This is a genomic window from Vibrio barjaei (genome assembly GCF_001639065.2).
GTDB lineage: Bacteria > Pseudomonadota > Gammaproteobacteria > Enterobacterales > Vibrionaceae > Vibrio > Vibrio barjaei.
This window is the reverse complement of sequence record NZ_LQXO02000032.1, coordinates 1-57,671: the sequence shown is the minus strand read 5'-3', so window position 1 is coordinate 57,671 and position 57,671 is coordinate 1. Positions and strand designations below refer to the sequence as shown.

At 44.4% G+C, this 57,671-nt stretch carries 54 protein-coding genes and 1 tRNA gene (1 of these 55 running past the window's edge); 15 read left to right on the top strand and 40 right to left on the bottom strand.

Going from position 1 to position 57,671, the window contains the following annotated elements:
- From AWH66_RS25685 to AWH66_RS14955, 3 genes are all read left to right on the top strand, one after another.
- On the top strand, positions 1-855 hold the 3' portion of the coding sequence (locus AWH66_RS25685) for an ABC transporter substrate-binding protein (protein ID WP_063604011.1). Its footprint begins 93 nt before the window's first position; only the last 855 of its 948 coding nucleotides appear in the window; its start codon lies off the left edge, out of view; the stop codon is at positions 853-855.
- Between the two features lie 8 nt (positions 856-863).
- Positions 864-1,526, top strand: a complete 663-nt coding sequence (gene tenA, locus AWH66_RS14960) for a thiaminase II (RefSeq protein ID WP_063604010.1) — start codon at positions 864-866, stop codon at positions 1,524-1,526.
- Between the two features lie 327 nt (positions 1,527-1,853).
- Complete coding sequence (locus AWH66_RS14955) at positions 1,854-3,401, top strand: alanine/glycine:cation symporter family protein (protein ID WP_038227948.1); 1,548 nt, start codon at positions 1,854-1,856, stop codon at positions 3,399-3,401.
- Between the two features lie 132 nt (positions 3,402-3,533).
- On the opposite strand, the gene AWH66_RS14950 is transcribed toward AWH66_RS14955, so the two are convergent.
- The 3 genes from AWH66_RS14950 to guaB form a co-directional block, all read right to left on the bottom strand.
- Positions 3,534-4,127 carry an acetate uptake transporter gene (locus AWH66_RS14950; protein WP_063604009.1) on the bottom strand — a complete coding sequence of 198 codons (594 nt, stop codon included), beginning with the start codon at positions 4,125-4,127 and terminating at the stop codon, positions 3,534-3,536.
- 181 nt (positions 4,128-4,308) lie between these two features.
- A complete protein-coding gene (gene guaA / locus AWH66_RS14945; protein WP_063604008.1) occupies positions 4,309-5,862 on the bottom strand; it encodes a glutamine-hydrolyzing GMP synthase in 1,554 nt (517 codons plus the stop codon).
- A 153-nt stretch (positions 5,863-6,015) separates the two neighbouring features.
- Positions 6,016-7,479: an IMP dehydrogenase gene (guaB, locus tag AWH66_RS14940; protein ID WP_006072553.1), complete on the bottom strand. Its 1,464-nt coding sequence runs from the start codon at positions 7,477-7,479 to the stop codon at positions 6,016-6,018.
- Between the two features lie 207 nt (positions 7,480-7,686).
- On the opposite strand from guaB, the gene xseA reads away from it, so the two are divergent.
- Positions 7,687-9,060 carry an exodeoxyribonuclease VII large subunit gene (gene xseA / locus AWH66_RS14935; RefSeq protein ID WP_063604007.1) on the top strand — a complete coding sequence of 458 codons (1,374 nt, stop codon included), beginning with the start codon at positions 7,687-7,689 and terminating at the stop codon, positions 9,058-9,060.
- A 9-nt stretch (positions 9,061-9,069) separates the two neighbouring features.
- Here the strand turns inward: xseA and AWH66_RS14930 are convergent, their stop codons facing one another.
- The 21 genes from AWH66_RS14930 to trmJ all read right to left on the bottom strand — a co-directional run bounded on the left by AWH66_RS14930 (position 9,070) and on the right by trmJ (position 28,743).
- A complete protein-coding gene (locus AWH66_RS14930; protein ID WP_063604006.1) occupies positions 9,070-9,303 on the bottom strand; it encodes a zinc ribbon domain-containing protein in 234 nt (77 codons plus the stop codon).
- Positions 9,304-9,407: 104 nt separating this feature from the next.
- Positions 9,408-10,427, bottom strand: coding sequence for a sensor domain-containing diguanylate cyclase (locus tag AWH66_RS14925; protein WP_063604005.1), 1,020 nt, complete (start codon positions 10,425-10,427; stop codon positions 9,408-9,410).
- 325 nt (positions 10,428-10,752) lie between these two features.
- On the bottom strand, positions 10,753-11,616 hold the full coding sequence (locus tag AWH66_RS14920; RefSeq protein WP_063604004.1) for a hypothetical protein: 864 nt from the start codon (positions 11,614-11,616) through the stop codon (positions 10,753-10,755).
- 64 nt (positions 11,617-11,680) lie between these two features.
- Positions 11,681-13,165 (bottom strand): ribosome biogenesis GTPase Der, encoded by a 1,485-nt coding sequence (gene der / locus AWH66_RS14915; protein ID WP_006072560.1) that lies wholly within the window; start codon positions 13,163-13,165, stop codon positions 11,681-11,683.
- 173 nt (positions 13,166-13,338) lie between these two features.
- Positions 13,339-14,496, bottom strand: coding sequence for an outer membrane protein assembly factor BamB (bamB, locus tag AWH66_RS14910; RefSeq protein ID WP_063604003.1), 1,158 nt, complete (start codon positions 14,494-14,496; stop codon positions 13,339-13,341).
- Between the two features lie 12 nt (positions 14,497-14,508).
- The gene (locus AWH66_RS14905) at positions 14,509-15,123 is read right to left on the bottom strand and encodes a YfgM family protein (protein WP_063604002.1); all 615 of its coding nucleotides are present in this window, start codon (positions 15,121-15,123) and stop codon (positions 14,509-14,511) included.
- An 81-nt stretch (positions 15,124-15,204) separates the two neighbouring features.
- Positions 15,205-16,473: a histidine--tRNA ligase gene (gene hisS, locus AWH66_RS14900; RefSeq protein WP_006072564.1), complete on the bottom strand. Its 1,269-nt coding sequence runs from the start codon at positions 16,471-16,473 to the stop codon at positions 15,205-15,207.
- A gap of 26 nt (positions 16,474-16,499) precedes the next feature.
- Positions 16,500-17,624, bottom strand: coding sequence for a flavodoxin-dependent (E)-4-hydroxy-3-methylbut-2-enyl-diphosphate synthase (gene ispG, locus AWH66_RS14895; RefSeq protein WP_038227956.1), 1,125 nt, complete (start codon positions 17,622-17,624; stop codon positions 16,500-16,502).
- 9 nt (positions 17,625-17,633) lie between these two features.
- Positions 17,634-18,587: a cytoskeleton protein RodZ gene (gene rodZ, locus AWH66_RS14890; RefSeq protein WP_063604001.1), complete on the bottom strand. Its 954-nt coding sequence runs from the start codon at positions 18,585-18,587 to the stop codon at positions 17,634-17,636.
- Between the two features lie 488 nt (positions 18,588-19,075).
- Positions 19,076-20,200, bottom strand: coding sequence for a dual-specificity RNA methyltransferase RlmN (rlmN, locus tag AWH66_RS14885; protein ID WP_063604000.1), 1,125 nt, complete (start codon positions 20,198-20,200; stop codon positions 19,076-19,078).
- Positions 20,201-20,389: 189 nt separating this feature from the next.
- Positions 20,390-20,815: a nucleoside-diphosphate kinase gene (gene ndk, locus AWH66_RS14880; protein ID WP_063603999.1), complete on the bottom strand. Its 426-nt coding sequence runs from the start codon at positions 20,813-20,815 to the stop codon at positions 20,390-20,392.
- Positions 20,816-20,847: 32 nt separating this feature from the next.
- On the bottom strand, positions 20,848-22,146 hold the full coding sequence (gene pepB / locus AWH66_RS14875; RefSeq protein WP_063603998.1) for an aminopeptidase PepB: 1,299 nt from the start codon (positions 22,144-22,146) through the stop codon (positions 20,848-20,850).
- Positions 22,147-22,322: 176 nt separating this feature from the next.
- Positions 22,323-22,523 (bottom strand): Fe-S cluster assembly protein IscX, encoded by a 201-nt coding sequence (iscX, locus tag AWH66_RS14870; RefSeq protein WP_006072574.1) that lies wholly within the window; start codon positions 22,521-22,523, stop codon positions 22,323-22,325.
- 14 nt (positions 22,524-22,537) lie between these two features.
- A complete protein-coding gene (gene fdx / locus AWH66_RS14865) occupies positions 22,538-22,876 on the bottom strand; it encodes an ISC system 2Fe-2S type ferredoxin (RefSeq protein WP_006072576.1) in 339 nt (112 codons plus the stop codon).
- 19 nt (positions 22,877-22,895) lie between these two features.
- Positions 22,896-24,746: a Fe-S protein assembly chaperone HscA gene (hscA, locus tag AWH66_RS14860; RefSeq protein ID WP_063603997.1), complete on the bottom strand. Its 1,851-nt coding sequence runs from the start codon at positions 24,744-24,746 to the stop codon at positions 22,896-22,898.
- 23 nt (positions 24,747-24,769) lie between these two features.
- A complete protein-coding gene (gene hscB / locus AWH66_RS14855) occupies positions 24,770-25,285 on the bottom strand; it encodes a co-chaperone HscB (protein ID WP_006072580.1) in 516 nt (171 codons plus the stop codon).
- 67 nt (positions 25,286-25,352) lie between these two features.
- Entirely contained in the window at positions 25,353-25,676 is a 324-nt protein-coding gene (gene iscA, locus AWH66_RS14850; RefSeq protein ID WP_006072581.1) for an iron-sulfur cluster assembly protein IscA, read from the bottom strand.
- A 58-nt stretch (positions 25,677-25,734) separates the two neighbouring features.
- A complete protein-coding gene (gene iscU / locus AWH66_RS14845) occupies positions 25,735-26,115 on the bottom strand; it encodes a Fe-S cluster assembly scaffold IscU (protein ID WP_006072582.1) in 381 nt (126 codons plus the stop codon).
- 33 nt (positions 26,116-26,148) lie between these two features.
- Positions 26,149-27,363, bottom strand: a complete 1,215-nt coding sequence (locus AWH66_RS14840; protein ID WP_006072583.1) for an IscS subfamily cysteine desulfurase — start codon at positions 27,361-27,363, stop codon at positions 26,149-26,151.
- 29 nt (positions 27,364-27,392) lie between these two features.
- The gene (iscR, locus tag AWH66_RS14835; RefSeq protein ID WP_006072585.1) at positions 27,393-27,899 is read right to left on the bottom strand and encodes a Fe-S cluster assembly transcriptional regulator IscR; all 507 of its coding nucleotides are present in this window, start codon (positions 27,897-27,899) and stop codon (positions 27,393-27,395) included.
- 112 nt (positions 27,900-28,011) lie between these two features.
- Positions 28,012-28,743: a tRNA (cytosine(32)/uridine(32)-2'-O)-methyltransferase TrmJ gene (trmJ, locus tag AWH66_RS14830; RefSeq protein ID WP_063603996.1), complete on the bottom strand. Its 732-nt coding sequence runs from the start codon at positions 28,741-28,743 to the stop codon at positions 28,012-28,014.
- Positions 28,744-28,920: 177 nt separating this feature from the next.
- Between trmJ and suhB the strand changes: the two genes are divergently transcribed.
- Positions 28,921-29,724 (top strand): inositol-1-monophosphatase, encoded by an 804-nt coding sequence (gene suhB, locus AWH66_RS14825; RefSeq protein ID WP_038227968.1) that lies wholly within the window; start codon positions 28,921-28,923, stop codon positions 29,722-29,724.
- A gap of 230 nt (positions 29,725-29,954) precedes the next feature.
- Here suhB and secF read toward each other — a convergent pair whose 3' ends face one another.
- The 5 genes from secF to queA form a co-directional block, all read right to left on the bottom strand.
- Positions 29,955-30,902, bottom strand: coding sequence for a protein translocase subunit SecF (gene secF, locus AWH66_RS14820; protein ID WP_038227970.1), 948 nt, complete (start codon positions 30,900-30,902; stop codon positions 29,955-29,957).
- A 9-nt stretch (positions 30,903-30,911) separates the two neighbouring features.
- On the bottom strand, positions 30,912-32,768 hold the full coding sequence (secD, locus tag AWH66_RS14815) for a protein translocase subunit SecD (protein ID WP_006074800.1): 1,857 nt from the start codon (positions 32,766-32,768) through the stop codon (positions 30,912-30,914).
- Positions 32,769-32,790: 22 nt separating this feature from the next.
- On the bottom strand, positions 32,791-33,120 hold the full coding sequence (yajC, locus tag AWH66_RS14810; RefSeq protein ID WP_006074799.1) for a preprotein translocase subunit YajC: 330 nt from the start codon (positions 33,118-33,120) through the stop codon (positions 32,791-32,793).
- A 169-nt stretch (positions 33,121-33,289) separates the two neighbouring features.
- Complete coding sequence (tgt, locus tag AWH66_RS14805) at positions 33,290-34,423, bottom strand: tRNA guanosine(34) transglycosylase Tgt (RefSeq protein WP_006074798.1); 1,134 nt, start codon at positions 34,421-34,423, stop codon at positions 33,290-33,292.
- A 151-nt stretch (positions 34,424-34,574) separates the two neighbouring features.
- Positions 34,575-35,627, bottom strand: coding sequence for a tRNA preQ1(34) S-adenosylmethionine ribosyltransferase-isomerase QueA (gene queA, locus AWH66_RS14800; RefSeq protein WP_063603995.1), 1,053 nt, complete (start codon positions 35,625-35,627; stop codon positions 34,575-34,577).
- A 255-nt stretch (positions 35,628-35,882) separates the two neighbouring features.
- On the opposite strand from queA, the gene AWH66_RS14795 reads away from it, so the two are divergent.
- Positions 35,883-36,353, top strand: coding sequence for a CBS domain-containing protein (locus AWH66_RS14795; protein ID WP_063603994.1), 471 nt, complete (start codon positions 35,883-35,885; stop codon positions 36,351-36,353).
- A 763-nt stretch (positions 36,354-37,116) separates the two neighbouring features.
- Here the strand turns inward: AWH66_RS14795 and AWH66_RS14790 are convergent.
- Positions 37,117-38,022, bottom strand: a complete 906-nt coding sequence (locus tag AWH66_RS14790; protein WP_006074795.1) for a hydrogen peroxide-inducible genes activator — start codon at positions 38,020-38,022, stop codon at positions 37,117-37,119.
- Between the two features lie 187 nt (positions 38,023-38,209).
- Between AWH66_RS14790 and AWH66_RS14785 the strand changes: the two genes are divergently transcribed.
- From AWH66_RS14785 to AWH66_RS14770, 4 genes are all read left to right on the top strand, one after another.
- Complete coding sequence (locus AWH66_RS14785; protein ID WP_006074794.1) at positions 38,210-38,818, top strand: peroxiredoxin; 609 nt, start codon at positions 38,210-38,212, stop codon at positions 38,816-38,818.
- A 192-nt stretch (positions 38,819-39,010) separates the two neighbouring features.
- A complete protein-coding gene (locus tag AWH66_RS14780) occupies positions 39,011-39,760 on the top strand; it encodes a copper homeostasis protein CutC (protein WP_063603993.1) in 750 nt (249 codons plus the stop codon).
- A gap of 87 nt (positions 39,761-39,847) precedes the next feature.
- Positions 39,848-40,795 (top strand): LysR family transcriptional regulator, encoded by a 948-nt coding sequence (locus AWH66_RS14775; protein ID WP_063603992.1) that lies wholly within the window; start codon positions 39,848-39,850, stop codon positions 40,793-40,795.
- Positions 40,796-40,880: 85 nt separating this feature from the next.
- Positions 40,881-41,369, top strand: a complete 489-nt coding sequence (locus AWH66_RS14770; protein WP_063603991.1) for a DUF481 domain-containing protein — start codon at positions 40,881-40,883, stop codon at positions 41,367-41,369.
- A gap of 10 nt (positions 41,370-41,379) precedes the next feature.
- On the opposite strand, the gene phoU is transcribed toward AWH66_RS14770, so the two are convergent.
- The 4 genes from phoU to AWH66_RS14750 are packed head-to-tail and all read right to left on the bottom strand — an operon-like array spanning position 41,380 to position 46,777.
- Positions 41,380-42,075 carry a phosphate signaling complex protein PhoU gene (phoU, locus tag AWH66_RS14765; RefSeq protein WP_006074790.1) on the bottom strand — a complete coding sequence of 232 codons (696 nt, stop codon included), beginning with the start codon at positions 42,073-42,075 and terminating at the stop codon, positions 41,380-41,382.
- Between the two features lie 18 nt (positions 42,076-42,093).
- A complete protein-coding gene (gene pstB, locus AWH66_RS14760) occupies positions 42,094-42,912 on the bottom strand; it encodes a phosphate ABC transporter ATP-binding protein PstB (protein WP_063603990.1) in 819 nt (272 codons plus the stop codon).
- A gap of 2 nt (positions 42,913-42,914) precedes the next feature.
- On the bottom strand, positions 42,915-44,561 hold the full coding sequence (gene pstA / locus AWH66_RS14755; RefSeq protein WP_063603989.1) for a phosphate ABC transporter permease PstA: 1,647 nt from the start codon (positions 44,559-44,561) through the stop codon (positions 42,915-42,917).
- A gap of 20 nt (positions 44,562-44,581) precedes the next feature.
- Positions 44,582-46,777, bottom strand: coding sequence for an ABC transporter permease subunit (locus AWH66_RS14750; protein WP_063603988.1), 2,196 nt, complete (start codon positions 46,775-46,777; stop codon positions 44,582-44,584).
- Positions 46,778-47,060: 283 nt separating this feature from the next.
- On the opposite strand from AWH66_RS14750, the gene ppk1 reads away from it, so the two are divergent.
- Together ppk1 and ppx are read left to right on the top strand one after the other, a co-directional pair.
- Positions 47,061-49,169 carry a polyphosphate kinase 1 gene (ppk1, locus tag AWH66_RS14745; RefSeq protein WP_063603987.1) on the top strand — a complete coding sequence of 703 codons (2,109 nt, stop codon included), beginning with the start codon at positions 47,061-47,063 and terminating at the stop codon, positions 49,167-49,169.
- Positions 49,147-50,652, top strand: a complete 1,506-nt coding sequence (gene ppx, locus AWH66_RS14740) for an exopolyphosphatase (RefSeq protein WP_063603986.1) — start codon at positions 49,147-49,149, stop codon at positions 50,650-50,652. The genes ppk1 and ppx overlap by 23 nt, the downstream gene beginning before the upstream one ends.
- A gap of 35 nt (positions 50,653-50,687) precedes the next feature.
- Here ppx and AWH66_RS14735 read toward each other — a convergent pair whose 3' ends face one another.
- Genes AWH66_RS14735 through phoB form a run of 3 tightly spaced genes read right to left on the bottom strand, consistent with a single transcriptional unit; the run spans position 50,688 to position 53,663 of the window.
- Positions 50,688-51,650, bottom strand: coding sequence for a PstS family phosphate ABC transporter substrate-binding protein (locus AWH66_RS14735; RefSeq protein WP_063604083.1), 963 nt, complete (start codon positions 51,648-51,650; stop codon positions 50,688-50,690).
- 5 nt (positions 51,651-51,655) lie between these two features.
- Positions 51,656-52,954 carry a phosphate regulon sensor histidine kinase PhoR gene (gene phoR, locus AWH66_RS14730; protein ID WP_063603985.1) on the bottom strand — a complete coding sequence of 433 codons (1,299 nt, stop codon included), beginning with the start codon at positions 52,952-52,954 and terminating at the stop codon, positions 51,656-51,658.
- Between the two features lie 19 nt (positions 52,955-52,973).
- On the bottom strand, positions 52,974-53,663 hold the full coding sequence (gene phoB / locus AWH66_RS14725; protein ID WP_038227986.1) for a phosphate regulon transcriptional regulator PhoB: 690 nt from the start codon (positions 53,661-53,663) through the stop codon (positions 52,974-52,976).
- A 194-nt stretch (positions 53,664-53,857) separates the two neighbouring features.
- On the opposite strand from phoB, the gene rdgC reads away from it, so the two are divergent.
- The 3 genes from rdgC to AWH66_RS14710 all read left to right on the top strand — a co-directional run bounded on the left by rdgC (position 53,858) and on the right by AWH66_RS14710 (position 56,544).
- Positions 53,858-54,766, top strand: a complete 909-nt coding sequence (rdgC, locus tag AWH66_RS14720; protein ID WP_063603984.1) for a recombination-associated protein RdgC — start codon at positions 53,858-53,860, stop codon at positions 54,764-54,766.
- 138 nt (positions 54,767-54,904) lie between these two features.
- Entirely contained in the window at positions 54,905-56,287 is a 1,383-nt protein-coding gene (gene trhP, locus AWH66_RS14715) for a prephenate-dependent tRNA uridine(34) hydroxylase TrhP (protein WP_063603983.1), read from the top strand.
- 2 nt (positions 56,288-56,289) lie between these two features.
- Complete coding sequence (locus AWH66_RS14710) at positions 56,290-56,544, top strand: YfhL family 4Fe-4S dicluster ferredoxin (protein ID WP_006074776.1); 255 nt, start codon at positions 56,290-56,292, stop codon at positions 56,542-56,544.
- Between the two features lie 33 nt (positions 56,545-56,577).
- Here the strand turns inward: AWH66_RS14710 and AWH66_RS14705 are convergent, their stop codons facing one another.
- The 3 genes from AWH66_RS14705 to AWH66_RS14695 all read right to left on the bottom strand — a co-directional run bounded on the left by AWH66_RS14705 (position 56,578) and on the right by AWH66_RS14695 (position 57,592).
- Positions 56,578-56,886, bottom strand: a complete 309-nt coding sequence (locus tag AWH66_RS14705; protein WP_038223073.1) for a hypothetical protein — start codon at positions 56,884-56,886, stop codon at positions 56,578-56,580.
- A gap of 179 nt (positions 56,887-57,065) precedes the next feature.
- Positions 57,066-57,401, bottom strand: coding sequence for a DUF1904 domain-containing protein (locus AWH66_RS14700; RefSeq protein WP_071487857.1), 336 nt, complete (start codon positions 57,399-57,401; stop codon positions 57,066-57,068).
- A gap of 114 nt (positions 57,402-57,515) precedes the next feature.
- Positions 57,516-57,592: transfer RNA gene (locus tag AWH66_RS14695), tRNA-Trp, on the bottom strand.
- Between the last annotated feature and the right edge of the window lie 79 nt (positions 57,593-57,671).

The following is a 57,671-nucleotide window of genomic DNA, read 5'->3' as shown; positions in this document are numbered from 1 at the left end:
CTCGACTGGTTTGTTAACCCAAATCATGGCCCTATTGTCATTGCTCAAGAGAAAGGCTACTTCAAAGAGCAAGGGCTTAATGTTGATATTCAAGAGCCAGCCGACCCAAGCACACCTGCCAAACTGGTTGCTGCGGGGAAAGTCGACCTTGCTGTTTCGTATCAAACCAGCCTTACTATCGACGTGGCTGCTGGGCTGCCACTGATCCGCAGCGCAACTCTGATCGCAACGCCGCTTAATACCATGATGGTATTGGACAATGGCAAGATAAACACACTAGCAGACCTAAAAGGTAAAAAAATTGGTATTGCTATCGCAGGTAACGAAGAAGCGACCATAGGTACCATGCTCAGTACCGAGGGAGTGGCATTTGACGAGGTACAGATCATTAATGTTGGTTGGGCTCTATCCTCCTCTCTCGCATCAGGAAAAGTAGACGCAATTTGGGGTGGTTTGAGAAACTTTGAAACCAACCAGCTAGAACTTGAAGGTTATAAACCAAAAGCCTTTTTCCCAGAAGAACACGGCGTCCCGACTTATGAGGAGCTAGTGTTTGTTGCCAATGCCAACAGCTATGACAAAGATGCCATCGTAAAATTCAACCGTGCTATTGAAAAGGCCACCACTTACATAGTGAATCACCCAACAGCTTCTTGGAATGAATTTGTTGCCTACGCACCAGACACGTTAAACAACGAACTCAATAAAAGAGCATGGCGTGACACGTTGACTCGATTTGCACTTAGACCATCTGCGGTTGATGCGACCAAATATGATGCGTTTACCGAATTCATGTATCAACACAAAATTATCAGTGCTAAGCCAAAAGCAGAGACCATCGTACCTGTACTTTAGGAGTGACCATGAACCATCAAGACTTAATTAACGCTTGCCAACAAGAGTGGTTGGCTTATACCGAACATGACTTCGTCAAGCAATTAGCCGTGGGGACTCTCGATCAGCAGGCGTATTTACACTATTTGAAGCAGGATTTTCTGTTCTTAAAGCAGTACGCTCGTGCCTATGCACTCGCGATCTACAAAGCCAAAACACTCGCTCAAATGCGGGAAGCGGTGCCAAGTGTTGAGGCATTATTAAACTCTGAGATTGGCCACCATGTCGCTTATTGCCAGCAGTGGGGAATCACAGAAGCAGATATGGAAGCGGAAGTCGAAGATTTTGGTACCGTGGCGTACACTCGATATGTTCTAGATGCAGGAATGACGGGCGAATTAGTTGACCTTTATGCTGCACTAGCACCTTGCGCCATCGGCTATGCAGTTATCGGTGACAACTTACTCAAAAGCGCCGATACCATGCTAGAAGGTAACCCCTATCGTAGTTGGATAGAACTGTATGGTAGCGAAGAATTCCAGTCAGGTGTGCAAACCAGTATCAAACGATTAGACGCGCTACTAAAAGACATTGACCTGCAAAGCCAGAGAGCACAAGAGATCATACATGTGTTTAAAACGGCAACTCGCATGGAAATCGCCTTTTGGCAACAAGGCTTAGATGCCGCCTAATCCAAAGCCGACCATTTAGGTCGGCTTTTTTATCTCTTCAAAGAAAGCAATTAACAAACAAATATCACACAAACAACCCGCATTTAAAATTTTGTGCCTGCCATCACGTGTTAACACAATATTTACATCCAATCTTAACATTTGCAACAAACTTAGGTAGGATGCGCGAAGTGTTTTATAAATTCAAACACTTCGCGCTCAGCTTTCTCATGCTTTTCGTGCAAGCAAGGACGATTGGGAAACGGTGGGTATCAACAATAGCTTTTGAACAATCAGAACATCAGTCGCTGAGTTTCAAAAGCTACCCCAGCTTTACAGGGAAGAACTATGCAGTCTTTGGTTGATTTTTTAAACGGGATAATCTGGAGTCCCGCTCTAATTTACTTGTGTCTTGGTGCTGGCCTTTTTTATTCAGTGCTCACTCGTTTTGTACAGGTACGTCATTTCTTTGAAATGTGGCGTCTATTACTTTCCGGTAAAAGCTCGGAAAAAGGGATTTCCTCATTTCAAGCTTTAGCGGTTTCACTTTCTGGTCGCGTTGGTACAGGTAACATTGCCGGTGTCGCTGCGGCTATTGGTTTTGGTGGTCCAGGCGCAGTTTTCTGGATGTGGATGGTTGCGTTTTTTGGCGCAGCAACAGCCTATATCGAATCAACGCTCGCTCAAATCTATAAAGAAGAAGATGAAGGGCAATTTCGTGGCGGCCCAGCTTATTACATAGAAAAAGCGATGGGACAAAAATGGTACGCATGGATCTTTGCTATTGCGACTATTTTCGCTTGTGGTGTTCTTCTACCTGGTGTTCAATCGAACAGCATTGGTAATGCAGTAGAAACCGCATTCGGCACAGGCGCTATGATTGACACTGCTATCGGTACCATCAGTTTTGCTAAAATTTTCACTGGTGCAGTTATTTCAGTCATTCTTGCGTTCATCATTTTTGGTGGCGTAAAACGAATCGCAAACTTCACACAGATCGTTGTGCCATTTATGGCGCTAGCGTACATCATCATCGCCTTCGTGATTATTCTGCTTAACATCGGTGAAGTACCGGGGATTGTTAGTATGATTATTGGCGATGCATTTACTCCAATGGCAGGCTTCGGCGCGGCAATTGGCTGGGGTGTAAAACGTGGCGTCTACTCTAACGAAGCAGGCCAAGGTACTGGTCCACATGCAGCTGCAGCTGCAAACGTTGATCACCCGGCGCAGCAAGGTTTAGTGCAATCTTTCTCTATCTATATTGATACGCTTCTAGTGTGTTCTGCGACAGCATTTATGATTCTTATCACGGGTGCATACAACGTTCACGGTCCAGAGAGTACGTTCTTGGTACAAAACCTTGCCGAAACCGTTGGAGCTAATGGTCCTGCGTTTACTCAGCTAGCTATCGAAAGCACAATGCCTGGTGTTGGTAAGCTGTTTATCGCATTTGCACTATTCTTCTTCGCATTTACGACCATTCTGGCGTACTACTACATTGCAGAAACAAATATCGCTTATATTCGCCGTACATTTAAAGTCAATGGTTTAATGTTCATCTTGAAACTTGTGCTAATCACATCTGTGTTTTATGGAACGGTGAAAGCGGCTAACCTTGCTTGGGCAATGGGTGATGTGGGTGTTGGTCTGATGGCATGGTTAAACATCGTGGGCATTTTGATCATCTTCTTTATTGCCAAGCCAGCAATCATTGCGCTCAAAGATTATGAGAAACAGCAAGAGCAAGGTGTAGAAGAGTACACATTCAACCCTGTCGCACTTGGTATTAAAGGTGCAGACTACTGGGAAGGTCGCTACGAGCGTAAAACAGGTAAAAAGCCTGAAGCGCCTCAAGAGGCGGGTTCCGCATCCACTCAGACACAGACATCTTAATTAAAGTTGATGTTCACTTTGGGTAGGTCTCTGCCTGTGCAGGGATAATATGGAACATGCTCATCGCATAAAAAAGGGGTAGCTAAGCTACCCCTTTTCTCATTCACTGTTCCCGAATGAATGAAACTTAAATTATGCTGCCACTTCTTGAGTGCTCATTACTGTCGCTTTCTTCTCACCGATAGGAAGAATAGTGCGGCCATATTCGTTGTTAAGTACTTGAGCCATAGCGAAGTAAATCGCGCTCGCGCCACAGAAGATACCCTCAAAGCCGGCAATAGTGCCAATCAACTCGCTGCCGAAGAAATCACGCGCTGCTAACAAGAAAAATAGGATTGTCAGTGAACCAAAGACTACTTGCTTAGCTACTGGGTAGCAGAGTGAACCAATGAACATGAAGCCAGTGAACACACCCCATAGTAGTAAATACCAACCCATAAACTTCGCTGGGCTAGCAGGAAGGCCCATGTAAGGCATTACGATAATACCCACTAGCGTTAGCCAGAATAAGCCGTACGAAGTGAAGGCTGTAGTACCGAATGTATCACCACGCTTAAAGCACATCATGCCAACAAACACTTGGCTAAGACCGCCATAAAAAATACCCATAGCAAGAATCATTGAATCGATCGGAAAGAAACCTGCATTGTGGATGTTAAGCAGAATGGTAGTCATACCAAAACCCATTAGGCCAAGTGGCGCAGGGTTTGCGAGTTTGTTCGACATGTAAAAGAGCCTTCGATTAAAAATTAGTGGTAAAAGTTATAGAAAAATTTTAATCGATATTTGTGATATTGAGCAGATCCGTTATTTGCAATCTAAGATTGAACATTTGCAGATATTAATTAGCATGCATAAAAAAACCGGCTTACGCCGGTTTCCATTATTTAGTGACAATAATCGACGATTATTCCCACTCAATCGTTGCCGGTGGCTTACCAGAAATGTCGTAAACCACACGTGAAATGCCGTCAACTTCGTTGATAATACGGTTAGAGACCTTACCTAGGAAATCGTATGGTAAGTGAGCCCAGTGAGCCGTCATAAAGTCGATAGTTTCAACAGCACGTAGCGAGACTACCCAGTCATACTTACGGCCATCGCCCATTACACCTACAGAGCGTACTGGTAGGAAAACGGTAAATGCTTGAGAAACTTTGTTATACAGATCTGCTGCGTGCAGTTCTTCAATAAAAATAGCATCAGCGCGGCGCAGTAAGTCACAGTATTCTTTTTTGATTTCACCGAGAACACGAACACCTAGACCTGGCCCAGGGAATGGGTGACGATAAAGCATGTTGTATGGTAGACCCAGTTCTAGACCGATCTTACGTACTTCGTCTTTGAACAACTCACGTAGAGGTTCAACAAGACCCATTTCCATATCATCAGGAAGACCACCCACATTGTGGTGTGATTTAATAACGTGAGCTTTACCCGTTTTAGAAGCAGCTGACTCAATGACATCTGGGTAAATTGTACCCTGTGCTAACCATTTCGCATTTTTAAGCTTCTTAGACTCTTCATCGAATACGTCAACAAACACGTGACCGATTGTTTTACGTTTCTCTTCTGGGTCTGACTTGCCTTCAAGCGCTGTTAGGAAACGATCTTCTGCGTCAACTTTGATAATATTCAGACCGAACTTGTCGCCGAACATATCCATCACTTGCTGACCTTCGTTCAGGCGAAGTAAACCGTTATCAACAAATACACAGGTTAGTTTGTCGCCAATCGCACGGTGAACAAGCATCGCTACGACCGATGAATCCACACCACCAGACAGGCCTAGAATTACTTCATCGTCACCCACTTGCTCTTTGATACGACCAACTGCGTCTTCAATGATGGATTCTGATGTCCATAAACGCTCGCAGCCACATGCACCAAGAACAAAGTTCTCTAGCATTTGCAGGCCTTGCTTAGTGTGCGTTACTTCTGGGTGGAACTGAACGCCATAGTATTTCTTCTCTTCATTCGCCATAGCAGCATACGGGCAAGTGTCCGTTTCACCGACTTTTACGAAGTCTGCTGGAATTTCTACAACTTTATCGCCGTGGCTCATCCAAACATCTTGAGTCGCTTCAAGATCTTTGAAAATCGCTGAGTCGCCAGATACTTTAACTTGTGCGTAACCAAATTCACGTTCGTTTGAACCTGCTACTCGGCCACCAAGTTGCTCAGCCATTGTCTGCATGCCGTAACAAACGCCAAGAACAGGAACGCCTGAATCAAATACGTATTGAGGAGCACGAGGAGAATTTTCCTCGGTTACACTCTCAGGGCCGCCAGATAGAATAATACCGTCTGGGTTGAATTCACGAATATCCGCTTCTTCTACATCCCAGCTCCATAGTTCACAGTAAACGCCGATTTCACGTACACGACGTGCTACTAATTGTGTGTACTGCGAGCCGAAGTCTAAAATCAGAATTCGTTGGTCATGAATATTTTTCGTCATTTTGGGCAATCTTATAAGCTAAGTATTGAGAACGGAGGCGAGTTTACCCGCCTCCCATCTATGCATCAAGGAAAAAAGCAAACGTTTACGTAAGATTTATACTTACCCGGGTCAATTATGACCCTCAACGTTATCACTACAGTCTATAGGTAATTAACCTAGACGGTAGTTTGGTGCTTCCTTAGTGATCTGAACGTCGTGTACGTGTGACTCATTTAGGCCAGCACCAGAGATACGAACGAACTCTGCTTTAGTGCGCATATCTTCGATAGTCGCAGAACCAGTTAGGCCCATGCTTGAACGAAGACCGCCCATTTGTTGGTGAACGATTTCTTTTAGGCGACCTTTGTAGGCGATACGACCTTCGATACCTTCTGGAACAAGCTTGTCCGCAGCATTATCAGATTGGAAGTAACGGTCCGAAGAGCCTTGAGACATCGCACCAAGAGAGCCCATTCCACGGTAAGCCTTATAAGAACGGCCTTGATAAAGAATAACTTCACCAGGTGCTTCTTCAGTACCAGCAAACATAGAGCCAACCATCACGCATGATGCACCAGCAACGATTGCTTTACAGATATCGCCAGAGAAGCGGATACCACCGTCTGCGATAACTGGAATACCATATTCGTTGGCCACACCAGCAGCATCAGCAATCGCTGTAACTTGAGGAACACCAACACCAGTAACGATACGAGTTGTACAAATAGAGCCAGGACCAATACCGACTTTAACGGCACTAACCCCCGCTTCAATCAATGCTTTCGCACCAGCAGCCGTAGCTACATTACCACCAATGATATCGAGGTCTGGGTACGCTTCGCGTGTTTCGCGAATACGAGTTAAAACGCCTTCTGAATGACCGTGTGAAGAGTCAATCAAAAGCACATCAACACCAGCTTCAACCAGCGCTTTTACACGCTCTTCGTTACCAGCGCCCGCACCGACAGCAGCACCTACGCGCAGACGACCTTGCGCATCTTTACATGCGTTTGGTTTACGTTCTGCTTTGTGGAAGTCTTTTGCAGTGATCATACCGGTAAGTTGGAACTCATCGTTCACAACCAACACTTTTTCAACACGTGCACGGTGCATCTCTTCTTGCACTTCTTCACGAGAAGCGCCTTCTTTTACTGATGCTAGACGCGCTTTTGGCGTCATTACTACTTCTACTTTCTTACTTAAGTCAGTAACAAAGCGAACATCACGGCCAGTGATGATGCCTACAAGCTCATTCGTTTCTGTAACAACTGGGAAACCTGCAAAGCCGTGCTTTTCAGTTAGCGCCATTACATCAGCAATCGTTGCTTCTGGACGAACAGTAACAGGGTTTGTTACTACACCAGCTTCAAAGATCTTTACAAGACGTACTTGCTCAGCTTGTTGCTCAATAGACATGTTTTTGTGGATAAAGCCAATGCCACCTTCTTGGGCAAGCGCGATCGCTAGACGCGCTTCCGTTACTGTGTCCATAGACGCAGAGATCATTGGAATATTCAGACTGATATTCTTCGTCAACCGAGTGCGAAGATCGGCTGTGTTTGGGAGAACGGTGGAGTGAGCTGGAACGAGTAGTACATCATCGAACGTCAGCGCTTCTTTGGCAATTCTTAGCATTTGCAATATCTCACAATAGAGGAGTTGAAGGAATAATCCGCCCTTATCGTTTCGCATAATAAGGTCATTTGGATTAGATATTGCGGTGGGATTATACGCCCGACGAAATCGCTTGGCTACACATTTTTATATTTTTTATTTGCATTTACCCCCTTGATATGTATTATATTGCCGCTAATTTCCATACCCACGTCTTTGAGATTAGCTGTGCCCCTATCCTCGCGATCAAGCTCTAATTCTACGTCTAGTAATCAAAACATTTACACGGTGTCACGCCTGAACTCTGAAGTTCGTTTGTTGCTAGAAAACGAAATGGGGATTGTGTGGTTAGTCGGTGAAATTTCTAACTTTTCTGCACCTGTCTCGGGTCACTGGTACCTCACTCTTAAGGACTCACGCGCTCAAGTGAAATGCGCGATGTTTCGTGGTAATAATCGCCGCGTAACATTCAAACCTGCCAATGGAAATCAAGTTTTAGTTAAAGCAAGACTCTCACTCTATGAGCCACGAGGTGACTATCAACTCATCATAGAGTCGATGCAACCCGAGGGGGATGGTCGACTTCAGCAAGAGTTTGAGAAGCTGAAAATGTCACTTGCTGCAGAAGGTTTGTTTGCTCAGACACTAAAACAACCATTACCCAGCCACCCAAAACGGGTAGGTATCATTACCTCCAAAACGGGCGCAGCTTTATTTGATATTTTAGATGTTTTGAAAAGGCGTGATCCTTCCTTGCCTGTGGTTATTTACCCGACGACGGTTCAAGGTGATAGCGCTGCGATTGAGATTGCTCAAGCGATTGGCAGAGCAAACAGCCGAAACGAGTGTGATGTGTTAATCGTCGGACGAGGCGGAGGCTCACTTGAAGATTTATGGTGCTTCAACCACGAAATCGTCGCTAGAACCATTGCTGCCAGCCAAATACCAATTATCAGTGCAGTCGGACATGAAATTGACGTCACTATCGCTGACTACGTCGCTGATGTGCGTGCCCCGACACCAAGTGCAGCCGCAGAACTGGTCAGCAATGATACCTCTCATAAACGTGAGTCACTGATTACTAGAGAGCAGCGCCTAAGAAACGTCATTCGACTTTATCTGTCGGAGCAAAAACAGCGCTTATCGTCGTTGATGCAAGACCTAAGCAATCAACATCCTAAACATCATTTGCAGCGCCAAAGTCAACGATTGGATGAATTTGAGTACCGCCTTAACGCCGCAATGAAGCAAAGGTTGTCTCAAGAGACTCTCAGGTTAACTAACAAGCTGCACCGACTGAAGTTACAGTCTCCTGTTACTCGTCTGGCACAACAATCACATCGATTAAGTCAATTAGAAAGCCGACTAGAACAATCGATGCAACGTCAACTTTCTTCAACTAAGCATAAATTTGCATTAACAGTAGGTAAGCTTGACACGGTGAGTCCACTCGCTACTTTGAAGCGCGGTTACTCTATTACTCAAGATGAGGATGGGAAAGTCATTTCTCATGCAGATTCGGTAGAGATAGGCTCGACAATGACGACTCAGGTAGAGCATGGTACTCTTGTCTCGACCGTAACCGATATCAAACCTAGCTAGATAATCTCACTAAGCTTTGATTGGTTGGAATTCAAACCTTGCTCGAGATTTGGACTTCAGTTCATTGCATGAGTTACAAAAATAGTTAGCCGCCCCACACGCCTGAAGTTTTTCCATTTCAGCTTGGCAATCTGGGCAATAACCAATTTTGACAAAGTGTTTTGTACATTGTTTACAGAAATACTGCCCGTCCCAATCTAAAGCGATCTTGCAATCTGGGCACTCGTTGTCTGCGAAGTTCATATCTCACCTAAACATTAGTAGATGTTAATATTGATATTCTATCTCGAACACCTAAAATATACTAGGCAGCTGCCATAAGACGTTCTATAACGTTAGGAAAGCGCTTAGCCACGAGATAGGAATAAACTCTCCAACTTAGCTTTACGTTTGACTTTATACATCTCGGTATCCGCTAAACGGATCAATTGGTCAATCGTCATGTCTGAACAACACTCTTTGGTTGCAAACCCAACGCTAACCCCGATGTTAGTCTCTTCTAAAGTGACAGGCCGATTCAATTCTGACTGCAATGTCTCGTAAAAAGTTCTGGAATCTTCCTGACTAGGAAAGCAACTAAACGCAAGAAACTCATCGCCACCATATCGACCTAACACAGCTTGGTCGGGTAATAGTAAACGTAATTTTTGCGCGACAGCAACCAACACCTTATCGCCGAATTGATGCCCATACACATCATTTACTTGTTTGAACTTATCGATATCAATAAAGAAGCAGCCAAGAAAATTACCTTGAAAGCAATGACTTTGTTCGACACGTTCTAATAGAGCTCGACGATTCAGGCATTGAGTCAGAGAATCAAACTTAGCTTGGTAGTTGAGTTTGTCTTCTAAAGCATATTTCTCTAGCGCCACAGAATAAACTGCGGCAATAGACTCGAGTATCTCCAGTTCAATAGCATGGGGTTCAGAGGGCAATGAGCTATAGAGTGCAAACGTACCCAATACGTGCTCTTGTGTCGAGATCACTGGCACAGACCAGCATGCTCTAATATTTGCTTGTGTCGCAAGCTCAACAAAAGGCTGCCAATTACTATGGCTTGTGACATCTGAGACGATAACAGAACGTTTTAAATAGGCAGCCGCACCACAGGAACCTACTCCTTCTCCTATTTCGATCCCATCAATAGCATCGTTGTAAAAGTCAGGCAAGTTAGGTGCTGAGGTGCTGTACAGTCGATGTGTCTCTTGATCTAACGTTAATATTGAGGCGCGTTTATCCTTAAACAGGCGCTCTGTTAACTTAATGATTCGCTCCTCCAATTGGGGTTTTGGCAACCCCAGAGCAAGTTCTTTCAAGAGTAAGTTCATGCCCTTATGAGCATCTATCAGCAAATCTTTCGTCATAAATCCGCAGAATTGTTGTTCTTATTGAATATGCGTAACCGACACATAATAACACAACGTACGGATAGATGATCTGTTGACCAGTCTAATATTTAGTCGTATGGTCAAAGGGACGAGCAACAATACGATGTCGTTCTAGATCTTCCCTAGATCTTCCCCTTAATCTAATATGATCAGCGATCTGCTCTAAAAAGAACATTTATATAACCACATACCGAAAGCATAAGTTACATATTCTGCATTTGGATTTAAGTTAGATTATTGTTCCATGTAGCCATTAAAAAACAACATCACACAGAATTTAATAAAACGATCATTTATCGAATTAGTCACTTACATGGGTATGCATTTCGATATAAGACGAATCTACGGCTTTTAGCTCGACTCTGAGGTTTATCAGCTCATCCATATGATTGATATGCGTTCCACCGCAAGGCATCACGACATCGACGCCATCGAGAGTGCAGTGCCAATATCTTGAGCTCGTTAAAAATGGACCTTCAAGTTGCATTGAAACTTCAGAGGGTTCTTGTGACCACTCAGCTAACTGTTGATTAGTCATATCTTCAATTCTCTGTAAGTCTGTCACCACTTCTACGGTATTTAGTCCACGCTTCTTTAGTGTTTTCCCTAGGCGATATCGGTCAAAACATCGGTTTGGCGATACCAGACTCTGTTCCTGAGCATAACTATTAAAATCGTAGTGGTCCAAGCCATCTTTTCGGTCTGCTTCTTTTCTCCAGTATGACGCAGCCAGCACTTTGTTTAGTGCAAGAGAGGCGATATGTCCAGCACTATGTCCTCTGCTCAAACTTTGTTGATAAGCTTTGTCCACCTCCAATGTAATGACCTGACCAATACAAAGATCTGTCCCTTTAGCAATTCGATGTACAACAACAAACACCCATCCATCACAGTCTCGTTTTACGGGAATCGCGCTGCCAACATACAGCGTTTTGGTATCTAGCTCGATCGCACCAACAAGACAATCTATCACTTCAAGTTGTTGACCTTCCGCTAGCAAATAACCTCTGTCTGCAGGATGATCAGGCCATATATGGCTTACAGGGTGAAATGGCGTACTTTCTACAACAATATCGGTGTAATCAGAATGCTCATCGATCAATTGAATTGCGCTGTCTAGTTGCCAAGTTTGATGACAAAAGTGAATTTTACTAGCGGTAAACACGGTATGATTATTCCTTGCAACAAAAAACGCCCGCTGTATTCAGAGGGCGTTGTTTAATTTCGATTTATTTTTTAGGACGACCTTTCATCATCGTCATTAAGCGTTTACGTTTACGCTCTTGTGAAAGGGTCATCTTGTTAGACTTACCTTCAAATGGGTTATCGCTGCTTTGGAAGTTGATGCGAATTGGCGTACCCATAATTTCCAAAGAACGACGATAATAGTTCATCAAATAACGCTTATACGAATCTGGTAGTTCATTGACTAAGTTACCGTGAACCACAACGATTGGTGGATTGTAGCCACCAGCGTGCGCATATTTCAGCTTAACACGACGCCCACGAACCATAGGTGGCTGGTGATCTTCCGTCGCCATTTTCATGATACGGGTCAGTACCGAAGTACCTACACGGGTAGTCGCAGACTTGTAAGCTTCTTGAACAGATTCAAACAAGTGGCCAACACCAGTACCATGAAGCGCTGAAATAAAGTGGATACGTGCAAAGTCAACAAAACCAAGACGACGATCAAGCTCTTTCTTAACGTGTTCTTTCACGTCGGTATCTAAGCCATCCCACTTGTTCACCGCAATCACAATAGAGCGACCAGAGTTTAACGCAAAACCAAGGAGGCTTAAGTCTTGATCGGAGATGTTTTCGCGAGCATCGATAACGAGCAATACAACGTTTGCATCTTCTACTGCTTTCAGGGTTTTAACCACTGAGAACTTCTCAACCGTTTCGTTGATGCGACGACGACGACGTACACCTGCCGTGTCGATCAGTACATATTCACGATCATCACGCTGCATAGGAATATAAATAGAATCGCGAGTGGTACCTGGCATGTCATAAACTACGACGCGCTCTTCACCAAGAATACGATTGGTCAGCGTTGATTTACCCACATTAGGTCGACCAATGATAGCCAACTTAATTGGTTGATCTTGAAGACGTTTAAACTCTTCTTCCGCTTCTTCTTCGGTGTAATCGAGTTTCTCTTCCTCTTCGTCTTCAAACTCAGTCAGATCTTCAATTTCACCTTGTTCAACAAAACTTTCTGCAAATGGGTTAAGTGCGCGTTCGATAAGTGCAGTAACGCCACGACCGTGAGCCGCTGCTATATGGTACATGTCTTCTACACCAAGTTGCCAAAACTCAGCACTAGCTGCATCAGCATCAATACCATCAACTTTGTTAATAACTAGGAATGACGGCTTTTCGATTTTACGCAGGTGTTGAGCAATAGCTTCATCAGCCGACGTTAAACCTGCACGGCCGTCTACTAGGAAAAGCACGACATCCGCTTCATCAATCGCGGCTAGCGATTGTTCCGCCATTTTTGTTTCAACACCTTCTTCAGTGCCATCAATACCACCAGTATCAATGACAATGAATTCATGCTCACCCAGTTTTGCCTGACCGTATTTACGGTCACGTGTTAGCCCCGGAAAATCCGCAACAAGAGCATCACGCGTACGCGTTAATCGATTGAACAGGGTCGACTTACCCACATTCGGGCGTCCAACTAGGGCAACAACAGGTACCATATAAACCTCTACACTTATCTTCTAATTGTAGTTATAGGTAAAATTCTCACGTTTTCCTATAACCACAAATTAATCCATCTATCCGAGCTCGAAAAGATCCTTTTGCTTCGCAGCAATAAAACGGCTCCTAACTGAGATCAGCCAGGAGCCGTTTGTGAATTATATCACGCTTTCTAGTTGATAGTGAGTTTCTTTATTTCACCATCACGAGTCACTAAAACATAACCTTCAGGTACCTTAGTTGGTCCAACAGAAAGGCCACTTTCGTTGATGAGTTGCTGTGCTACAAACTCACCTGACTCTCGATCAATCCAGTGCAAGTAACCTAAGCTATCACCTACTACGATATAGCCATCAACAATAACAGGTGCTGTTAGCAGTCGGTTTTCTAACTGGTTATTTTCCCACAGTTCAGTACCACTGCGAGCATCAACAGCTACCACGTGGTCATTATCTGTCACCAAGAATAAGCTACGGTTATCCGTCGCCATATCTGTTGCTGATGAGTAGTTACGTTTCCAAATAGGGTTACCAGAACGTAGATCAATGGAAATTAACTGCCCATTGAAACCCACTGTAAACAGTGTGCCACCTAAAATGATTGGAGATGAATCCACATCAACCAAGCGATCGATCTCGGTAGCGCCTTTTGGCGTACCCACAGGTTGTTGCCAAATCAACTGTCCACGCTCAACAATAGCCGCGGCTAAACGTCCATTGGCCGTGCCCCAGAAAACACCACCTGATACGGTAGCTGGTGCACTGTCACCGCGTAAAGTTAGGTTTGGAACATCAGTACTGATCGCCCAGCGTTCTTCGCCCGACGTTTGTTCCAATGCAACCAACAAGCCTTGACTGGTATGAACCATGATTAAACTTGCATCCGCTACCGGATTCGCAAGCACCTCACCATTTACCTTGGCGCGCCAAACTTCTTCACCCGTTTTGACGTCGAGCGCAATAACCTCGCCGTTTTCGCTACCGATATACAACTTTTGATACGCAGCGGCAATACCGCCAGAAAGTCGAGCTGATGTGTCACCAGCGACATTGACTTCCCAAAGCGTTTTGCCCGTTTCTGGATCAAGCGCTTTTACCACTCCGTCTCGGCTAGCGACAAATAAGTTGTCATAGGCGTAAATTGGAGAGAGCTTCGAGAAGAACTGACCAACACCATCACCAATACTAGCAGACCATACCGACTGAGGCGTGAACTCACTTTGTACCTTTGGCAGTGGTGCCATAATGACGGTATCTTCTTCGCTAGAACACCCTGCAAGAATTCCCAGTACCGAAATAGAAAGCAGTACTTTCTTTACGACTCTATTCATCGGCTATGGCCCTTACTTGGCAAGATCGTCCAGTTTAATTTGTAACCCTTGGCTTGCGTCTTGCGCTTGCTGTGCTTCAGTATAAGCAGTATAAGCTGCATCACGGTCACCTTCACGAATTGCGATATCACCACGCAGTTCAGCCACTCGACCTGCCCATGCGTCATCGGTAATTTTCGCAAGTTCAGCACGCGCACCATCAACGTTACCCGTTTCCGCCATTAGACGAGCGATACGGTAAGTCACAAGCGGAGTGATCGCCGCATCTTTAGTTTTGCTTTGTGCCCATTGCAGTTGCTCAAGAGCCTTTTCAAGCTCACCAGCTTCTACTTGAACTTTCGCTAGTTGTAGTGACGCCAAAACACTGTATTCAGTGTCTTTGCTACCATCGATAAATGCTTGTACGTCGCCACTTGCGTCAGTGCCTTTAGCGGCAATAGCTTCTACCGCTTTGGTATACTGTTCAGAAGCGGCTTCTTGCGCAGACGTTACTGAATCTTGATAGTAACGCCAGCCAAATAAACCACCCAAACCAACAACAACACCAAGAACCACGGCTTTGCCGTTCTCTTTCCACCAATCTTTGATTGCTTCTACTTGTTGTTCTTCAGAATCGTAGAGTTCCACTTCCTGTCCTCTTAAAAGAATTCGTCACTAACGTTGATTGATTCATCTATCGAATACGTTCTATCAACGTCAGTCTATAAACTAGATAATATCTGCTAATTTAGCGGCTAACTCAGTTTGAGCAATAGTTTCTTGCTCACCACCCTGCAAATCTTTGACCACGACCGTATTCTCGGCCACTTCATTCTCGCCTAGCACTAGAGCGTATACTGCGCCAACTTTATCTGCACGCTTAAATTGTTTCTTGAAGTTGCCGCCACCAAAGTGGTTCATGACACGAATACCAGGGATAGCTTCACGCAAAGACTCGGCTAGCTTCATACCTGCCATCATGGTGCCTTCACCCGCAGTCACTACGTAAGCATCAACACTACGACGAACATCAGTCAGCTCAAGCGTTTCCATCATTAGTACCAAACGCTCTAAACCCATAGCAAAACCGACAGCAGGCGTCGCTTTGCCACCAAGTTGTTCAACCAACCCGTCATAACGACCACCGCCACAGACCGTGCCTTGAGCACCTAAACTTTCGGTGATCCACTCAAATACCGTACGGTTGTAGTAATCCAACCCACGGACAAGGCGTTGATTTACCGTATATTCGATTCCTGCTGCGTCAAGAAGTTCACAAAGACCTGCAAAATGCTGTTTTGAGTCTGCATCGAGGTAATCTGACAGCTCAGGAGCATCAACCAAAATGGCTTGTACATCTGGGTTTTTGCTATCTAGAACGCGTAGCGGATTGGTGTACATACGACGCTTGCTATCTTCATCAAGAACATCAATATGCTGCTCTAGGTGAGCAATCAATGCCGTACGGTAATCAGCACGAGCTTCTAGAGAACCGATAGAGTTCAGTTCCAAACGTACATGTTCAGCAATACCCAACTCACGCCATAAACGCGCAGTCATCATGATGAGCTCAGCATCAACGTCAGGGCCATTTAGACCAAAGACTTCCACACCACATTGATGAAATTGACGGTAACGACCCTTTTGTGGGCGCTCATGACGGAACATTGGACCCATATACCAAAGACGTTGTTCTTGGTTATATAGCAAACCGTTTTCAATACCAGAACGCACACAACCAGCCGTGCCTTCAGGGCGAAGTGTTAAGCTATCGCCATTACGATCTTCGAAGGTGTACATTTCCTTTTCGACCACATCCGTCACTTCACCGATAGCACGGCTGAATAGATGGGTCATTTCAACGATTGGCATACGTACTTCGTTGTAGCCATATGCGCTAACAACATGCTTCACTGTATTCTCAACTTTTTGCCAAAGTGGAGATTGTGTTGGGAGGCAGTCGTTCATGCCTCGGATTGCTTGAATAGTTTTTGCCACAGTTTAATACCGTTATATCGTTGAAATTATTTATCTTCTACTTGATTCACTTCGATGCGATTTGACTCATCTAACATCGACGCCTTAGCACGAATTTTTGCTTCGAGCTTATTCACCAGGTCATCATTATCGAAGCGCTCTTTCTGACGTTTACCGTCCTCGTAGAATGCACTTTTCTTGTTACTGCCAGCTAAGCCTAAGTGTGAAACTTCTGCTTCACCTGGTCCATTAACCACACAGCCGATAATCGATACATCCATTGGGGTAATTACATCTTCTAAACGCTGCTCAAGCGCATTTACTGTGCCGATCACATCAAATTCTTGACGTGAACAACTTGGGCAAGCAATGAAGTTGATGCCACGAGAACGAATACGCAATGACTTCAAAATATCAAAGCCCACTTTAATCTCTTCAACAGGATCTGCAGCCAAAGAAATACGCAAAGTGTCACCAATACCTTCTGCCAACAACATTCCAAGACCAACTGACGACTTCACGGCACCCGCACGTGCGCCGCCGGCTTCAGTGATACCTAAGTGTAGTGGTTGATCAATCTTTTGAGCCAACAATCGGTAAGAATCTACGGCTAGGAACACATCCGATGCTTTGACGCTGACTTTAAATTGGTCGAAGTTTAGACGATCCAAAATATCCACGTGACGCATCGCTGACTCAACCAAAGCAGCTGGTGTAGGCTCGCCATATTTCATCTGAATGTCTTTTTCTAGAGACCCGCCATTTACGCCAATACGAATTGGAATATTTTTATCGCGTGCACAATCTACCACAGAGCGAATGCGAGCTTCGTTACCGATATTACCTGGGTTGATACGTAAACAATCTACGCCATACTCCGCGACCTTCAATGCAATTCGATAGTCGAAATGAATGTCGGCAACCAAAGGAATCGAAACTTGCTGTTTGATTTCTCGGAAGGCTTCTGCGGCATCCATAGTAGGAACAGAAACACGAACAATGTCTGCACCGACATTTTCTAACGCTTTAATCTGAGCAACGGTCGCAGCAACATCCGTCGTGCGAGTGTTTGTCATTGACTGAACAGCAATGGGCGCGCCATCGCCGATAGGTACATCGCCCACATAAATACGCGTAGATGGGCGACGTTTAATTGGTGATTCGTGATGCATATTGATTATCTAAGGTAAGGTGAATCGAGCTACTTTGCCTGAAGTATACCCAGAAAGGTCGACAGGTTCACTTGCTAATGTCATAGAAACTTTCTCAGGAGCACCTAAAATCACTTTAAATGGCGCTTTTCCGTTAACATTGACATTATCACCCTGCTTTTTAATACCGGTAGTAATGGTTTTTCCGTCCGCATCTTTTACTTGGACCCAGCAATCACCTGTGAAAGCCATCGTTAAATTAGTCAGACCATCTACCGGCTTTGGTTGTTCATTTGAGGTCTGTGGTTGTTCCTCAATTACTGCAACGTCTGCTGACGCCACTTCAGCGTCAAGATTGGCAGCCTCTGATGCTGGCTCTGTTGCGGCTTCCTCTGTCCGCTCAGGCGTTTCGATAATAGCAGACACATCAATAGTCTTTACTTCATCTTCTGCTGGAGCTAATTCAGGCTCAACAGTAAGCTGTGGTGAAACGGGTTCTTCTACTTGAAAAGCCGGATCGCTGGTGTCTGCGATTTCCGATAAGGTATCTTTTTGCTGGCTTTGCAACCACCAAACCGAAGAGATACCAATAATTACCACGAAAATACCCCAAGTAAGTTTCATTATGCGGCTATCGTGTTTTTCTTTATTGGTTTTCTGAGAGAAGCTCTGCATTGGCTGTTCTGAAGGTTGAGCTTCACTGTGGTGTTCAATGGCACCAAGGATCTCTTTTTCATCAATGCCCACAGCCTTCGCGTAAGAACGTAGATACCCTCGAGTGAAGGTTGCAACTTGCTCACCATCAAAATCATTGGCTTCTATCTTTTGAATGATGGCGACACGCAAGCGCAAGCGGTCTGCGATCTGTTTCTGAGTGAGACCTAGCGCTTCACGCTTCTCTTTTAATATGGTTCCGGCAAGAACGGGCTCTTGTGGTTGCTGTTCAACTTTATCTTCTACTGCGGTATTTTGTTCAGTACTCATTTATCATGTACTTCTTTTGGTTGTGACTATGACGCTACACGCTTAGTTCGTTTTATTTATTGGTGTGCTGTCGTCATTAGTGTGGTAAATCGTACGTACTAACTGTATTTACAGCATAGTCCCAAATTGCCTACTTCTACACCTCAGTCTAGTGCAAAGTGCTCGATTTCATTATGATTTTTGCGCAATCTCACTCCCAAATGGGTCAAGACAGCGGCTGAATGTGACCATCATAGTCGATTCTAACCACGAGTTAAAATCGGCAAACGTAAAACGACGTAAATAGCGCCATTTTTGATGAAAAATTGACACTATCAATAAGGTTCAGGCGACGTTTTGAAATATTTGATTAACAAAACTGATATTTGTTCCATTAATACTGAATTTTTTATCAGTAAATTGTGGCAAGGATCAGATATTTTCGATTACAGCGCTATAGATACAAAAAAACCAAGCAAATACTTGGTTTTTCATCATTTGTTATTGGTTTATACCGCTTTTACCGGAATAGCTTCACCTTTTTGCTCAGCCAGTTGCTTGGTACGTTTTGTACGGTCAATTACATCTCCGACTAATTGACCACAAGCTGCATCAATATCGTCACCGCGAGTCTTACGAACTGTCACAGTGTAATCGTATTGCATTAGCGTCTTCATGAAACGATCGATGCGCGAGTTACTTGGTTTCTTGTACGGTGACCCCGGATAAGGGTTAAATGGAATCAAGTTGATTTTTGCAGGCGTGTCTTTCAACAATTCCGCAAGCTCACGTGCATGATCCATGTCGTCGTTAACGTGGTCTAAAAGCACATATTCAACGGTTACTTTGCCGCGATTAGCGTTAGATGACGCAATATAGCGACGAACTGATGCTAAGAAATCTTCGATATCCCAACGATCGTTAATCGGCATGATTTCACTACGCAATTTGTCATTTGGAGCATGTAGAGAAATAGCCAACGCGACATCAATTTCACCGGTCATTTGATCAAGACCAGATACCACACCAGAAGTCGATACCGTGACTCTGCGTTTAGACAAACCAAAGCCAAGATCATCTAGCATAATCTCTAGCGCTGGCATCAGGTTTTTCATGTTAAGTAGAGGTTCGCCCATACCCATCATCACAACGTTAGTGATAGGGCGACGACCAGTCTCTTTTTCAAGGCCCACTTCACGCGCTGCACGCCAAACCTGACCGATGATTTCCGATACTTTTAGGTTACGATTAAAGCCCTGCTGCGCCGTTGAACAGAACTTACACTCCAACGCACAACCTACTTGAGATGAAACGCACAAGGTTGCACGGTCATCATCTGGGATATAGACCGTTTCAACATCTTGATCACCCACTCGCATCGCCCATTTAATGGTGCCATCTGATGAGTGTTGCGCTTCAGAGACTGTCGGGGCTTTAATTTCGGCCAGACGAATCAACTTTTCTCGAAGCTTCTTGTTGATGTTGGTCATCTTCTCAAAGTCATCACAACCGAAGTGATAGATCCACTTCATAACCTGATCAGCACGGAAGGCTTTTTCGCCAAGTTCCTCTTGGAAGAATTTACGCATACCTTTGCGATCAAAATCGAGTAGATTGACTTTTTGTGCGGTCATGTTGCCTCTTCGATGACGGTGATTCTACTTAAGGGCGCGAATTGTACAGCCTTTAGGCGACTACAACAAGCGCTACAAAACCTTAAAATAATAAGGTATTCATTTATAAGTGAACATTTTTTGAACAATGCAAACACTCAATATTAAAAAAGGAGGCCTAAGCCTCCTTGTGTTGAACGGAGTCAATCATTAACGCGGACAAATTTCCGACGTTGGGAAGAAAAATTCAATTTCACGTGCCGCAGACACTGGACTGTCTGAACCGTGTACCGAGTTATGACGCATGCTTAACGCGTAGTCCGCACGAATGGTTCCGCATGCCGCCTCTTCTGGGTTAGTCTTCCCCATAAGCTCACGATAACGAGCGATGGCATCTTCGCCTTCAAGTACTTGAACCATGATAGGACCAGAGGTCATAAACTCGCGTAGTGCCTCAAAGAATGGTTTACCCTCGTGTTCAGCGTAAAACCCTTTCGCTTGCTCATCGGTTAAGTGAACCATCTTAGCTGCGATAATTTTTAAACCAGCTTTCTCAATACGATGATAGATCTCACCAATAAGATTACGTTCTACTGCATCAGGCTTAACGATTGAAAATGTTCTTTCTAGGGCCATTATTGTTCCTTATCTTTCTGTTTCTATTGTTGTTATTTGGTTTGAGATTGCTCAGTAAGCAGTCGAGCTAGAGTACGAATACCCATGCCAGTTGCACCCGCAGACCACTTATCAGTCGCCGCTTTACGGTAAGTACCAGCACAATCGAAATGCAACCAACCTTTTTTATAATCCGTGACAAAGTAAGACAAAAATGCCGCTGCAGTACTCGCACCTGGCGAATAATCACCACTGCTGATATTTGACAGGTCAGCAAAGTTAGACGGCAGCATACCTCGATGGAAGTCTGCTAGCGGCAGTGGCCACAAACCTTCTTTTTCTTGGTTTGCATTGGTTAACGCTTGATGAGTTAGTTCATCATCAAAAGACATGATGGCGTGGTAATCATTACCTAGAGCATTCTTAGCTGCACCAGTGAGCGTAGCACAGTCAATAATCAGCTCAGGGTCCTGTTCACTTGCGTAAATAAGACCATCAGCCAGAACCAAGCGTCCTTCGGCATCGGTATTCATGATCTCAACCGTCTTACCGTTTTTATAAGTGATCACGTCACCCAATTTAAGCGCTCGGCCAGAAACCATGTTTTCCGCGCAGCATAGAATCAACTTCACACGTTTGTTCAAACCACGCATGATCGCTAATCCCAAACCGCCAGTGATAGTACCAGCGCCACCCATGTCTGCTTTCATCGCCGACATAAAGTTAGAAGGCTTTAGGCTGTAGCCACCAGAGTCGAATGTGATGCCTTTACCAACTAGGCACGCAAAGACTGGGGCATTATCGTCACCTGTTGGGTTGTAATCGAGTTGCAGCATTGCGGATGTACGTTCAGAACCGCGACCTACCGCGAAAATACCTTCCCAACCTTCAGTCAACAGATCTTTATCTTTTACAATGCGGTAAGTAACGTGCTCAGGAGCCGTTGATTTAATGAACTCAGCCGCCATAGTCGCAAGTTGACGAGGTGCGACTTCTTCCGCACTCTTGTTGATGATGTCACGAGTCCAGTTAGAGGCTTTGATACGTGCATTCAGCTCGTTTTCATCTTGCTCACTGAGTGATGGCAACGTTACTTGTGTGCTTTTCTTAGAGTTACGGTAGCCTTGATAGAATGCCCAGGTTGATTCTAGATCCCAGCCTTCGCCAGCCAGTGTTGCATTAGAAATGCCTTGCGAGTCTAATTTACGAGCCGCGCGCTGAATAGCGCCTAAATCGTGGCCCTCGCCCAAGTGGACTGTCGCGCCAGTTTCTGTGAAAGAGATGATTGCTTTGTCACCCCATTGAGGAGCAGCCGCTTCTTGGCTAAGAAATACCGACATTGTGTTAGACATGGTCTCTCCTTGTCTTAATTCTGTTTTGTGTTGTCGTATCTTATGATTCAAATGATGTTATCACTATGTAGAGACAATACCAATGACCCGCCCAAGGGAATTAATAACAATGTAACATGTAGCGACAAAAAAACGGACCAAAGGTCCGTTTTTAGAAGTAAAGTTAGAGCGATTTATCAATCGTACTCATCCATCCAGCATAAGATGACTGCTTCAAGGATTTTCTCATTGGAACGATTTGGATCATCGTCAAAATCTTCTAGTTCCGTTATCCATTGATGCAAGTCGGTAAAACGAACCGTTTTTGGGTCCATATCTGGAAATTGATCGCACAACTCAATAGCGATATCACGAGAGTCAGTCCATTTTAAGCTCATGTATCCTCCACTTATTAGTGATCTTCAGATGCGTGGTTTAACGTGTATTTTGGAATTTCTACCACTAAGTCTTCATCAGCAACAACGGCTTGGCAACCCAAACGTGATTCTGGTTCTAAGCCCCACGCTTTATCTAGCATGTCATCTTCAAGCTCTTCACTTTCTTCAAGTGAATCAAAACCTTCACGAATAATCACGTGACAAGTTGTGCAAGCGCACGATTTCTCACAAGCGTGCTCAATCCCAATACCGTTTTTTAGTGCCACATCTAATACGGTTTCGCCTTCGTTAGCCTCTAACACTGCGCCTTCTGGGCACAGATCTTCATGGGGCAGAACAACTATTTTTGGCATGACTACTTAGTCCTCGAATTTAAATGTTATCTACTGATTGACCAGCAAGAGCTTCGCGAATGGATTTGTCCATACGACGAGAAGCAAATTCTTGGCTCGCTTTATCAGTATTTTTTATACCTTGTTCAATGGCGTCGGCATCGTCACCATTGCGCAATTTAATCAGTGCTTCAATCGCTTCTACTAGTATTTGTTTTTCTTGTTCATCGAGTAAAGCATCGCCATCGGCTTGCATCGCTGCAATCAACCCTTCGATAACGCGATCGGCTTCCACACGCTGTTCAGCTAAGGCACGAGCCAGCATGTCATCTTTAGCGTAAGTCATCGAATCTTTAAGCATGTTAGTCACTTCATCATCGCTTAGGCCGTATGATGGCTTGACTTGAATATCAGATTGAATACCCGTGCTCTTTTCCATCGCAGTAACAGACAGTAGACCATCTGCATCAACCTGATAGGTAACGCGAATATGCGCAGCACCCGCCGCCATTGGAGGAATACCTTTAAGTGAAAAACGAGCCAGAGAACGACAATCATCAACCATTTCACGTTCACCTTGAACAATATGAACCGACATAGCCGTTTGACCGTCTTTAAAAGTGGTAAACTCTTGAGCACGAGCAACTGGAATGGTTGTATTTCGAGGAACAATTTTCTCGACTAGGCCACCCATTGTTTCAATACCTAGAGACAAAGGCAGTACGTCGAGCAGCAACATTTCAGAGTCAGGTTTGTTTCCTGCAAGAATATCCGCTTGAATAGCAGCACCAATCGCAACGACTTCATCAGGGTTAATGCTAGTCAGAGGCGTTTTCCCAAAGAACTCGCCTACCATGTTGCGAACCAAAGGTGTACGAGTTGAACCGCCCACCATTACGACTTCAAGTACCTCTTCAGCATCCACTTCCGCATCTTTTAGAGCACGGCGACAAGAAAGAAGGGTTTTCTTAACTAAGGCACGAATGAGATCTTCAAATTGAGCTTTCTCTAAGGTGCCTTGCCAACCTAGCACGTCCACACTTGCCACATCGGATTGGCTCAAGTCGATCTTAGCTTGTGTTGCTGCGTCCAGTAATTCACGCTGCTCTTTAACCGTTAATTCAGCCTTACCAATTTGTTGCTGCAAATGCTCTGCAACCAAGTGGTCAAAATCATCACCACCCAGCGCTGAATCGCCGCCCGTTGCCAGTACTTCAAATACGCCACGAGATAATCTCAGAATGGAAATATCAAAAGTGCCTCCACCAAGATCATAAACGGCAATCACACCTTCTTGACCACTATCCAAACCATAAGCAATAGCGGCAGCAGTAGGTTCATTGAGCAGTCTTAAGACATGCAAACCAGCTAAGCTAGCTGCATCTTTTGTGCCTTGACGCTGAGCATCATCAAAGTAGGCGGGAACCGTGATAACCACTCCTGCTAATTCACCACCTAATGATTCTTCTGCACGTTGAGAAAGTGCTTTTAAGATATCAGAGGACACTTGAATAGGATTCTTCGCCCCACCACGCGTTTGTAATACTGGCAGTCCATTATCACTTTCTGTCAAAGAGTAAGGCATGGATGGATAACGGCTTTGAACATCAGAAAGTGAACGGCCTAACAAGCGTTTTACCGAAATAATAGTATTCACAGGATCAGAAGCTGCGTTATCACGAGCCTCAACACCGACCGTGGTCAACTCTTCTGTGTAGTGCACGGCCGAAGGCAAGATATTTCTGCCATTCGAATCTGGTAGCGTGGCCGCTTCTCCACTTCTGACCGTTGCAACTAGAGAGTTTGTAGTCCCTAGATCAATACCTGCAGCCAACTTATGTTCGTGTGGCGCAGAGCTTTGACCGGGTTCTGCGATTTGAAGTAATGCCATTCAAATATCCTTGGGAGCTTCCATTAACCAAGCAGCTTATCTTCGAGCTGTTCTATTTCACTTTGCAACTTGGCGATAAATTTTAGTTTTCTGACGCTATCTGCAGCTTGTGGCCACTGATTCTGTTCGAGCAGCTGTTGTAACTCAAGCAGTTGTGATTTGAACATTTTGCTGACCTTCGCTTCAAAGTCAAAAAGTTCTGACTCAACATCGCTTGAGGTCTCTATTTCTTCGAGGGTCTCTCGCAGTTCCATCTGTTCCATTAAGAACATAGGATCTTGCAAGGTTTGCTGTTCAGCTCGAATATCTACGCCATTCTCAGCCAGCAGATACTCTGCTCGAGAAATTGGTTTACGAAGTACTTCGTATGCGTCATTGATTTGCGCTGCTTTCTGAACCGCAAGCATGCGGTCACGCTCGGAAGCGGTAGCAAAGTTATCGGGATGAAAGCGTCGCTGTAATTCTCTGAATTGAGAAGAAAGAAGGCTACCGTCCAGCTGAAACTGAATAGGTAGCCCAAATAGTTCGAAATGGTTCATAACATAGACTCGCAAACAAGAATCGTGGAGCAACTGGCTAAACCAACTGCACCACGATTATTAAAGGTTAAACATTAAAGCTCTCACCACAACCGCACTCGCCTTTTGCGTTTGGGTTGTTGAATTCGAACCCTTCGTTCAAGCCCTCTTTCACGTAATCAAGCTCTGTTCCATCAAGATAAACCAAGCTCTTTGCATCGATGATGACTTTCACACCTTCGTGCTCAAAGACTTCATCACCATCATCAAGCTCGTCTACAAACTCAAGAACATAGGCCATACCAGAACAACCAGTGGTCTTTACACCTAAACGTAATCCAATACCTTTACCGCGGTTTTCTAAAAACGTTCTTACTCGGCTTGCTGCTGCTTCTGTCATTGAGATGGCCATACTACAACCTTTGTTTGCTTCTCTTGATGATATATTAAGGCTTGGTTATCCAAGCGATTTAGTCGTGCTTTTTCTTATAATCGGCTACGGCGGCTTTAATTGCGTCTTCCGCAAGAATTGAGCAGTGAACTTTCACTGGTGGCAACTCTAGTTCTTCAGCAATTTCAGCATTTTTGATCGCAGCTGCTTCTTCAATTGATTTACCTTTTACCCACTCAGTAACCAGTGAGCTTGATGCGATAGCTGAACCGCAACCGTAGGTTTTGAATTTCGCGTCTTCGATAATACCTTCTGGTGTTACCTTAATCTGAAGCTTCATTACGTCGCCACAAGCAGGCGCGCCTACCATACCACTTCCCACAGCTGGATCATTTTTATCAAACGACCCTACATTACGTGGGTTTTCATAGTGGTCAATAACCTTTTCACTATATGCCATAATAAATTCCTCGAATCCTCTACTATCGTGAGATTAGTGGTGTGCCCACTCGACCGTATCTAGGTCAATCCCTTCTTTATACATATCCCATAGAGGAGACATGTCACGTAACTTGTTCACTGCTGTTGTAATTTGCTCAATCGCGTAATCGATATCTTCTTCTGTCGTGAAGCGACCAAACGAGAAACGTACAGAGCTGTGTGCCAGTTCATCGTTCAGACCTAATGCACGAAGTACATAAGATGGTTCTAGGCTCGCTGAAGTACATGCGGAACCGGATGATACTGCAAGATCTTTCAATGACATCAGCAACGATTCACCTTCAACAAATGCGAAGCTCACATTTAGGTTGTGAGGTACGCGCTGCTCTAGGTCACCATTGATCGTAACGGCTTCAAGATCTTTAACGCCATTTAACAGGCGATCACGCAGAGATTTTGCATGGTCATAATCTTTTTGCATATCTTGCTTAGCAATAGCAAATGCCTCGCCCATACCAACAATTTGGTGAGTTGGTAGCGTACCAGAACGGAAACCACGCTCATGACCACCACCGTGCATTTGTGCTTCTAAACGGATACGTGGTTTACGACGAACGTATAGTGCACCGATACCTTTCGGGCCATAAATTTTGTGAGCTGACATTGAAATTAAGTCAACTTTCATTTCTTGAACATCAATTGGCAATTTGCCAGCCGATTGCGCAGCATCAACGTGGAAAACGATTTTCTTGCTGCGGCATAGCTCACCAATAGCGGCGATATCTTGAACAACACCAATTTCGTTGTTTACGTGCATGATAGAAACAAGCACGGTATCGTCACGCATTGCGGCTTCTAACTTTGCTAAGTCAATAAGACCATTTGCTTCTGGCTCAAGATACGTTACCTCAAAGCCTTCACGCTCTAATTGACGACATGGGTCAAGTACTGCTTTATGCTCTGTTTTACAGGTAATAACATGCTTACCTTTTTTAGCGTAAAAGTGAGCAGCACCCTTGATAGCAAGGTTGTCTGATTCTGTCGCGCCCGAAGTGAAAATAATTTCGCGAGGATCCGCATTTAACAGATCGGCGATTTGCTCACGCGCGTTGTCTACTGCTTCTTCTGCTTGCCAACCAAAACGGTGTGATCGTGACGCTGGGTTACCAAAGGTACCGTCCATTGTCATAAATTGAACCATCTTTTCTGCAACCCTTGGGTCAACAGGACATGTGGCAGAGTAGTCTAGATAAATAGGCAGTTTCATTCTTTACTCCAATGTAAAAGCAACACTACTTACGAGCGAACATTGATTCCGATGGGTGCGGTGCTTGTACTTTTTCTTGAGAACCCATGATTTACCGCAAGATCTACGTCTTGTCGGTCTGAAATTTCTAATACTTCGTTATCTACCATCAACTCGCCAAGAGTGATGTTATTTAAGAAGTCACTAATACGAGAGCTTAAATCTCTCCAAAGCGTATGAGTGAGGCAACGTGTACCACCTTGGCAATCGCCTTTACCAGCACATTTGGTTGCATCAACAGACTCATCAACAGCAGCTATCACCGTTCCAATTGCAATATCAGATGCTTCGGCGCCGAGTCGGTAACCACCACCTGGGCCGCGAACACTGGCTACAAGTCCAGCTTTGCGCAATTTTGAGAACAGTTGCTCTAGATATGACAGTGAAATCCCTTGGCGTTCAGAGATATCGGCTAGAGGTACTGGGCTTTGCTGTGAGTGCAGTGCGACATCTAGCATCGCCGTTACTGCATATCTTCCTTTTGATGTTAGTCTCATATCACACGTTTCCACATTGATTATGTGGTTTCGATTTTTCCATACCTGACTATTTTAATCAAGTATTTATTTGACTAAAATAGTCAGGTATTTAACCCAACAGAAAAAGTGGTTATTTTTTAACCCCTAGTCCTTTTTCTATTGACGTTAAAATACCACGCAACGTGTTGATTTCCTGTGACTCAGGGCGAGCTCTACTGAACATTCTGCGTAATTTGTTCATTACTAACCCTGGTTTATCTTTAGAAATAAACTGGGTATCGGTGATGACTTTTTCAAGGTGTTGGTAGAATAATTCTAGCTCTTTGTGACGTGGATACTCTGCTTCCTCTTGTTCAGGAAACTGGTTGGCCACACGCTGCAAATGCGCAACACGTACTTCATAACTTAATGTCTGAACAGCCATCGCTAAGTTAAGAGAGCTGTATTCCGGGTTTGCTGGAATACAAGTATGAAAATGGCAAAGCTGTAATTCTTCGTTGGTTAAGCCAGTGCGTTCACGGCCAAAAACTAAAGCAACAGGATGTTGTTCACCTTCAATGGCAAACTTCTCGCCACACTCTCTTGGTTCAATCATAGGCCAATCCAGTGTACGAGAGCGCGCACTTGAGCCAACAACCAAACCACAATCTTCAATCGCTTCTTGCAACGAACCAACAATTTGAGCTCCAAGCGCAATATCACTAGCGCCCGCAGCAAGCGCAACCGCTTGAGCATCTACCTCACATTGTGGGTCGACCAAGACCATCTGGCTTAACCCCATCACCTTCATCGCTCTTGCAGCTGAACCGATATTACCGGAGTGAGAGGTTCCGACGAGGACGATTTTCACGTTGTCTAGCATTATCAAATTGCACCAAGATTACAAAACCGACGAATAATAACATAAACCCGACTAAAATAGTCAGGGTCTTTTTAGTCACCCTGATGACAGAACAAAAAATAACCACTTCCCTTTTGCCAAAACTTTGGTATACTCGCCGCCGCTTTTTGTTCTTTAACATCCGTTGGGAAAATTCGTATGCATCCAATGCTAAATATCGCTATACGCGCTGCGCGTAAAGCGGGCAACCATATTGCTAAATCACTAGAAAACACTGACAAGATCGAGTCAGTACAGAAAGGCACTAATGACTTTGTTACTAACGTAGACAAAGAAGCTGAAGCACTCATTATCCATACTATTCAAACATCTTACCCTGACCACAGCATCATCGCTGAAGAAGGTGGCATGATTGAAGGTAAAGATAGCGACGTACAATGGATCATCGACCCACTGGATGGCACTAATAACTTCGTTAAAGGTATTCCACACTTCTCAGTATCTATTGCGGTTCGCATTAAGGGTAAAACTGAAGTTGCGTGCGTATACGATCCAATGCTAAACGAGCTATTCACTGCACAACGCGGTGCTGGCGCTCAATTAAACAATGCTCGAATCCGTGTTAACACACTAAAAGACCTAAAAGGTACTGTCATCGGTACAGGTTTCCCTTCGAAGCAAAAGCAGCACTCTGAAAGCTACTTCAAGATCATGTCGGCAATGTTCGTTGAATGTGCAGATTTCCGCCGCGCAGGTTCTGCTGCTCTTGATCTTTGCTATGTAGGTGCAGGTCGTCTAGACGGCTTCTTCGAACTAGGCCTAAAACCATGGGACATGGCTGCTGGTGAGCTGATCGCTCGTGAAGCTGGCGCTATCGTGACTGATTTTTCAGGCGGCACTGAGTACATGAAGTCTGGTAATGTTGTTGCTGCAAGTGCACGTGGTGCTAAGAGCATGCTTAAGATCATTCGCGAGAATGGTAACGAAGCTATCCTTAAGTAATTAGCTTAAGAATCACAGCCCGTCACAGCTGAATTTGAAATCCCGGCCATTGGTCGGGATTTTTTGTTTGGTGCTTTCGGTGCAGTGAGATAGTTACTGTCATCCATTTAAAGCAGACAAAAGAAAAGCCACTCGATAGAGTGGCTTTTACGATTTAGAACGATTCTTTCGTCATCCACTGGCTGCATCTGCGTATGGATGACGACGTACTTGAAGTCTAATTCAATGCCTTAAGGCATCTCGTCAAACTCGGCACCTTCTTTCTCAATCTGCGGTGGCATTAAGTGCTCTTTCTGGATACCCAGTTTCAGAGCCAGAGCCGACGCAACATAGATTGAAGAATAAGTACCAACGGTAATACCTAACAGCAAGGCTGTTGCGAACCCGTGAATCATCGCACCACCTTGAGTAAAGAGTGCGATAACTACGAATAATGTAGTACCAGACGTAATCAAGGTACGGCTTAGCGTTTGAGTGATTGAGCTGTTCATAATGTCAGCTGGCTCACCATTACGCATCTTACGGAAGTTTTCTCGAATACGGTCGAAAACAACAATCGTATCATTGAGTGAGTAACCGACTACGGTAAGCAGTGCCGCAACAATGGTAAGGTCGACTTCGATTTGCATCAAAGAGAAAATACCCAACGTAATTATAACGTCGTGCGCGAGTGCTAGTACTGCACCTGCCGCTAAGCGCCATTCGAATCGTACAGATACATAGATCAAGATACAGATTAACGATACTAAGATCGCCAAACCGCCCGCTTCGGTCAGCTCATCACCCACGTTTGGACCAACAAACTCGATACGGCGCATTTCAACGCTTTCGCCCGTACCTTGTTTAATCGCATCCAAAATCTGGTTACCTAACGCTTCCGCTTGTACATCTTCACGTGGGCGGAGACGAACCATGACATCACGAGATGAACCAAAGTTCTGAACCGTTGCATCGCCAAAGCCTTTCGCATCTAGAGCCGAACGCACTTGTTCAAGGTTAGCTGGCTGCTCGAAGCCAACTTCAATCAACGTACCGCCAGTAAAATCTAGACCCCAGTTCAACCATTTGGTTGATAAAGTAAAGATAGCAGCACCTATCATCACGAGCGACAAGGCAAATGCCGCTTTAGACCAACGCATAAAGTCGATCGTTTTGTCTGCTTTCAATATCTGAAACATAACTAACCCTTAGATCGACAACTTGTTGATACGCTTACCACCGTACACTAGGTTCACGAGGCATCGTGTACCAATGATGGCAGTAAACATAGAAGTGATAATACCAATCGACAGCGTTACCGCGAAGCCTTTGATTGCACCAGTACCTACTGCGAATAGAATAATCGCGGTAATTAGCGTCGTAATGTTAGCATCAGCAATGGTACTAAACGCATTGGCATAGCCTTGGTGAATCGCTTGTTGAGGATTGCGCCCCTCTTTTAGCTCTTCACGTATCCGCTCAAATATCAGAACGTTAGCATCAACTGCCATACCTACGGTAAGTACGATACCTGCAATACCTGGTAACGTCATCGTTGCACCAGGAATCATCGACATCACACCAACGATCAATACGATGTTAGCCATTAACGCCATATTGGCAAATAGGCCAAATCGACGGTAATACACCAAGGTGAATAGCATTACAGCGATCATACCTGTGATACATGCTTTGATGCCCATGTCGATGTTTTGCTGACCCATTGATGGACCGATAGTACGTTCTTCAACAATTGAAATAGGTGCAATCAGAGCACCGGCACGCAATAGCAGAGCTAAGTTGTGAGCTTCAGCTGCAGAATCAATACCAGTAATACGGAAGTTGCGACCAAGTGCCGATTGAATCGTCGCTTGGTTAATGACTTCTTCATGCTTATCAAGAATAACTTTGCCTTCCGGTGTACGTTTGCCGCTGTCTTTATACTCAGCGAAAACCGTTGCCATCAGCTTACCAATATTCTGACGTGAGAACGCCGCCATTTTGTTACCACCTTCGCTATCTAGCGAGATGTTAACTTGTGGACGACCATATTCATCAGCACTTGAACTTGCATCGGTAATGCTCGCACCACCTAGAATAACGCGCTTCTTCAACACCACAGGACGACCGTCACGGTCTTGCTTGATTTCACTGCCTGCTGGTGCTCGACCATTAGCTGCTGCTGCAAGATCCGCTGAGCTGTCTACTTCACGGAATTCTAGCGTTGCCGTAGCACCAAGAATCTCTTTAGCTCGAGCAGTATCTTGTACACCTGGAAGTTCAACTACGATACGACTAGCACCTTGACGTTGAACCAGAGGTTCAGCCACACCCAGTTCGTTTACACGGTTACGTAAAATGGTGATGTTCTGCTCGACAGCATAGTTACGAATCTCTTGTAGACGAGTTTCTTTAAAACGCGCTACAAGTGCGAAACGACCATTTGAGTCAGAATCAAAGAAGTCCATGTCTGGGTGTTTCGTAGTTAGCACCGCTTTTGCTTCCGCGAGTTGTTCAGCGTCACGAAGTAGTACTTCGACACCATCTTTACCCGATGGACGAATGGAGCGGTAGCGAATTCGGTCTTCACGAAGCTCACTACGAAATGCTTCTTCTTGCTGACCCACCAGCTTTTCCATCGCAGCATCCATATCCACTTCCATCAAGAAGTGAACACCACCACGAAGGTCTAAGCCTAATTTCATTGGGTTTGCACCGATCGACTCTAGCCAGTTTGGCGTAGCTGGCGCTAGGTTCAATGCAACAATGGAATCTTTACCTAAAGCTTGGCTGATTACGTCACGCGCACTGATTTGAGTATCAGTATCGTTGAAACGAACAAGAATGGAGCCATTTTCTAAAGCAATGGACTTACGAGAAAGTTGCTCTTCTTCAAGAGCTTTGGTGACAGTATCCAGCGTCGACATATCAACAGAGGCGCCGCGCGCCCCTGTAATTTGAATAGCCGGATCTTCACCGTATAGATTGGGAAGTGCATACAAAGCTGCAATGGCGATGGCGAACACCACCATCAGGTACTTCCACAAAGGATAACGGTTTAGCACAGCGAGGATCCTTTAGCTGTTTTTATAGAGACTTTAGCGTACCTTTTGGTAGCACTGCAGTAACGAAGTCTTTCTTGATAACTACTTCATTGTTGTCGTTAAGAGCGATAGCAATGTAGTCGTTGTCTTCAGCAATTTTAGTGATCTTACCAATTAGACCGCCATTAGTTAGGACTTCATCACCCTTACCCATAGAAGCCATTAGGTTTTTATGCTCTTTAGCACGCTTAGCTTGTGGGCGGTAAATCATGAAATAGAAAATTACCGCAAACATGCCAAGCATAATTAGCATTTCAAAACCGCCACCTTGTGGTGCCGCTTCAGCTGCGTGAGCTGCAGAAATCAAACTCATCGGAAAACATCCTCTTTAATGTAAATACATATCCAAAATTGGGCTATCCCCTTATCTTTTCAAGAAGCAAACGGTAACTCAATGTTTCATAGCGACTTAAACACATAAAAAATGTGACCGAGAGCTAGGATTTGGTACCAATTGCAGGGATAGCCGTTTATTTAGCCAACTATTTCATATCTAGTGGCGGCACTTCGCGGTTGCGTCGTGCATAAAACTCTTCTACAAACTCATCAAAACGGTCTTCATCAATCGCAGTGCGGATGCTTTCCATCAGACGTTGGTAGTAGCGTAGGTTGTGAATCGTGTTTAAGCGAGCGCCTAAGATCTCATTACAGCGATCTAAATGATGCAGATACGCTTTAGAGTAATTTTTACAGGTGTAGCAATCACAATGCTCATCCAATGGACCTGTATCTGTCTTGTTCGTTGCATTACGGATCTTAACAATGCCACCGGTTACAAATAGATGTCCATTACGTGCATTTCGAGTCGGCATTACGCAATCGAACATATCGATACCACGGCGAACACCTTCAACTAAGTCTTCAGGTTTACCTACACCCATTAGGTAGCGAGGTTTGTCTTCAGGCAGTTTAGGCGTTGTATGCTCTAACACACGGTGCATGTCTTCTTTTGGCTCACCAACAGCAAGACCACCAACCGCGTAACCGTCGAAGCCAATATTAGTTAAGCCTTCCACAGACACATCACGTAGATCTTCGTACACGCTGCCTTGAACAATCCCAAACAGCGAGTTAGGGTTCTCTAACTTGTCGAAATGATCGCGAGAACGTTGTGCCCAACGCAATGACATTTCCATCGACTTTTTCGCTTCAGCGTGCGTCGCTGGGTATGGCGTACATTCGTCAAAAATCATCACCACATCAGAGCCAAGATCTTTCTGGATTTCCATCGACTTTTCAGCATCCATGAAAATCTTGTCACCGTTTACTGGGTTACGGAAATGCACACCTTCTTCAGTGATTTTGCGAATATCCCCAAGGCTGAATACTTGGAAGCCACCTGAATCGGTAAGGATTGGACCATGCCAGTTCATAAAGTCATGTAAGTCACCGTGCATCTTCATGATTTCTTGACCAGGGCGCAACCATAGGTGGAAAGTGTTACCTAGAAGAATTTCAGCTCCAGTGCCTTTTACTTCTTCTGGTGTCATACCTTTCACAGTACCGTAAGTACCGACAGGCATAAACGCAGGCGTTTGTACCGTCCCGCGTTCAAACGTCAATTGACCACGACGAGCGTGACCATTTTTCTTTTTTAGTTCGTATTGTAATTTCACGAAGCCTCCACATTGCCAGAGACACAGTCTGACTCAATCTTAAAACGCACTAACAAGCGTAGCTTGTCGCACTTGAATGCACTAGCCAAACGACTAGTGAAGTTGGTAATCCTTACCGTATTCCACTGGCTCCTTGAGTGAAATAATAATCTTAAGCGGTCTTTTTGGTAATGAACATCGCATCACCGTAGCTAAAGAAGCGGTACTTCTGTTCTACAGCGTGGTGGTATGCGCTCATCACATTATCGTAGCCCGCAAATGCACTGACGAGCATGATGAGCGTGGACTCAGGAAGGTGGAAATTGGTTACTAAGCAATCCACCAACTGATACTCATATCCTGGGAAAATAAAGATTTCTGTGTCACCAAAAAATGGCACTAATTCAGTGCCATTTTTCAGCGCATCTTGCGCAGCACTTTCTAGAGAACGAACCGATGTTGTACCAACTGCGATAATTCGACCACCGTTTGCTTTGGTTTCATTGATCGCGTCTACGACCTCTTGCGGTACTTCAACATACTCTGCGTGCATGTGATGATCGTTAATATTCTCAACCCGCACTGGTTGGAAAGTACCCGCACCAACATGCAGAGTCACATAAGCAAAGTTCGCACCTTTAGCTTTGATTTTCTCAAGCACTACATCGTCAAAGTGAAGACCAGCGGTAGGAGCTGCAACCGCACCTGGCTTCTCGTTGTATACGGTCTGGTAACGTTCTTTATCGGCATCCTCATCTGGACGATCGATATAAGGAGGTAATGGCATGTGGCCAATATCATTAAGAATATCAAGAACCGTCTTATCAGACTGCATTTCAATTTCAAAAAGTGCGTCGTGACGAGCGACCATCAACGCTTGGTATTCATCATTTTCTCCAAGGAACAGTTCTGTACCTGGTTTCGGCGCTTTAGAAGATCGAACATGAGCTAGGACACGCTTGTCATCCAGCATACGTTCAACGAGCACTTCAATTTTACCGCCTGACGCTTTACGTCCAAACATTCGTGCTGGAATCACGCGGGTATTATTGAACACGAGTAGATCGCCCGGCTGAACTTGGTCAATGATATCAGTGAAGCTTCCATCTACGACTTCACCAGTATTTCCAGTTAGCTGAAGCAGTCGGCTTGAGCTTCTTTCGGCTTTAGGGTAGCGAGCAATAAGCTTATCTGGTAAATCAAAATGAAAATCTGAAACTTGCATAACACCAATCTTCTATATTAAGCGACAAAAACGGCGAAAAAATTCGCAGCCGCATAGTATAAAGTGACCCGTTGGAATAGCAAGCTGAACCGTCATTGTCCAACGTAAACTCTGTGTTTTTTGGGGACGCAATTTAACCTTAATATCAGTAAGTTTATTTTGTGACTGGCGCTACAAAAAACGACGCCTGTCTCAGACTTAATCCATGAAAAATTCTATAGTTAAAGTACACAATCAGAACGAGTTGGAGGCCCTATGATTAAGGTCGAAGATATGATGACTCGCAACCCTCACACCCTATTGCGGTCTCACTCCCTAGCCGATGCTAAACATACGATGGAAGCACTCGATATCAGGCATATACCTATCGTTGATGCAGAACGTCATTTGCTCGGCATTGTTTCTCAACGTGATGTTTTGGCAGCACAAGAATCCATCCTACAAAAAATCCCAAGCGACCAATCTTACACATTATCCACCCCATTGAGTGAACTCATGCACAGCAATATTATGACGGTAGAACCAAGAGCCGGATTAAAAGAAAGTGCACTCTACATGCAGAAACACAAAGTGGGATGCCTACCTGTTGTGAAAAATAAACAGCTAGTTGGCATTATTACTGACAGTGATTTTGTCGCGATCGCAGTTAACTTGCTAGAGCTTCAAGAAGAAGTTGAGCCAGACGAAGTTGAAGAGAGTGGCGATTCGGAAGCACTAGACGCATAACAGCTAAAAAAAGGGAGCGGCTTGCGCCGCTCAAACTTACCGACATTCAGTAGCCATTGCTGAACTACTGAGGCAGTGCTCAAAACCAATCGAAGCGTTATGCTTCTGTTTTTCAATGATGTGATAACTCACTATGAAAACGCTTAAATACTGCGAGATACAATCAAACGCTCACAGTTAGGGCTCTTTATCACTGAGATAAGTCACTTGCTGCACTTACTCTCATCTCACTTGAAAGTTTAAAACAAAAGTAGTTACAAAAATGGTCAGCAAACTTTACTGTCATTGTGGCAAAGTGAGTCAAATAAATGATTCCTTACCAAGTCTTATCTTCCATTGAAAACATATAAATACGATACCCAAGCCAACTTAGAGTATCAACTCTAAATTTGCCTTTTTCGAAAATTCGACACTTTGTTCTTCTTAGGAAAAAGCGTACATAAAGCCCGAAAAATGTAGCATGTTACGTAATTTAATTACAACAAGCTACAACCATTCTTATCTATATGATTTTACCGAAAGTAGGAAAATCACGAGGCACACCGCGTTATCACTAAGTTGTCTAGATAATGACCGCACATCTCTTTAATTTGACAGTGTGAAATTGACACTGTGAAGCGCAGAATTTGATTGAAAGATTTAGTGAAAATTGAACTGTGTTTTTTTACACACTAGCTTAGGCATTTAGAGCAATTTAATAAAAAAGACACCAAAGTTGGTGCCTTTCACTAGCAGTTGCCTAATAAGTAGAATTGTTTAAAAACTAAAGTAACTCTGAAACCACATCCGCCAGTTGAAGAAATGAGTCACGTCGAGATGAACTTGGTCGCCAAACTAATCCAATATCACGATAAGCCTGCTGCCCCGGTGGCTCCACAACAATAAGATTTTGATTCTCTAATAGACCATGCTCGATCGCCATCTGAGGAATAAATGTCGTCCCCAACCCATTAGCAACCATTTGAACCAAAGTATGTAAGCTTGTTGCGCTAAATGGATTGATTTTCTCTTTCTCAGTCAGCTTGCACGCAGAAACCGCATGCTCCGTTAAACAGTGTTCATTTTCTAACAAGAAAACCGATTCATCCGGTAGATCATCATATTTGATAGGAACACGAATTCTGTCCGCTTGATTACGGCTGATGACCATTTTGAACGGGTCATGTCCAACAATGCAGCTATCCATATTGCCGATGTCCATCGGGAGCGCCAAAATGAGAACGTCCAATTCACCATGTCTCAGCGCGGCGAGTAAGTTCGCTGTAGTATCTTCTCTAAGTAAAAGATTAAGCTGAGGGTAACGCGCGTTCACTTCCTGTACTAAATCACACAGTAAGAATGGCGCTATTGTAGGGATACAACCGAGCTTCAACTGCCCCTGCATTGCATCACCTTGACACAAATTGCCTAATTCAATCAGGTCTTGCCCCTTCGCTAGGAGCTCCCTCCCTTGTGAAACCACCATTTCACCAGCTTGGGTAAAGACTAACGGACTTTTCTTATCTTTCTTTTCATAGAGAGGACAGCCTATCAGCTCTTCTAGGTTCTGAATGCCTTTACTTAACGTAGACTGGCTGACGAAACAGCGCTCTGCGGCTTCACTAAAGTGTCGCGTCTCATGCAGAGTAACCAAGTAATGAAGCTGCTTTAAACTGGGCCATTTATTCATGGTAACTGCCTGTTTTTGGACCAATATCAAAAAAGGAATCGGCATTACTGCTTCATCGCTTTTTTCGATGAAATTAATCTATTAATTTCGCTTTTTTCAATACTACAATGTGTACTATAGTTTGTCTCGCACAAACACGGACCAAACCAAAAATGGTTTGAATTAAACTCTATTTAGGAGCAAAAAAATGGTACTAGTTGGTCGTCAAGCCCCAGACTTTACTGCAGCAGCTGTTCTAGGTAACGGTGATATCGTTGAGAACTTTAACTTTGCTGAGTTCACTAAAGGTAAAAAAGCAGTTGTATTCTTCTACCCACTAGACTTCACTTTCGTTTGCCCATCAGAACTGATCGCATTCGACAACCGTCTTGCTGATTTCCAAGCTAAAGGTTGTGAAGTTATCGGTGTTTCTATCGATTCTCAGTTCTCTCATAACGCATGGCGTAACACTGCTATCGAAGATGGCGGTATTGGTCAAGTTAAGTACCCTCTAGTTGCAGACGTTAAACACGAAATCTGCCAAGCGTACGACGTAGAGCACCCAGAAGCAGGCGTTGCTTTCCGTGGTTCTTTCCTAATCGACGAAGACGGTCTTGTACGTCACCAAGTAGTTAACGACCTACCTCTAGGCCGTAACATCGACGAAATGCTACGTATGGTTGACGCTCTAAACTTCCACCAGAAGCACGGCGAAGTATGTCCTGCACAATGGGAAGAAGGTAAAGCTGGTATGGACGCATCTCCAAAAGGTGTTGCAGCGTTCCTATCTGAGCACGCAGACGACCTGTCTAAATAATTCGATACCTTCACCCTGCGCTCAATCAGGGTTGATGGTTGGATAAATATAAAGCGAAAAACGCAGCCAATCATTGAAGAAGAAACGAGTTAGCCAAAAAATTAAAGCCCGAGTCACGACTCGGGCTTTTTCTATTTTCAGAATTCAAAAGCAGAGATATATTGATACCCAGTATAGTTACTGAGAAACCTTATGAACTACCAACTTGAAGTCTGTATCGATAATATCGAGTCCCTGCCACTGGCGATTACAGGTGGTGCTACGCGGATTGAGCTATGCTCATCTTTGGCGTTAGGGGGACTAACCCCGAACGCAGGCCTCATTAAACAAGCTGTCCAATCTTCTTCTATTCCTATCTACGTCATGATACGTCCTAGACAAGGTGATTTCCTCTATGATTGTGACGATGTTGAAATCATGGCAGAAGACGTGCGCACCGCCGCTAAATATGGTGCTCAAGGCATCGTTTTAGGCCTACTTGATAAAGATGGCAACATCGATATGCCTCGTTCTATCCGCTTAGTAAAACTGGCTCATGAGTTACAGCTGGGTGTAACCTTCCATCGAGCGTTCGACCAATGCAAACATCCCGAACAGGCTTTGGAGGATGTAATCGCATTAGGGTGTGAGCGAATACTCACATCCGGACTGGCCTCAAATGCACTAGACGGTAGCGATATGCTCGCCAAGCTGTCTGCTTTGGCAAATGGACGCATAGAATTGATGGCCGGAGCTGGAGTCAATGCTGATAATGTCGCTAAGATCATCGCCACCAGTCACGTTACGGAAGTCCACCTTTCAGGCAAATCAACTAGAAAAAGCAAGATGCATTTCATTGCTGACGATGCAAAAATGGGTCGTGATGATGTGGATGACTTTGCTATTCCTGTGACAAGCAGTGATAAAATTCGAGCAGTAGCGAAAGTGCTAAACTCATTATAAAGCTTGTTCTTTTAATCTGGGCTCCAGAAAAGAAGCCGACCATCTTTAAGCTTCTTTCAATCTCGCACTACTTTCTTCTAGGGATTTATGAAAACGTCAGCAAATTTATTTCAAAAGCTCGATTTGAACCTACTCAGAACGTTTCGTGTTCTATTGCAGGAGCGCAATGCCCGAAAAACCGCCGAGCGCTTGTTTGTGACTCAGCCTGCAATCAGTCAAGCACTGCAAAAGCTGCGCTTTCACTTAGATGATGAACTCTTTGTCAAAGTACAGGGCGGGTTAGAGCCAACACCATTTGCCCTTCTAGTAGAGGAAAAAATCGCCCCTTACTTGGATGGTCTCGAAGCGTCTTTAGAACAACTTTCCGACTTCTCGCCGAGTGAACTGGAAGGAACCATAAAAATCGCTTTAGCGCCAATCGTATTATCTTGTTTGGCGGGTTCTCTGTTTATAGAACTAAGAAAGCAAGCGCCAAACCTCAACTTAGAACTCACCAGTTGGACTCAGCAAACCCCAGAGCAACTTCGTAACGGTGAAGTGTTTCTAGGGATGCATTATGACTTAGACGGCATATCTAAAGAGATTGCTAGAGACAAGTTAGCAGACATGGAAGCTCGCGTTTATGTACGTCAAGATCATCCCCTTAAGAGCGATATCATCACTCCTCATGATGCAGCTAAATATGAGATTGCATCACTCATTTCTCCAGGGTGGAATGACAACTTTAGTTTTGCCGCTCAAATACTAGAACAACTCGGATATGAAGCAAAGGTGGGCTTTCGCTCTGAGGTCGTGTTAGCGATCATTGATGTAGTATCGTCAACAGATATGATATTGCCTCATTCAAACCTACTACCAAGTCAACACAGCAAGCAGCTCAGGGCCTTAAAAGTAGAGATTAACGAGCAGCAGCAACCTTATACCAAAGGTCTGTATGCTTACGTTCATAATAAGAATCGCCACTCACCTAAAACCAAGTGGTTAGAAAAAATGCTACGCGAAAAAATCCAACAACATATCAATAATCAGGACTAATAATAGTTATAAGCAACTCTTTTTAGCCATGTAGCACGACGGTAGCTACCATCAACGCACTTTTACTGTCCCATAAAGGTGCTTGATGAAAAAGCTATTGTTACCTCTAATCGCTACTCTTTCTTTCACAACATCAGCTCAAACGTTCCACGTATCACCTGACCTCAAAATCGGTATATACAATGGCGCTGGTATTCAGTTAGGTGTAGCGGACACACTAGGTATGGATGCTGTATTTTTTAGCTATGGACGCAAGACCTATAACACTAACCGTTACGACGAACGACTAGACTCCTACCGCCTAGGATTACAACATATGTTCGGACACAAACAGGACCATGGCTTGCAAGCTGAATTTGGCCTTGCTGATTATTACGGTCGCGATAGCCGCGATAGTGAATCGAGTAGTCGCAGTTCCCTAGGCTTAAGTATTGGTGCAAGTTATGTTTATATGCTCAATTCAAGCTTTGGTTTAAAAACAGGCTTCGATTATGACGTATTTAACGCGCAAGACACCTATATCCCAGTAGGCTCGAATATGACCTTGAACTTCGGTGTGATTGGGCGTTTCTAAAACTGCCCAACTAAAGAATGTCGTTAATAGCTTTTTCGTCCAGGTGACGAACATCTTTACCCTTCACGAAGTAAATGATGTATTCGCAAATATTCTGGCAACGATCACCCACCCGCTCAATGGCTCGAGCTGACCACATGACCTGAAGAATGTTAGGAATGTTCTTCGGGTCTTCCATCATATACGTCATCAATTGACGAACCACGGCTTCATACTCTGCATCCAGCTTGTCATCTAATTTATAGACTTCAGCAGCAGCGTCGACATCCATACGAGCAAATGCATCAAGTACTTGATGCAACATAGTGATGGCTTGCCGGCATAGCGGTTCTAAAGAGACATGAAATTTCTGTTGTTTCGTTGATGGTTGCTCTATAGCGACTCGAGCAATTCGAGTCGCAACATCACCGATACGCTCAAGATCCGTTATCGTTTTGATGATTGCCATCACTAAGCGAAGATCTTTCGCCGTAGGCTGGCGTTTAGCAATAATTCGCGTACATGCCTCGTCGATGGAGACTTCCATCGCATTCACTTTGTGATCGTCCCTAACCACTTTTTTGGCCAGCTCAAGGTCATCTTTGTGCAACGCCTGCATTGCAAAGGATAATTGCTGTTCGACCAGCCCTCCCATCGTTAACACATGAGTGCGTATCGATTCTAATTCGGCATTAAACTGACCAGAGATATGACGACCAAAATGCATGTCCAACAACTTCCTTAATTAACCGTAACGACCGGTAATATAGTCTTCGGTTTGTTTTTCAATCGGTGAGGTAAATATAGTATCAGTATCCGCATACTCTACCAATTTTCCTAGGTGAATAAAGGCAGTGTGATCACTAACTCGCGCCGCTTGCTGCATGTTATGCGTTACGATCACAACCGTGTATTTGGTTTTAAGCTCATTAATGAGCTCTTCGATGGTTAATGTTGAAATAGGATCAAGCGCCGAGGTTGGCTCATCCAGCAGCAATACTTCGGGCTCAATGGCGATGGCTCGAGCAATCACCAGTCGCTGTTGTTGTCCACCTGACAGCCCAAACGCATTCTCATGTAATCTATCTTTCACTTCATCCCAAAGGGCTGCTGAGCGCAGTGCTCGTTCTACCGCATCATCGAGATTGCGGCTATTCTTAATTCCTTGAAGCCGCAATCCGTAAACCACATTCTCATAAATAGACTTTGGAAATGGATTCGGACGCTGAAACACCATCCCAACTCGTCTTCGCAAAGTCGCGACGTCCACATCTGGATGATAAACATTACCTCCATGTAATTTCACTTTGCCTGTCACCGTACAACCTTCAATCAGATCATTCATCCGATTGATACAGCGAAGCAGAGTCGACTTACCACAACCAGACGGTCCGATAAATGCCGTCACTTGCCCTTTTGGGATCCGCATAGATACGTCATCTAGAGCTTGTTTATCGCGATAAAACAGATTCAAGTTTTCTATCGCAATGGCGGTTTGCTCATCGCTTAGATTGTTAATATCTAAAGGCGTGGGGTAGCCCAAAGTTTGATTGATAGAAAACATGATTAATCTTGTCCTAATGTTCGATACTTTTCGCGCAGGTTATTTCGAATGGCGATTGCTGTTAAGTTTAGTCCAACAACAACCGTCACCAACAAGAATGAGGTGGCATAGACTAACGGTCTTGCTGCTTCAATATTCGAGGTTTGAAAGCCCACATCATAGATATGAAAGCCGAGGTGCATAAATTTGCGCTCCAGATGCAAAAATGGAAACTGCGAATCGATAGGCAAGCTTGATGCTAGTTTTACCACACCGACTAGCATTAGAGGTGCAACCTCTCCTGCCGCTCGCGCCACTGCAAGGATCAGCCCGGTGATTATTGCAGGGCTTGCCATAGGCAATACAATGCGCCAAAGCGTTTCAGATTGCGTTGCTCCTAGAGCTAATGAACCATGTCTGGCGGACACCGGAATTCTATTCAGCCCTTCTTCCGTTGCGACGATCACTACTGGCAACGTAAGAATCGCGAGTGTTAATGCCGACCACAATAGCCCCGGAGTGCCAAACGTTGGTGCAGGTAATCGCTCAGCATAGAACAGCGAATCAATAGAACCACCAATGGTATAAACGAAAAAGCCTAAACCAAACACACCGTATACAATGGATGGTACCCCCGCGAGGTTAATCACCCCTACCCGTATCATTCGTGTAAGCGCGTTATTTTCAGCATATTCATGTAGATACACCGCCACCAGCACCCCTAATGGCATCACCATTACAGACATAATAATAACCAACAAGACAGTACCGAAAATTGCAGGGAACACGCCACCTTCAGAGTTTGACTCTCGTGGGTCATCAGAGAGGAACTTCCAGACTTGTCCACCCCAATGCACCAACTTATCGGCAAAAGACATGTTGTTCGGATACCAGAAATCAAGGATCCGATTTAACCCAATCTCAACTTTCTCACCACGCATATCTTCAACAATGAGCGTTTTGCTGCTCAACTCGCTACGCAGTGCATCCAGCTCCCCTTCACTTTGGTTTAGCTGTTGGTGAATAATACTGACTTGCTGCTCATAACGGTGAGTAAGCTCCTCTGACAGCTCTCCATTAAGTGAGTCTCGACGTTGCTTTAGCCGTAATGCTTCCAATTGATGATTCAACCCACGTATTTTACGTTTAATCGTGTCATCTATTTGCTCTCGAGTCAGTTTCACCTGCTCAATTTCCAGCTTCAACAATGTGTTAAGATCAGTAGTAATATCACCATCAGGCGTCTTTAGAGCGATAATTTTCCCAAAAAAGTCACCGCCACGTGTTCTCTCTAAAACGACAAGATCGGCTGGTGTCGTTTGCAATTTAATTTGCGGTGCAAGCAAAGAAATAAAATCGACACCATATAAGTCTCGATTAGCGACTTTAATACTCAGACGCTCTACTTTGCCCTCTGTCAGCACATCAGTCGGCAACAGCTTATCCGCATCGGGAATGTTATGGGAGGGAACCCAAGTCTTTGAGTAAATCTGCCCGATTAGAGCTTTGCCGTTGTCATCTTGCCATTGATAAAGCGGTGCGGGCCAAAAATAAGTGAGCCCTTTCCAACCAATCAATAACAAAAGACCAAGCACGGATATTAAGCTGATGCTAACCGCACCACCTGTTAGCCAAACCCAAGGTGCGCCAGATTTGAGCCACTTAAACATGGTAAGGCTCCTTCCACATTCTACAGCGCACTGTATTTCTCCCTCAGTCTTTGTCTCACCCACTCTGCCAGTGAATTCACAACAAAGGTAAAACTAAACAAGATCAACGCGATTAAAAACAACAAACGATAGTGGCTGCCTCCAACCTCAGATTCAGGGAGCTCCACAGCCATGGTGGCAGAAAGTGTTCTCATGCCCTCAAAAATATTCCAATCTAATATCGGTGTGTTGCCCGTCGCCATCAAAACGATCATAGTCTCACCTACTGCTCGACCCAACCCCATCATTACTGCCGAGAAAATCCCCGGACTTGCGGTTAGTAGCACAACATACACTAAGGTTTGCCACTGAGTTGCACCTAGTGCTAATGAACCATCAGAGAGATGCTTCGGCACAGAAAAGATCGCATCTTCAGCAATCGTAAAGATGGTCGGAATCACAGCAAACCCCATTGCAAAGCCGACAACTAGAGCATTTCTTTGGTCAAAATCAATACCATGCTGAGCAAGAAAAACTCGGGCATCACCATTAAAAAACAATACCTCCATATCAGTGGAGTACGTCATGGCCAGGTACATCGCAACAATGATGACAGGAATTAGCGTAAACGGATGCAATCCACTGGGTAGTTTACTGGTGTATTGACGCGGCAAGATGTACCAAACAACGCCAGCTAATAGACAAATAGTAGGTAGAGTTAGCAGAAGCAGAAGTACCGCTGGTAAATGCGTTTCCACTATCGGAGCAAACCAAAGACCAGCAAGAAAACCAATGATAACGGTAGGTAACGCCTCCATCAGTTCGATGGTTGGCTTAACGACCTTACGCATAGTGGACGACATAAAATACGCCGTATAGATCGCGCCAAAAACCGCAATCGGTACCGCAAACAACATAGCGAACATCGCAGCTTTAATGGTACCAAAGGCAATAGGTACAAGACTGTACTTGCCTTCAAACTCATCAGAAGCCGCGGTAGTTTGCCAAACAAACTCAGGCTCTGGATAACTCTCGTACCACACTTTGCCGAACAATGCCGACAACGAAATTTCTGGATGTGGATTATCAATATGTCCTAAGTAGGTCGTATGACCCGACAATACCAACGCATTTTGATTGTTATGAGAGAGTGCAAAGGCGCTTACCGGATCCTTACTTGGCAGACTACTGGTGAATACAACCCGTTCACTAGTGGTGTAATTATTTTGCATGCTCCCGTCTGCTAAGACGGTTATGAACCCTTTCGTTAAGTTCTCTGGAATTAAAGCATTTAAAGGTGCATCAAAATCAAATGAACGAATAGCAGTTAAGTGCCTTGCGTCTTGTTTCACCACATCAAACCACTGCCAAACTTGCTGGTTGTCATACTCCACCAATAAGGAGTGAGCACCAGACAACAATTTAAGTCCGGTGACGTTGGCGCTATTCACTGCGGTTAAGTCCACCAGTTCACGAACCACGAGATGCTCGGCCCTTCTGTTGATCACAGCAAGTTCATTACCACTTCGCACGTAAACCGTTTGCGCATCTGGAGTTAGCAATATTTCATCGGCAGAGTCTAAAGGAGCAAGAGTAGAGAGAGTCTGCACTGCAATCGAATCGGAAGAATCCAAGGCATCTGAACTCGTTGGCTGCCAAATCAAATGGACTAAGCCACTACTATCTACCATAGCAAAGGCTGTCCCGTGAGCATTGCTGGTTGCTGTTACCAATGACATGAAGCTGCCATGAGTCGGCACCCAATCAGCACGACCTGGCAACTCAAGTTCTAGATCACTTTGTCCTTTTTCTGATTGCCATTTAAATTTAGGCTGGACTAAAGCGAGTCTCTGATCCGAATCAACAATGAGTAACTGGTCATTATTGATCGTCTTAAGCATTGAGATACTAATAGGAAGTTGACGTGTGGTTTGTTGACCTGAGACTAGAGATTGCTCAACCACCGCTCCTTCAGATGTCACAAAAGCAGCTCGAGTACCGTGGTCGTCTACCACGCTATAGACGATAGGTTTATCTATACTTAACTCAACCCCTTGTGACCATGTTACCTTGGCATCAGAAAACAATGGGAACGTCACATAAGCCAAATAGACAAAGATAAAGATCAAACTCGCCAACACACTCAAACCGCCAAAAGACACGATCCAACGAACCAAGCGGTCCTTTATCAGTCTTTTACGATCTTTGGTTTGTAACGAAAAGTTGGCTGTTGCCATAATCTACATTTGTCTCTTTGGTGACGGTTAGAATCTTACGAGATATTACCCATTAAGGGTTCTGGGACGAGTTACTAGAATGCATGACGCGCCCAAACATTTTATGTCGTTTAGATGACAGTTATATTACATGTCATCTAACGTGCTGAAAATAATGAAATGTGTCAAGTCGCACGCTATTTGAAATAAAAATGTCATATAAAATCAATAAGGTTCACGATCAGGTTAGTCTTTTATGTCACTCATTGACAACAATGAGTCCAAAATGTTGGTGGTTAGGTAGATGAGCGCAGAAAAACTCTATATCGAAAAAGAACTCAGTTGGCTCTCTTTTAATGAACGAGTGCTGCAAGAAGCCGCAGACAAGACCGTCCCATTGATTGAACGCATCCGCTTTTTAGGGATTTTCTCCAACAACCTCGATGAGTTTTACAAAGTTCGCTTCTCTGACGTAAAACGCCGCATCCTCATTAACCAAGAAAGTGGTATTAACGACAACTCCAAGCATCTACTGGGTAAGATGCAAAGTAAGGCTCTCAAGCTTAATTTACGATTTGATGAACTCTACAACGAGCTGATTTTAGAGATGGCTCGTCGTCGAATCTTCCTAGTTAATGAAACTCAGCTAAGTGACACACAGCAAAAGTGGGTAAAGAAATACTTTAGAAATGAAGTATTGCCTCACTTAACGCCTTTTATGCTTGGTGAAGACATCAACGTACTGCAATTTCTTAAAGATGAGTACGCTTATATCGTTGTCGATATGCAAAAAGAGCAGAGTTCTCAATATGCGATCTTAGAGATCCCTACTGATCACTTACCCCGTTTTGTCATGGTTCCTGAACAGAAAGGTAAACGCCGTAAAACCATAATCCTGCTCGACAACATCATTCGTTATTGTCTTGACGACATATTTCGCGGGTTCTTTGATTACGATGAGCTTAATGGCTATGCGATGAAAATGACGAGGGATGCGGAGTACGACTTGAGTCTCGAAGTAGAGCATAGCCTGCTCGAGCAAATGTCTGAGAGTGTCAATCAACGACTGACCGCCATGCCCGTACGCTTCGTTTACGAGCGTGAGATGCCCGAAGAAATGCTAAACACCTTGTGCAGCAAACTGGGTATTTCTAACTATGATAGCCTAATTCCCGGTGGTCGCTACCATAACTTTAAAGACTTTATCGGCTTTCCAAATGTTGGACGTGAATACCTAGAAAACAAGCCACTACCTCCAATGCGTTGTGCCGACTTCGATGGCTACGACAACCAGTTTGAGGCCATACGCGCTCAAGATATTTTGCTCCATTTCCCATATCACACCTTCGATCATATTACTGAGTTAGTGCGGCAAGCCTCGTTTGACCCTAAGGTCATTGGTATCAAAATCAATGTATATCGAGTCGCGAAAGACTCCCGTTTGATGAACTCATTGATTGACGCAGTACACAACGGTAAAAATGTCACGGTAGTGGTTGAGCTGCAGGCTCGGTTTGACGAAGAAGCAAACATCGAATGGTCTAGAGTGCTCACCGAAAACGGGGTACAAGTGATCTTTGGTGCTCCGGGGTTAAAAATACACGCTAAGTTACTGCTGATAAGTCGCCGAGAAGAGGGCGAGATTACCCGCTACGCTCACATTGGTACCGGGAACTTTCATGAGAAGAACGCCCGCATCTATACCGACTTTTCTTTACTAACTGCCGATCAAGAGATCGCGAATGAAGTTCGCAACGTATTCGGCTATATCGAAAACCCTTACCGCCCAGTGAAGTTTAATTATCTCATCGTCTCCCCACGTAACTCACGTAAACAGCTCTACCGACTCATTGATACTGAAATCGCCAACGCTAAAGCAGGTAAGAAAGGCAAGCTTACTTTAAAAATTAATAACTTAGTTGACAAAGGATTGATCAACAAACTCTACGGCGCGAGCAATGCTGGGGTTAAAATCCAAATGATTATCCGCGGTATGTGCTCTCTAGTTCCTGGGGTTGAAGGAGTGAGCGACAACATCAAAATTATCAGCATTGTTGATCGCTTCCTAGAGCACCCTCGCGTCATCATTGCGCATAACAATGGCGATCCTCAAGTCTATATCTCATCAGCCGACTGGATGACTCGCAACATAGACCATCGTATTGAAGTCGCCGCTCCAGTTCGTGACGCTCGTTTAAAACAGCGAATTATCGACATTATTAACCTTCACTTTACTGATACCATGAAAGCGCGTTGGATAGACAAAGAAATGAGTAACAGCTACGTACCGCGCGGTAACCGTAAAAAAGTGCGCTCACAAATGGCTATTTACGACTATCTTAAAAAGGTAGAGAAACAAACAAGAAAAACCAAAGAGCAACTGATCAATAATGAGCCAGACCAAGGACAGTAGTATAAAAAATGTCGCCGCTATCGACTTAGGTTCGAACAGTTTCCATATGGTCGTGGCTAAGGTAGTGGATCAAGACCTACAGTTAGTAAGTCGCCATAAACAGCGAGTGAGATTAGCCTCTGGGTTGGACGCTCAACAGAATCTCGACAATGCCGCTATTGAACGAGGATTAGAGTGCCTCGCCATGTTTGCCGAGCGCCTGCAGGGTTTTGAGCCAGAAAACATTCGTATTGCCGCGACCCACACGCTGCGTATCGCCAATAATACCCATATCTTTTTGCAACGTGCTCGCGACGTCCTTCCTTTTCCTATTGAAGTCATCCCTGGTGAAGAAGAAGCACGCTTAATCTATGCCGGCGTCGCGCACACTCAAACCGAGTCAAATTCAAAACTGGTGATTGATATTGGTGGTGGTAGTACCGAGCTAATCATAGGTAAGGCTTTCGAACCTGTGTTACTGAATAGCACTCAGATGGGCTGCGTGAGTTATACCACTAAATTTTTTGCCAACGGAAAACTCTCCACTAAAAATTTCTCCAAAGCCATTTTATCAGCTCAGCAAAGACTGGAAGCATTGTCAGTTCGATATAAAAAGAAAGGTTGGGAAGTCGCACTAGGCTCTTCTGGAACGATTAAAGCAATAAGAGAAGTCTTAATCGGGTTAGGACATGAAGATGGTTTAATCACCCTTAAACGATTGTATAAGCTTATCGATACCTTGTGTGTGTTTAACACCATTGATGACATCAACTTAGCTGGACTAACGGACGAAAGGAAGCCAGTGTTTGCCGCAGGCGTGGCCATACTAACTGCGCTCTTTGAAAGTTTAAAGATCCGTGAAATGCACTTTTCAGCTGGCGCTCTTCGTGAAGGTTTGCTCTATGAAATGGAGGAACGTTTCCAACGCTCTGATATCCGTATGCGAACCACTGAGAATTTGGCCGCCAAACATTTTGTCGATCTTGAACATGCCGCCAAGGTTCGCGGCCAAGCAGTTGAGTTTCTAAATCAAACCCACGAGCAGCTCAATCTAAAAAAGAAAAGTGATTTGTTTAGCTTGCTTGAATGGAGTGCTCTACTTCATGAGGTTGGGCTCAGTATTAGTTACCAGGCCTTCCATAAGCATTCAAGCTACATACTCACTCACACCAATATGCCGGGTTTTAACAGTGAGCAGCAGCGCATCCTAGCGACACTGGCTCGCTTTCAAAGAAAATCGCTCAAGGTGCAAGAGCTCCCTGAGTTTAGCCTGTTTAAGAAGAAACATATTCTCGGCTTAATACGAATCCTACGACTCGCCATTATCGTTAATGGGCAGCGAAATGATGAGTTATTGCCTCTCAAGCTGACTATCGTTGATGACATTTGGACTGTGAGTTGCGAGCAAATAGATTGGTTAGAACAAAACCGACTACTCTCCGCTGATTTACAAACGGAGCAAAGCTACTGGCAAGCGGTAGGGTGGCAACTTGAATTCGATTAGTTATCGCAGCTGCATTTGCGGTTCGCCAATGAAGGTTAGTCGATAAAGCTCAGTCCAACCTTAGCTAGCTCTTGTTCTGCAAATTCTCGATTTAGCGGTACATAGCCATCTTTCACCACGATTCGCTGACCTTCTCTAGAATAGATATAGCGAATATAGGCTTCCTCTATCGGATCAAGTTTTCGTTGTGGATCTTTATTGACGTAAACATACAAGAACCGAGACAGTGGGTAGTGACCGGACTGTACATTGTCTTGAGTTGGTAAGATGTAATCCTCACCTTGTTTAGCGATGGGCACCAACTTCGCCCCCGATACTTGATAGCCAATGCCGGAGTAACCAATGGTATTCACGGATGACGCTACTGATTGCACCACAGATGCTGAGCCAGGTTGCTCATTCACATTGCGTTTGAAGTCGCCTCCACACAGTGCATTGTTCTTGAAATAACCATAGGTCCCCGATACCGAGTTACGGCCAAACATCTGAATAGCACGTTGACTCCAAGGTGCTTTAACGCCTAACTGCTCCCACTTATTAATGTAATGGTTGCTTCCACAACGTAATGTTGAGGAAAAAATGCTGTCTATTTGCTGGAAATTCAGCCCTTTGATGGGGTTATCAGTATGAACAAATATCCCGATCGCATCGATCGCAACTCGCAGCTCAGTCGGTTTGTAACCATAATGCCGCTCAAAAGATTCCACCTCTTTTAAGCGCATCTTCCTGCTCATAGGGCCGAATTGTGCCGTACCTTCTGCCAGAGCAGGAGGCGCCGTCGACGAGCCTGAAGCTTGAATCTGGGCATTAACATTAGGATAAATGTTCTTAAGCTCTTCCAGCCATAAGGTAGTCATCCCCGATAAAGTATCTGAACCTACTGAGGATAAGTTTCCTGCGACCCCAGGTTGCTTCGTATATTTAGGCAACTCTGAAGCCAGCCCAGAGAAGGAGATCACGCCCAAAAGCAATACTGACCAACTTAACCTGCCGCTCATCGCCATTAGTTCACTACCAAACGTTCTGGAAGAATAAATGAGAATTTACTACCAACGCCCACTTCCGAGTGAATTTCTAGATGAGAATCATGGTGAGATAGTGCATGTTTTACGATAGCTAACCCTAACCCACTTCCACCTGTATCACGAGAGCGTGCCTTATCGACACGATAAAAACGCTCAGTTAGTCGGTGCAAATGCTGGGGCTCAATACCATCCCCAGTATCTTCTACATCTAAACATGCACCTTGAGCAGATTGATACCAGCGTACCTTCACGTTTGCACCCGGTGGCGTATATTTTATCGCGTTGTAAACCAGATTAGAAATAGCACTTCTTAACTGATCATCGTCGCCAAATACTCTCAGGCTATTATCGACATCAAACTCAACCTTGTGCCCATCCTCACCACTAAGGCTAATCGCCTCTTTTTCGAGTACTTCAAGCATAGCAGGCACATTGACAACTTCGTCTAACTCATGCATTGGCGCAGCTTCAATTTTGGAGAGAGTGAGTAATTGATTCACGAGGCTGTTCATTCGATTAAGCTGCTCGGTCATCACACCGTGAGCTTTGGTCCACATAGGTCCTACAACCATGTCTGGATCTTCTGTCATCTCAAGGTAGCCTTGAAGAACAGTCATTGGCGTACGTAGTTCATGAGAAACGTTAGCAAAGAAATTGCGACGCATACCTTCTAATTGCTTAAGTTGGCTGACGTCACGCACTACCATCAAATGCTCACCCTCAGTATACGGTACAATTCGAAGCTCCAGCATTCTTTCAACATTCAAAGGTGAACGCATTTCTAGAGGCTCAGAGAAATCTTGCTTGTTTAGATACTTAATGAAATCCGGCGTGCGAATCAGATTAGAAATCGGCTGCCCTGAATCATCAGGCCAACGAAAGCCTAAAAGGTGTTGTGCGAGTTTGTTACACCAAACAATATTACCTTCGCTACGAAACACCACAACCGCATCGGGAAGCGATTCCGCACCGTTTTTAAAGCGACGAATCAGGTTGGTTAACTCTTTTCGTTTACGTCTTTGGCGTTGTTGAAGTCGATAGATGCCATTAAATAACGACTCCCAGTTGCCTGTGCCCGATGGCGGGGTCAGACGCTTTTCATCCCACAACCAAGCAGACAAACGCAGTTGATTATGTAGGTGCCATATCAACTGCAAAACCGTGGCAACGAGTAGTAACCACGGCATGTATCCAAATATCCACCCAACAACAATCCAAGGGGTGTAAAAAAAAGCCAGCTCCCAGGCCAGCTTTTTCCAGGTTAACCTTTCAACCATCTATCTCTCCAGTTCGATGCTAGCCTTTGGTAGAGAAACGGTAGCCAGCGCCTCGAACGGTCTGAATCAACTTATCATGTCCTGCGGACTCTAATGCCTTACGCAAACGACGAATGTGCACATCCACCGTGCGGTCTTCAACATAAACGTTGGTACCCCAAACGTTATTAAGCAGTTGTTCGCGGCTGTATACGCGCTCTTGATGCGTCATAAAGAAATGCAACATTTTAAATTCCGTTGGCCCCATATCTAACGGTGCATCATTCGCGGTAACACGGTGCGATACAGGGTCCAGCTTCAGCCCTTGAACATCGATGACATCTTCCAACGCGGTTGGTGTGACACGGCGAATAACTGCTTTTAGTCGAGCAACCAATTCCTTTGGAGAGAAAGGCTTAGTGATATAATCATCAGCCCCGACTTCTAAGCCGCGCACTTTATCTTCTTCTTCACCACGAGCGGTCAACATCACTACTGGAATGTTTCGGGTAAGCTCTTCACGCTTCATATGCTTTATGAAATTGATACCTGAACCACCAGGCAACATCCAATCTAGCAGAACAAGATCTGGGTAAGGTTCAGCCAGTTTGTTTACTGCGGTATCGTAATCTTCTGCTTCAACAGCTTGGTAGCCTTTCTGCTCTAACACGAAACACAGCATTTCACGAATTGGTGCTTCATCCTCAACAACCAGGATTCTTCTAGACATATCTGAATAACCTTATGGAATCTAATCAACTGCATGCATTATCAAGAATTATTATGACACTTTTGTGACCATTGAAAACAATTTTTAATATAACTTTCGCACAATCTGGGTTGTCATATTGAAGATTTAAGCTAGGACAATTGTTTGAAAATTGCCTATCATGTGCAGCTATCTATTCTAAAGGTGAGAGTAATATGTGGTTTAAAAACTGTTTGGTCTATCGATTCAACAAGGATCTTGAATTTAACGCCGATAAACTCGAGCAGCAGCTTGAAGAGTTTCGTTTTACACCTTGTGGTAGTCAAGATAAGCAAAAATTTGGTTGGGTGACAGCGCTTGGTAAACATGGCGACATGATGACCCACGTTTCTGAAAACCGCATTTTGCTTTGTGCGAAGAAAGAAGAAAAGATGCTGCCGGCGTCTGTGATCAAAGAGTCACTAAACAGCAAAGTAGAAGCGTTGGAAACGCAAGAAGGTCGTCCACTTAAGAAAAAAGAAAAAGATGACCTTAAAGATGAAATCATCATTGATTTGCTTCCACGAGCTTTCAGCCGTAGTAACCTCACTCATCTGCTTATTCTTCCAAAAGAAGGCTTCATCATTGTCGATGCAAGTAGCTTTAAGAAATCAGAAGATGTCATCGCTCTATTGAGAAAAACAATGGGAAGCCTACCTGTTGTTCCTGCCTTCCCTGAACAGCCTATTGAAAATACATTAACCGAATGGGTGAAAGGCGGTGAAGTACCTACTGGTTTCAATCTTCTAGATGAAGCAGAGCTCAAGTCAGTGCTAGAAGACGGTGGTGTTATCCGCTGTAAGAAACAAGAACTGTCAAGCGATGAGATTCTTGGTCATATTGCAGCAAACAAGTTTGTGACTAAGCTCGCGCTGAACTGGCAAGAGCGTATTGAATTTATTCTGGCTGATGATGGCAGTATTAAACGCCTTAAATTCAGCGATGAACTGAAAGATGAGAATGACGACATTCCAAGAGAAGATGCCGCGGCTCGAATGGATGCCGACTTCTCATTGCTGTGCGGTGAGTTTGGCGCATTCCTACCAAATCTTTATGACGCCTTAGGCGGCTTACCAAAGCAATAGCCATTACTTATCTGAGCTCGCGTTCTGCGAGCTCAATACAAAACTTGGAAACCTCTCCATATTAGCGTAAAATTTGCGCCCCTTAGTGCCATTAGGTGGCACAACACTGACTTGAAATCAGATTAGAGATATAAAGCAATGTTTACTCCAGAACTTCTGTCACCTGCTGGCAGCCTAAAAAACATGCGTTATGCATTCGCCTACGGCGCGGACGCGGTTTACGCGGGTCAACCTCGTTACAGCCTTCGTGTTCGTAACAACGAATTCAACCACGAAAACCTTCAGATAGGTATCAATGAAGCGCATGCCCTAGGTAAAAAGCTTTATGTGGTTTGTAACATTCAACCGCATAACTCGAAGCTAAAAACCTTCATCCGTGATCTAAAACCTGTGGTTGAAATGGGTCCAGACGCACTGATCATGTCTGACCCAGGTCTTATCATGATGGTTCGTGAAGCATTCCCTGAGATGCCGATTCACCTATCAGTACAGGCAAACGCCGTAAACTGGGCGACCGTTAAGTTCTGGGCAGCTAATGGTGTTGAGCGCGTTATCGTGTCTCGTGAGCTATCGCTAGAAGAGATTGAGGAAATCCGTGAACATTGCCCTGAAACTGAGCTAGAAGTATTCGTACACGGCGCACTTTGCATGGCTTATTCAGGTCGCTGTCTACTATCCGGCTACATCAACAAACGCGATCCAAACCAGGGTACATGCACTAATGCATGCCGCTGGGAATACAAAGTTGAAAAAGCTACAGAAAACGACTCAGGTCAAATTGTCGAAGAATTTGTTCCTGAAGCACAAGCAGTTGAAGTCGTTGACGAGCGTCCAGAGACCACTATCGGTCGTGGTAAACCAACAGATGAAGTCGTCCTGCTTTCTGAAAGCCATCGTCCAGAAGATAAAATGGCGGCTTTTGAAGATGAGCATGGTACTTACATCATGAACTCCAAGGATCTTCGTGCTGTTCAGCATGTTGAGCGTTTGACTAAGATGGGTGTCCACTCACTTAAGATTGAAGGTCGTACTAAATCTTTCTACTACTGTGCTCGTACTGCTCAAGTTTACCGTAAAGCTATTGATGACGCAGTTGCTGGCAAACCGTTTGATGAATCACTATTGGGCACGCTAGAAAGCCTAGCTCACCGTGGTTACACAGAAGGCTTCCTACGTCGTCATACTCATGACAGCTATCAAAACTATGACTATGGTTATTCCGTTTCCGATTCTCAACAATTTGTTGGTGAGTTTACCGGTAAACGCCGCGGTCACTTGGCTGAAGTTGAAGTGAAAAACAAATTTGTGGTTGGCGATAGCCTTGAGTTAATGACACCAAAAGGCAATGTGGTATTCAGCCTAGAAGTGATGGAAAACCGTAAGTCAGAAAGTATCGATGACGCTAAAGGTAACGGACACTTCGTCTTTATTCCAGTGCCAGAGGAGTTGGATCTGGACTACGCACTACTTATGCGTAACCTAAACTCAGGACAAGATACACGTAACCCAACTGGTAAGTAACCATGGCACTATTAATCACTGACAAGTGTATCAACTGTGATATGTGTGACCCTGAATGTCCCAATGGGGCAATTAGTATGGGCAGCGAGATCTTTGAGATCGATCCCCATTTGTGCACAGAGTGCAAAGGGCACTACGATAAACCAACTTGTCAGTCCGTCTGCCCAATCACAAAATGTATCATCACCGATCCTAACCATGTGGAAACCGATGATGAGCTACTGGAAAAGTTTGTGATTATTCAAGGCATGGCCTAGTCAGCAAAAAGCCTCCAAAAGGAGGCTTTTTTCTTACCCAGACTTTTCGATTGGAAAGACATTGCAGTAGAGCTCTTTTTCATACTGCATCTCCAGTTTTTTGCGCCAGTTTTCTGCAGAGTTAATAGGAATTAAATAGAACTTCTCTCTGCTGGTGTCGGTCACAAAGGCAATACCATGCTGCATCAATTCATAGTGAATATCATTGATGAAACCGAGTGTGAAACTTTGCCTACCGGATAGTTGATTAATGTCCTCTCTAGTTAGAATCACTCCATCTTTTTCTGAAGCGAATCTCTCCCTAAGCCATCGGGCAAACTGCCTTGATGAGATCATGGTCATAACAGTCTTCCTTACCCAAAACTTAATGGGGAAATCCCCAAAAATACAGTAGATAAGCCATAACTCAAACAACAATAACACCAAGAAACAAAAAGACTAATCTACCGAAGTATAGATAACCATAGTCAACATCCTTCGACTTCTCCAGTCCCAATAGTGAGAGTCACATCATTCAAGTACTAACCGTAATGCTGTCCATTATCGTAGTAATTTACAGGCTCAAGCGCACTAAAGATTACCGCCACATCAAGCTCTTTCCCTAGTGCTGAGCGTACTTGATTTGTGATAACTAAGGCCACTGAATTTTTGACTTCCTGTCCCCGATCAAACCAAAGCACTTCAATAAATGGATAAGCATGACTGACCTTATTATCAAAGTAAAAAGTGGAGGCAATATGCTCAACAGTGAAGTCCTCTTTGGGGCAGTCCATTAACGGTTGCAGTTCATCAACTAGTGGACCAAAAAGAGTTTTAACAAGCTCAGGTTCAATCGCTCTAAATCGTAAATGAGGCATAATCATATCCATATATTTGATAACGATTACGAGTATATCAGTGAACAATGAAATTAGAGAATTCAGAAAAGAAAAAACGAAAAAGGCCCTGACCTAAGTCAGAGCCTTTAAATATGGCAGGGGTGGAGAGATTCGAACTCCCAACACGCGGATTTGGAATCCGCTGCTCTGCCAATTGGAGCTACACCCCTATCTTCGTGTTTATAGAGACGACTCTCAAATAAGTGGCGGAGTGGACGGGACTCGAACCCGCGACCCCCGGCGTGACAG

Excerpts from the sequence above, each read along its gene's own strand:
- AWH66_RS14750 (WP_063603988.1), bottom strand. The coding sequence starts at position 46,777 with ATGGCAACAGCCAACTTTTCGTTACAAACCAAAGATCGTAAAAGACTG.
- bamB (WP_063604003.1), bottom strand. The coding sequence starts at position 14,496 with ATGAATAGAGTCGTAAAGAAAGTACTGCTTTCTATTTCGGTACTGGGA.
- AWH66_RS14925 (WP_063604005.1), bottom strand. The coding sequence starts at position 10,427 with ATGACGAAAGATTTGCTGATAGATGCTCATAAGGGCATGAACTTACTC.
- yajC (WP_006074799.1), bottom strand. The coding sequence starts at position 33,120 with ATGAGTTTGATTTCTGCAGCTCACGCAGCTGAAGCGGCACCACAAGGT.
- iscR (WP_006072585.1), bottom strand. The coding sequence starts at position 27,899 with ATGAGACTAACATCAAAAGGAAGATATGCAGTAACGGCGATGCTAGAT.
- trmJ (WP_063603996.1), bottom strand. The coding sequence starts at position 28,743 with ATGCTAGACAACGTGAAAATCGTCCTCGTCGGAACCTCTCACTCCGGT.
- trhP (WP_063603983.1), top strand. The coding sequence starts at position 54,905 with ATGTTTACTCCAGAACTTCTGTCACCTGCTGGCAGCCTAAAAAACATG.
- AWH66_RS14710 (WP_006074776.1), top strand. The coding sequence starts at position 56,290 with ATGGCACTATTAATCACTGACAAGTGTATCAACTGTGATATGTGTGAC.
- ndk (WP_063603999.1), bottom strand. The coding sequence starts at position 20,815 with ATGGCCCTAGAAAGAACATTTTCAATCGTTAAGCCTGATGCAGTAGAA.
- phoB (WP_038227986.1), bottom strand. The coding sequence starts at position 53,663 with ATGTCTAGAAGAATCCTGGTTGTTGAGGATGAAGCACCAATTCGTGAA.
- AWH66_RS14780 (WP_063603993.1), top strand. The coding sequence starts at position 39,011 with ATGAACTACCAACTTGAAGTCTGTATCGATAATATCGAGTCCCTGCCA.
- phoR (WP_063603985.1), bottom strand. The coding sequence starts at position 52,954 with ATGGTTGAAAGGTTAACCTGGAAAAAGCTGGCCTGGGAGCTGGCTTTT.
- AWH66_RS14775 (WP_063603992.1), top strand. The coding sequence starts at position 39,848 with ATGAAAACGTCAGCAAATTTATTTCAAAAGCTCGATTTGAACCTACTC.
- AWH66_RS14700 (WP_071487857.1), bottom strand. The coding sequence starts at position 57,401 with ATGCCTCATTTACGATTTAGAGCGATTGAACCTGAGCTTGTTAAAACT.
- AWH66_RS14705 (WP_038223073.1), bottom strand. The coding sequence starts at position 56,886 with ATGACCATGATCTCATCAAGGCAGTTTGCCCGATGGCTTAGGGAGAGA.
- AWH66_RS14790 (WP_006074795.1), bottom strand. The coding sequence starts at position 38,022 with ATGAATAAATGGCCCAGTTTAAAGCAGCTTCATTACTTGGTTACTCTG.
- tenA (WP_063604010.1), top strand. The coding sequence starts at position 864 with ATGAACCATCAAGACTTAATTAACGCTTGCCAACAAGAGTGGTTGGCT.
- queA (WP_063603995.1), bottom strand. The coding sequence starts at position 35,627 with ATGCAAGTTTCAGATTTTCATTTTGATTTACCAGATAAGCTTATTGCT.
- hscB (WP_006072580.1), bottom strand. The coding sequence starts at position 25,285 with ATGAACCATTTCGAACTATTTGGGCTACCTATTCAGTTTCAGCTGGAC.
- guaA (WP_063604008.1), bottom strand. The coding sequence starts at position 5,862 with ATGACGAAAAATATTCATGACCAACGAATTCTGATTTTAGACTTCGGC.
- phoU (WP_006074790.1), bottom strand. The coding sequence starts at position 42,075 with ATGCATTTTGGTCGTCATATCTCTGGTCAGTTTAATGCCGAATTAGAA.
- rlmN (WP_063604000.1), bottom strand. The coding sequence starts at position 20,200 with ATGACCGCACAAAAAGTCAATCTACTCGATTTTGATCGCAAAGGTATG.
- rdgC (WP_063603984.1), top strand. The coding sequence starts at position 53,858 with ATGTGGTTTAAAAACTGTTTGGTCTATCGATTCAACAAGGATCTTGAA.
- AWH66_RS14735 (WP_063604083.1), bottom strand. The coding sequence starts at position 51,650 with ATGAGCGGCAGGTTAAGTTGGTCAGTATTGCTTTTGGGCGTGATCTCC.
- AWH66_RS14770 (WP_063603991.1), top strand. The coding sequence starts at position 40,881 with ATGAAAAAGCTATTGTTACCTCTAATCGCTACTCTTTCTTTCACAACA.
- fdx (WP_006072576.1), bottom strand. The coding sequence starts at position 22,876 with ATGCCAAAAATAGTTGTTCTGCCCCATGAAGATCTGTGCCCAGAAGGC.
- rodZ (WP_063604001.1), bottom strand. The coding sequence starts at position 18,587 with ATGAGTACTGAACAAAATACCGCAGTAGAAGATAAAGTTGAACAGCAA.
- ppx (WP_063603986.1), top strand. The coding sequence starts at position 49,147 with ATGAGCCAGACCAAGGACAGTAGTATAAAAAATGTCGCCGCTATCGAC.
- pepB (WP_063603998.1), bottom strand. The coding sequence starts at position 22,146 with ATGTCTAACACAATGTCGGTATTTCTTAGCCAAGAAGCGGCTGCTCCT.
- AWH66_RS14930 (WP_063604006.1), bottom strand. The coding sequence starts at position 9,303 with ATGAACTTCGCAGACAACGAGTGCCCAGATTGCAAGATCGCTTTAGAT.
- AWH66_RS14840 (WP_006072583.1), bottom strand. The coding sequence starts at position 27,363 with ATGAAACTGCCTATTTATCTAGACTACTCTGCCACATGTCCTGTTGAC.
- suhB (WP_038227968.1), top strand. The coding sequence starts at position 28,921 with ATGCATCCAATGCTAAATATCGCTATACGCGCTGCGCGTAAAGCGGGC.
- ppk1 (WP_063603987.1), top strand. The coding sequence starts at position 47,061 with ATGAGCGCAGAAAAACTCTATATCGAAAAAGAACTCAGTTGGCTCTCT.
- guaB (WP_006072553.1), bottom strand. The coding sequence starts at position 7,479 with ATGCTAAGAATTGCCAAAGAAGCGCTGACGTTCGATGATGTACTACTC.
- der (WP_006072560.1), bottom strand. The coding sequence starts at position 13,165 with ATGGTACCTGTTGTTGCCCTAGTTGGACGCCCGAATGTGGGTAAGTCG.
- hscA (WP_063603997.1), bottom strand. The coding sequence starts at position 24,746 with ATGGCATTACTTCAAATCGCAGAACCCGGTCAAAGCTCTGCGCCACAC.
- pstA (WP_063603989.1), bottom strand. The coding sequence starts at position 44,561 with ATGTTTAAGTGGCTCAAATCTGGCGCACCTTGGGTTTGGCTAACAGGT.
- AWH66_RS14785 (WP_006074794.1), top strand. The coding sequence starts at position 38,210 with ATGGTACTAGTTGGTCGTCAAGCCCCAGACTTTACTGCAGCAGCTGTT.
- AWH66_RS14795 (WP_063603994.1), top strand. The coding sequence starts at position 35,883 with ATGATTAAGGTCGAAGATATGATGACTCGCAACCCTCACACCCTATTG.
- iscU (WP_006072582.1), bottom strand. The coding sequence starts at position 26,115 with ATGGCATATAGTGAAAAGGTTATTGACCACTATGAAAACCCACGTAAT.
- AWH66_RS14955 (WP_038227948.1), top strand. The coding sequence starts at position 1,854 with ATGCAGTCTTTGGTTGATTTTTTAAACGGGATAATCTGGAGTCCCGCT.
- ispG (WP_038227956.1), bottom strand. The coding sequence starts at position 17,624 with ATGCATCACGAATCACCAATTAAACGTCGCCCATCTACGCGTATTTAT.
- iscX (WP_006072574.1), bottom strand. The coding sequence starts at position 22,523 with ATGAGCTTAAAATGGACTGACTCTCGTGATATCGCTATTGAGTTGTGC.
- secF (WP_038227970.1), bottom strand. The coding sequence starts at position 30,902 with ATGTTTCAGATATTGAAAGCAGACAAAACGATCGACTTTATGCGTTGG.
- AWH66_RS14950 (WP_063604009.1), bottom strand. The coding sequence starts at position 4,127 with ATGTCGAACAAACTCGCAAACCCTGCGCCACTTGGCCTAATGGGTTTT.
- iscA (WP_006072581.1), bottom strand. The coding sequence starts at position 25,676 with ATGGCCATCTCAATGACAGAAGCAGCAGCAAGCCGAGTAAGAACGTTT.
- pstB (WP_063603990.1), bottom strand. The coding sequence starts at position 42,912 with ATGTTTTCTATCAATCAAACTTTGGGCTACCCCACGCCTTTAGATATT.